Genomic DNA, 55,279 nt, shown 5'->3' with positions numbered 1-55,279 from the left:
GACCGCCTGAGGCCCGGCGCGTCGCGGAATGCGGGGCCCGTCCGGGCCCTCTAGGGTGGCCGGGAAGCTGGCCCCCTGACCCGCCCGTCCCAAGGCGGTGGCGCCTTTCCGGTGACACCCACGGGTGCCGGATTGGCTTTACCGCCGCTGGTGGGGGCAGGATGCGTCTTCAGGCGCGAAGGGTCTGGACGACGGACCCGGGTCCTGGGCCTGACCGAGACCCTGGCAGCATCGGCTTCGCTGTTGCCCAACATGCGGCCTAGCCGCGTGGCACGCCTCAACGGCAAGAAGAACACGGGAGTACAAACATGAACCGCAGTGAGCTGGTGGCCGCGCTGGCCGACCGCGCCGAGGTGACTCGCAAGGACGCCGACGCCGTGCTGGCCGCGTTCGCCGAGACCGTCGGCGAGATCGTTGCCAAGGGCGACGAGAAGGTCACCATCCCCGGCTTCCTGACCTTCGAGCGCACCCACCGTGCCGCTCGCACCGCCCGTAACCCGCAGACCGGCGAGCCGATCAACATCCCGGCCGGTTACAGCGTGAAGGTCTCCGCGGGCTCGAAGCTCAAGGAAGCCGCCAAGGGTAAGTAACCTTCGGCTACGCATCGAGGGCGGCATCCGGTACTCCGGGTGCCGCCTTCGCGTTTGCCGTCAGCGTGACCTCGTCCAAAGAGGCCACGATCGTCGTACGCGGGCCAGGTGCGATCCCGGGTACGGACGGCACCGCGAGCAACGCGCACCCCGCGGCCAGCGCGGCCGCCGCGCCCGTCGGGGTGTCCTCCACCGCCAGACAGTCCTCCGGCGCCGCACCGAGCAGCTGAGCCGCCCTCAGATAGGGGTCCGGGTGCGGCTTGCCGTGCTGCGTCTCCCCGTTGGTCACCGAGGCGTCGAAGCGATCCGCCCCGAGGGACTTGAGCACCAGCTCCGCCACATGCCGCTCAGAAGCCGTCACGAGCGCCACAGGGACGCCCAGGGCGCGCGCCGCGTCCAACAGTCGCAGGGCGCCGGGCTGTACCCGCACACCGGCGGCCACGGCCGCGGCGAACTCCCGGTCCAGCCAGGCGGCCGTGTCGTCGTACGACCACGTCGTGCGGCCCTCGGCGACGAGCCGGCGCGCGGCGTCCTGGATCGTCAGGCCCGCGAACGCGTCGAGCCCGGCCGGGTCGGCCGGGTCGGCCGGGTCCTCGAGGAGCCGGCCCACGACGTCGAGCCATGCCCGCTCCGTGTCGACGAGCGTGCCGTCCATGTCGGTCAGGAGGGCGGCGGGCCGCGCCAGTTGGATCATCTCGAGTCTCGCAGTACGTCGAAGGGGGCCGCCCGGATGTCCCGGGCGGCCCCCATCAACGTACGGAGGGCGAAGAGCGTCTAGCCCAGTGCCTTGCCCGGAAGTTCAACCTTCGCGCCGAGTTCAACGAGCTTCTCCATGAAGTTCTCGTAACCGCGGTTGATCAGGTCGATGCCGTGGACCCGGGACGTGCCCTGCGCCGCGAGGGCCGCGATCAGGTACGAGAAGCCGCCGCGCAGGTCGGGGATGACCAGGTCGGCGCCCTCCAGCTTGGTGGGGCCCGAAACGACCGCGGAGTGCAGGAAGTTGCGCTGGCCGAAGCGGCAGTCGGAGCCGCCCAGGCACTCGCGGTAGAGCTGGATGTGCGCGCCCATCTGGTTGAGCGCGGAGGTGAAGCCGAGGCGGGACTCGTACACCGTCTCGTGGACGATCGAGAGGCCGGTGGCCTGGGTGAGGGCCACGACCAGGGGCTGCTGCCAGTCCGTCTGGAAGCCGGGGTGGACGTCCGTCTCCAGGGCGATGGACTTCAACTGGCCGCCGGGGTGCCAGAAGCGGATGCCCTCGTCGTCGATCTCGAAGGCGCCGCCGACCTTCCGGTACGTGTTGAGGAACGTCATCATCGAGCGCTGCTGGGCACCGCGTACGTAGATGTTGCCCTCGGTCGCGAGCGCCGCCGAGGCCCAGGAGGCGGCCTCCAGACGGTCGGAGAGCGCGCGGTGCGTGTAGCCGCCGAGCTTGTCGACACCGGTGACGCGGATGGTGCGGTCGGTGTCCATCGCGATGATCGCGCCCATTTTCTGCAGGACGCAGATCAGGTCCTCGATCTCCGGCTCCACGGCCGCGTTCGAGAGCTCCGTGACGCCCTCGGCGAGGACGGCCGTGAGCAGGACCTGCTCGGTGGCGCCCACGGAGGGGTAGGGGAGGCGGATCTTGGTGCCGCGCAGTCGCTGCGGGGCCTCCAGGTACTGGCCGTCCGCGCGCTTCTCGATGGTCGCGCCGAACTGGCGCAGCACCTCGAAGTGGAAGTCGATGGGGCGGCCGCCGATGTCGCAGCCGCCGAGGCCCGGGATGAACGCGTGGCCGAGGCGGTGGAGCAGGGGACCGCACAGGAGGATCGGGATGCGGGAGGAGCCCGCGTGCGCGTCGATGTCGGCCACGTTCGCCGACTCCACGTGCGAGGGGTCCATCACCAGCTCGCCCGGCTCCTCACCGGGACGGACCGTCACACCGTGCAGCTGCAGCAGTCCGCGTACGACACGGACGTCACGGATGTCCGGGACATTGCGCAGTCGGCTCGGAGCGCTGCCGAGGAGAGCCGCGACCATGGCCTTGGGCACCAGGTTCTTGGCGCCGCGGACACGGATCTCGCCCTCCAGCGGGGTTCCGCCGTGGACAAGCAGTACATCGTCGGTGACGGTCATGAATCTCGCGTTCCGATGAGTCGGGCAGGGGGCCAAGGGACAAGGGTAAGGGCCGCCAACCCCTGTTTCGTAAGCCCGAAGACACCATCAGCCGTCATGACTTCGCTACAACACGAACTGTGTCTCATCGGGCACATGGGGTGACGGGCGCAGGGGTGTGCGCCCCTTCCGCTTCCATGCGCGCTGGCCTGCATTCATGCCGTTCTTGCGCTTGCCTCCCCGGGCGCGGGGAATCTGCGGGATCATGTCTGGCATGACCGAGGTGTCCTCGCTCACAGGGCGGCTGCTCGTGGCCACACCCGCTCTCGCGGACCCGAACTTCGACCGTGCGGTCGTGCTGCTCCTCGACCACGACGAGGAGGGCTCGCTCGGCGTCGTCCTCAACCGGCCGACCCCGGTCGACGTCGGCGACATCCTGGAGGGCTGGGGCGAGCTGGCCGGTGAGCCGGGCGTCGTCTTCCAGGGCGGCCCGGTCTCGCTCGACTCCGCGCTCGGCGTCGCCGTGATCCCCGGGGGCTCCTCGGAGCGGGCGCCGCTCGGCTGGCGCCGGGTGCACGGCGCGATCGGCCTCGTCGACCTCGAGACCCCGCCGGAACTGCTCGCGGCGGCCCTCGGTTCCCTGCGCATCTTCGCCGGGTACTCGGGCTGGGGCCCCGGTCAGTTGGAGAACGAGCTGACGGAGGGCGCCTGGTACGTCGTCGAGTCCGAACCCGGTGACGTCTCCGCCACGCGACCCGAGGGGCTGTGGCGCGCGGTGCTGCGGCGCCAGCGCGGCGAGCTGGCGATGGTGGCGACGTATCCGGACGACCCCTCGCTCAACTGACCGCTGGGCGGCGGCCCGGCGCAGGCCCGTGCCAGGACACGGCGGGCTTCAGTACCCTTGGCCCTTATGAGCACTCTTGAGCCCGAGCGCGGGACAGGTACGGGGACCCTCGTAGAGCCGACGCCGCAGACGTCGCACGGCGACGGCGATCACGAGCGCTTCGCCCACTATGTCCAGAAGGACAAGATCATGGCGAGCGCCCTGGACGGCACGCCTGTCGTCGCGCTCTGCGGCAAGGTGTGGGTGCCGGGCCGCGACCCGAAGAAGTACCCCGTGTGTCCCATGTGCAAGGAGATCTACGAGTCCATGGGCGCAGGCGGAGACAACGGCAAGGGCAAGGACGGCGGCAAGAAGTAGCCCCTCCCTCCTCCCGTTTCGAGAGGCCCCCGGCGGTGCGGTGACGCGCCGCCGGGGGCCTCTGTGTTTCCCGCGATCCATTGCGCTCACTGGTCCAGTCCTTCTAGCCTCTGTCGCGTTGTGCACAGCGAAACCACCATTGCGTATGTTGCAACGACCTTTCGGAGGCGTTTCCGATGAAGCTCCCTGTGAAGCTCCCTGCGCGAATCGCACAAAACGCACGAACCGCACGAACCGCACGCATAGCCGTCCCCCTCACCGCACTTGCCCTCGCGGCCGCCGCCTGCGCCCCCGGCACCTCCGACAACAGCGGCTCCGGCAAGGACGAGAAGAGCGGCACCCTGCGCGTATGGCTCTTCCAAGAGGTCAACAACGGGCCCAAGAAGAAGGTCGTCGACACCGCGATCGCCGACTTCCGGCGCGCGCACGACGGTGCGGAGGTCCAGGTCGAGTACATCCCCGTCGAGACCCGCGCCGAGAAGATCAAGGCCGCCTTCAACGACCCGAAGAGCGCGCCCGACCTCATCGAGTACGGGAACACCGACACCGCCGGATACGTGAAGGACGGCGGACTCGCCGACGTGACCAAGGAGTTCGGGGCCTGGGACGAGGCCAAGGACACCGACCCGACCGCCAAGGAGTCCGTCACGGTCGACGGGAAGATCTACGGCGCCCCCTACTTCGTCGGCGTCCGCGCCCTCTACTACCGGACCGACGTGCTCAAGGAGTTGGGCGTCGCCGTACCGAAGACGCAGGGAGAACTCGCCGCCGCGGCCAAGGAGATCCACAAGAAGCGGCCCGACCTGTACGGCCTCGCCGTCGGCGGTGCCTACACGTACGGCGCGATGCCGTTCATCTGGGCCAACGGCGGTGAACTCGCCGAGAAGAAGGGCGAGTCGTACGCCTCCGCGATCGACAGCCCCGCCGCGCAGAAGGGCATCAAGGCCTACACCTCGCTGTTCGGCGGCACCAACTGTCCCGCCGCCAAGTGCGCCGCGATGGGCGGCAACGACACCGTCACCGCCTTCGCCTCCGGCAAGGCCGCCATGGCGATCGGCGGCGACTTCAGCCACGAGGCCGTCGAGGCGGGCAAGGTGAAGGGGAAGTACGCCGTCGTGCCGCTGCCGGGCCTGAAGGCCGGTGACATCGCTCCCGCGTTCGCCGGCGGCAACAACATCGGCGTACTGAAGAGCACGTCGCACCGCACCCTCGCCGTCGACCTGATGAAGCAGCTCGCCGGGAAGCAGACCCAGCGCGCCCTCTTCTCCGGGATGGGTTTCCTGCCGACCTACACCGATGTCCGTGCGGACGTCGCCAAGGAGGAGCCGTTCGTCGCGCCCTTCGTGAAGACCCTCGGCGCCGGTGCCAAGTTCGTGCCCGCCTCGCCGGCCTGGGCGAAGATCGACGCCTCGCTCGTGCTGCCGACCATGTTCCAGGAGATCGTCAGCGGCCGTAAGGACGTCGCGGCGGCCTCCGCTGACGCGGCGAAGAAGATGGACGAGGCGTTCGGGGCCGCCGGGTGAGCTCGACCGTGCGGGGCGCGCGGTGGACGCCCTGGCTGTATCTGGCCCCGGCCCTCGTCCTGCTCGGCGGGCTGCTCGTCTACCCCATCTACCAACTCGGCCTGATCTCCTTCCTGGAGTACACCCAGGCCCAGGTCAGCGGCGGCGAACCGACCACCTTCGAGGGCCTCGGCAACTACCAACACCTGTTCTCCGACCGGCAGTTCTGGCAGGTGCTGCTCGCCACCGTGCTGTTCGCCGGGGCCTGCGTCGTCGGCACGCTGCTCGTGGGGTGCGCGCTCGCCGTGCTGCTCACGCGCGTACGGGCCGTGCCGCGGCTCGCGCTGATGCTGGCCGCCCTCGGCGCCTGGGCGACCCCGGCGATCACCGGCTCGACGGTCTGGGTGTTCCTCTTCGACCCGGACTTCGGCCCGGTCAACAAGGTCCTCGGACTCGGCGACCACTCCTGGACGTACGGCAGGTACAGCGCCTTCGCGCTCGTCCTGCTCGAAGTGGTGTGGTGCTCCTTCCCGTTCGTGATGGTCACCGTGTACGCGGGCATCAGGGCCATCCCGGGCGAGGTCCTGGAGGCGGCCGCGCTCGACGGGGCCTCGCAGTGGCGCACCTGGCGCTCCGTCATGGCGCCGATCCTGCGGCCGATCCTCGTCGTCGTCACCATCCAGTCGATCATCTGGGACTTCAAGGTCTTCACGCAGATCTACGTGATGACGAACGGCGGCGGCATCGCGGGACAGAACCTCGTCCTGAACGTGTACGCGTACCAAAAGGCCTTCTCCGGCAGCGAATACAGCCTCGGCTCGGCGATCGGCGTCGTGATGCTCGTCATCCTGCTCGCCGTGACGCTCGTCTATCTGCGCCTGATGAGGAGAGAGGGGAGGGAACTGTGAGAGGCCCGAACCTCGTGCACCGCCTTGTCCGCAGGCCCTGGCGGCTCGCCGCCGAGGCGTCCGCGCTGCTGATCGCGCTCGTCGTCGCCTTTCCGCTCTACTGGATGGTGCTCAGCGCCTTCAAACCGGCGGGCGAGATCGAATCGACCGAGCCGCGCCCCTGGACGCTCTCGCCGTCGCTCGACTCCTTCCGGCGCGTCTTCCAACAGGAGGAATTCGGCCGGTACTTCCTCAACAGCGTCATCGTCGCCGGGACCGTCGTCATCGTGTCCGCGCTGGTCGCCTTTCTCGCGGCGACCGCCGTGACCCGCTTCCGTTTCCGGTTCCGCACGACGCTGCTCATCATGTTCCTCGTCGCCCAGATGGTGCCCGTCGAGGCGCTCACCATTCCGCTGTTCTTCCTGATGCGCGACTTCGGGCAGCTCAACACGCTCGGCTCGCTGATCCTTCCGCACCTGGCCTTCTCGCTGCCGTTCGCGATCTGGATGCTGCGCGGCTTCGTGAAAGCGGTGCCCGAGGCGCTGGAGGAAGCCGCGTATCTCGACGGCGCGAGCCGGTCCCGATTCCTCTGGCAGATCCTCTTCCCGCTCGTCTTCCCCGGCCTCGTGGCGACGAGCGTCTTCTCCTTCATCTCCACCTGGAACGACTTCCTGTTCGCGAAGTCCTTCATCATCAGCGACACGTCCCAGTCGACGCTGCCGATGGCCCTGCTCGTCTTCTTCAAACCCGACGAGAACGACTGGGGCGGAATCATGGCAGCCTCGACCGTGATGACCATTCCGGTACTGGTCTTCTTCGTACTCGTACAGCGCCGCCTGGTGTCCGGGCTCGGCGGCGCGGTCAAAGACTAGAAGGGTCTGACGTTCATGGATCTCATTCCGGCACCGCGCCGGGTGACGCGGAACGGCGACGGCTCCTACGTGTTCGACAGCGGTACGGGCATCGCGGCGGGGGAGGGGACGGCGGACACCGCGCGCTGGCTGCGGGCCACGCTCGGCGCGGTCACCGGACTCGCCCTGCCCCCGGCCGGCGAGGACGGCGGCGTACGCCTGTCGATCGACCCGGATCTGGCGGCCGAGGCCTACCGGCTGCGGGTCACGGACGCGGGCGTCACCATCGAGGGCGGCGCCGCGGCGGGCGTCTTCTGGGGCGCCCAGACGCTGCGTCAACTCCTCGGCCCCGACGCGTACCGCAGGGCTCCGCTGCCCGGTCGTACGTGGCAACTCCCGCTGGTGGAGATCGAGGACGCACCCCGGTTCGGCTGGCGCGGCATGATGCTCGACGTCGCCCGGCACTTCATGCCGAAGGACGGCGTGCTGCGCTACCTCGACCTGCTCGCCGCCCACAAGCTCAACGTCTTCCACTTCCACCTCACCGACGACCAGGGCTGGCGCATCGAGATCAAGCGCTACCCGAAGCTGACGGAGGCGGGCTCCTGGCGCACGCGGACGAAATTCGGCCACCGCGCCTCGGAGTTGTGGGAGGACAGGCCGCACGGCGGCTTCTACACCCAGGACGACATCCGCGAGATCGTCGCCTACGCGCACGCCCGGCACATCGCGGTCGTCCCGGAGATCGACGTGCCAGGCCACTCGCAGGCGGCCATCCACGCGTATCCGGAACTCGGCAACCGCGACGTCATCGACACGTCCGCCCTCCCCGTCTGGGACACCTGGGGCGTCAACCCGAACGTCCTCGCCCCCACCGACCACACCCTGCGCTTCTACGAGGGCGTCTTCGAGGAGCTGCTCGAGCTCTTCCCGTCCACGTTCGTCCACGTCGGTGGCGACGAGTGCCCCAAGGACCAGTGGAAGCAGTCCCCCCTCGCGCAGGCCCGCATCAAGGAGTTGGGCCTGAACGACGAGGACGAGCTGCAGTCCTGGTTCATCCGGCACTTCGACACCTGGCTGAGCGAGCGCGGCCGGCGGCTCGTCGGCTGGGACGAGATCCTCGAAGGCGGCCTCGCCCCGGGCGCGACCGTCTCGTCCTGGCGCGGCTACGGCGGCGGCATCACCGCCGCCAAGGCGGGCCACGACGTCGTCATGTGCCCCGAGCAGCAGGTCTACCTCGACCACCGGCAGGCGGCCGGCGAGGACGAGCCGGTCCCGATCGGCTTCGTGCGCACCCTGGAGGACGTCTACCGGTTCGAACCCGTCCCGCCGCAGCTCACCGAGGACGAGGCACGGCACGTGCTCGGCACGCAGGCCAACGTGTGGACCGAGGTCCTGGAGAACCAACAGCGCGTCGATTACCAGACGTTCCCGCGGCTGAGCGCCTTCAGCGAGGTGGCGTGGAGCGAGCTGCCCGCACCGGCGGCGCGCGACTACGCGGACTTCGAGCGCCGCATGACCGTCCACTACCGGCGACTTGACGCCCTGGGCGTCACCTACCGGCCGCCCGGCGGCCCGTTGCCGTGGCAGAAGCGACCCGGGGTGCTCGGACGCCCGATCGAAGGGGCGCCCCCGAACGTGTGAGGCGGGCCCGTCGCGGCGTGTCCCGGGAGCGCGGCCGACGCGGCCGCGCTCCCGGCCGGGTCATCGCGTACGCCGCCGCGTGCCTCGCCGCACGAGCAGCCGAGGAGTGCCCGTTCCCGCTCGGCGGAGAACCAGTGCCATTTCGGCCATCTCCCAGGCGTAAGGGGCGAATGCCTCCTACCGGACCCCCTCTCCGGGTGCCGGGGAAGATGTGCCAGAGTTGCCACGTCCGGCCTGTCAGCACGTACCGTACGGCGGAACAGGCGTAACGGCGGGAACGGCGGCCACGCGCGGGCGATGTCGATCGGCGCGCGGCCGGTTCGCCGCCGGGCGCGCGGCCGGACATCGGGAAGGGGCAGCCGGTTTTGACCACGCACGCACCGCAGGCGACACAGGCCGCGGTACTTCCGGGTTCGCTGGACGAGGCGGTCGCGGCGCTCGCCGCCATGCCCGCCGCCGTGCCCGTGGCCGGAGGCACCGACCTCATGGCCCAGGTCAACGCGGGTCAACTCCGCCCGGCCGCCCTCGTCGGCCTCGGCCGGATCAGCGAGATCCGCGGCTGGCAGTACCAGGACGGGCACGCGCTGCTCGGCGCGGGCCTGACCCACGCCCGCATGGGCCGCCCCGACTTCGCCGCGCTCATCCCCGCCCTCGCCGCGTCCGCCCGCGCCGCGGGCCCGCCCCAGATCCGCAACGCGGGCACGCTCGGCGGCAACATCGCCTCGGCCGCCCCGACCAACGACGCGCTGCCCGTACTGGCCGCCCTGGAAGCCACGTTGATCATCGCGGGGCCGCAGGGCGCGCGCCGCGAGGTGCCCGTCTCGCACCTGCTCGCCGGGATGGAGATGCTGCGCCCGGGCGAGCTGATCGGCTTCGTGCGCGTCCCGCTGCTGCACGCGCCGCAGGTTTTCCTCAAGGCGACGGGCCGCACCGGCCCCGGCCGGGCGACGGCCTCCGTCGCGCTCGTCCTCGACCCTGCCAGGCGCGGCGTGCGCTGCGCCGTCGGCGCCATCGCCCCGATGCCGCTGCGGCCCCTGGAGGCCGAGCAGTGGGTCGCCTCGCTGATCGACTGGGACGGCGAGCGCGGCGCGCTCGTGCCCGAGGCGATCCAGGCCTTCGGCGAGTACGTCGCGGCGGCCTGCATCCCCGACCCGGAGCCCGCCGCGGACGGCACGCAGGAGACGCTGCCGCCCGCCGTACTGCATCTGCGGCGCACCGTCGCCGCGCTGGCCCGACGTGCACTTGGGAGGGCGCTGTCGTGACGAACGAGTACCCCGGACCCGACGGCTGGCAGCCGCTGCCCCAGGGCGGCGACTACGACTCCGACGCCACCGCCTTCGTACAACTGCCGCCCGACTTCCAGGACGCACCGCTGGCCGCTCCCGGCCACGGCTACGTACCGCCGCAGATAACGGTGAGCCCGGCCACGGGTGCCGCCGCGACCGACCCCGCCTCGACCGGCGTGTGGGTGCTGCCGCCCGAGCTGACGGGGGCGGGTGCCGTGGGCTCGGTGGATCCCGCGGGCTCCGTGGGTCCCGTCACGCCGGAGGTCAGCTGGCCCGCGGCCCGGCAGGACCCCGAGCCGGAGCCCTATCCGGTTGCGCACCAGGTCGCGCACCCGGGCGTACAGCCGGGCGTACAGCCGGTCGCCCAGGGAGAGACGGGGCAGTGGTCGATCCCGCTCGCGGACGGTGAACTGCCGGACGAATCGGGCGAGTTCACGACGTCCTCGATGGCCGGGCAGTGGGGCGACCGCACGCCGCCCGCGACGCTGCCGGGGGGTGCGCCCGCGCCGTGGGCCACGGAGTCGTGGGCACAGCCGGAGCCGGAGCCGGAGCCCGGACTTGAGCCTGAGCCTGCGTCGCCTGTGGTTGAGGCGGAGATGGCTGAGGGCGAGGTGGCTGAGGTCGACGTGGCTGAGGCTGCGGTCGAGGCCGAGCCGGAGCCCGTAGCGCCGGAGCCGGTGGCTGAATCCGTGCCTGAACCGATGGCTGAACCGGTGGCTGAGCCAGTGGCCGAACCCGGGGCCGAGGTTGCATCGGACATCGCGCCGGAGCAGCCTGCGCCGGACTCCACGCCGGACTCGACCCCGGACTCCGCGCCGGACGACGCCGACACCCCCGAGGCCACCCCCTCCACGGCCGTCCCGCTCCACGACGACCACCCCCTCATCAGCTACGTCCTGCGGGTCAACGGCACCGACCGCCCCGTCACCGACGCCTGGATCGGCGAGTCGCTCCTCTACGTGCTGCGCGAACGCCTCGGCCTCGCGGGCGCCAAGGACGGCTGCTCGCAGGGCGAGTGCGGCGCGTGCAACGTCCAGGTGGACGGCCGTCTCGTGGCCTCCTGCCTGGTGCCCGCGGCCACCACCGCGGGCAGCGAGGTGCGGACGGTCGAGGGCCTCGCCGAGGACGGACAGGCCTCCGACGTGCAGCGCGCGCTGACCGCCTGCGGCGCGGTGCAGTGCGGATTCTGCGTCCCCGGCATGGCGATGACCGTCCACGACCTGCTCGAGGGCAACCCGAACCCGACCGACCTGGAGACCCGCCAGGCGCTGTGCGGCAACCTGTGCCGCTGCTCCGGTTACCGCGGCGTGCTCGACGCGGTGCGCCAGGTCTCCGCGGAGCGCAAGGCGTCGCAGGACATGGCGGCCGACGCCGATGCCGACGCCGATGCCGAGCCCCGCATCCCGCACCAGGGCGGCCCGTCCAGCAGCGAAGGCATCCAGAACAGCCAGGGTATTCAGGGTATTCAGGGCGTTCAGGGTATTCAGGACATCCAGGACGGAGGCCGGGAGTGACCAGCGAGACGACTCAGGCCCAGGCCCAGGCCTCGGTGACCCCGGTGGCCCCGGAGGCCGAGGAACTCCCGCACGGTCTCGGCACGACCCTGCCGTCGGCGGAGGCGCGGGCGAAGGCGGAGGGCACGTTCCCGTACGCCGCCGACCTGTGGGCCGAGGGCCTGCTGTGGGCGGCCGTCCTGCGCTCCCCGCACGCCCACGCGCGCGTGCGCTCCATCGACACCACCCACGCGCGCGAGATGCCCGGCGTGCGCGCGGTCGTCACGCACGAGGACGTCCCCGGCGGCCCCATGGCGGGCCACCGCACGGCGGACCGCCCGGTGTTCGCCTCCGACGTCGTACGCCATCACGGGGAGGCGCTGGCCGCGGTGGCGGCCGACCACCCGGACACGGCCCGCATGGCGGCCGCGGCGATCATCGTCGAGTACGAGATCCTCGACCCGGTCACGGACCCCGAGCAGTCGTTCGCGGCCGAACCCCTGCACCCCGACGGCAACTTGATCCGCCACATCCCGCTGCGCCACGGCGACGTGGAGGCCACCGGCGAGGTCGTCGTCGAGGGCCTGTACCGCATCGGCCGCCAGGACCCGGCGCCGATCGGCGCGGAGGCGGGCCTCGCCGTCCCCCGCCCCGACGGCGGCGTCGAGCTCTACATCGCCTCCACGGACCCGCACGGCGACCGAGACGTGGCGGCGGCGCGCTACGGCCTGGAGCCGGACCGCGTCAAGGTCGTGGTCACGGGCGTCGCGGGCGCGACGGCGGACCGCGAGGACCCGAGCTTCCACCTCCCGCTCGGCCTGCTCGCCCTGCGCACGGGCTGCCCGGTCAAACTCACGGCGCCCCGCGAGGAGTCCTTCCTGGGCCACCCCCACCGCCATCCCACTCTCCTGCGCTACCGCCACCACGCGGACGCGGACGGCAAGTTGGTGAAGGTGGAGGCGCAGATCCTGCTCGACGCGGGCGCGTACGCGGACACGTCGTCGGACGCGCTCGCGGCGGCGGTCTCGTTCGCCTGCGGTCCGTACGTGGTCCCGCACGCCTCGATCGAAGGCTGGGCGGTGCGCACGAACAACCCGCCCTCCGGCCACGTACGAGGAGAGGGCGCACTCCAGGTCTGCGCGGCCTACGAGGCCCAAATGGACAAGCTGGCAAAGAAGTTGGGCGTGGACCCGGCCGAGCTGCGCCTGCGCAACGTCCTCGCGACCGGTGACGTACTTCCCACGGGCCAGACGGTGACGTGCCCGGCCCCGGTCGCCGAACTCCTGGACGCGGTAAGGGAGTTCCCCCTCCCGCCCCTTCCCAAGGACACCCCACAGGAGGACTGGCTGCTGCCCGGCGGCCCCGAGGGTGCGGGTGAGCCCGGGGCGGTGCGCCGCGGCGTCGGCTACGGCCTCGGCATGGTGCACATGCTGGGCGCGGAGGGCGCGGACGAGGTCTCCACGGCCACGGTCAAGGTGCAGGGCGGCGTCGCCACGGTGATCTGCGCGGCGGTCGAGACGGGCCAGGGCTTCACGACCCTCGCCCGCCAGATCGTCCAGGACACGCTCGGCATCGACGAGGTCCACGTGGCCCCGGTCGACACGGACCAGCCGCCGGCCGGGCCCGGCTGCCGGGGCCGCCACACCTGGGTCTCGGGCGGCGCGGTGGAACGCGCGGCGAAGATGGTCCGCACCCAGCTCCTCCAGCCCCTGGCCCACAAGTTCGGCATGTCCACGGAGCTCCTCCAGATCGCCGACGGCAAGATCACGTCGTACGACGGAGTCCTCTCCACCACGGTCGAAGAGGCCCTGGACGGCAAGGAGTTGTGGGCCACGGCCCAGTGTCGCCCGCACCCCACGGAGCCGCTGGACGCCGAAGGCCAGGGCGACGCGTTCGTCGGCCTCGCGTTCTGCGCCATCCGCGCGGTCGTCGACGTGGACATCGAGATCGGCTCGATCCGGGTGGTCGAGCTGGCGGTCGCCCAGGACGTGGGCCGGGTGTTGAACCCGGGCCAGCTGGCGGCCCGTATCGAAGCGGGCGTCACCCAGGGCGTGGGCGCGGCGCTCACCGAGAACCTGCGCACCCCCAAGGGCATCGTCCGCCGCCCCGACCTCACGGGCTACGCCCTGCCGACGGCCCTGGACGCCCCCGACATCCGCATCGTCAAGCTGGTCGAGGAGCGTGACGTGGTGGCCCCCTTCGGGGCGAAGGCGGCCAGCGCGGTGCCGGTCGTCGCGTCCCCTGCGGCGGTGGCATCGGCGGTACGAGCAGCCACCGGCCGCCCCGTGAACCGCCTGCCGATCCGCCCGCAGGCGGCGGTCGCTGACCCAACGGCCTGACGCCGCGGGGCAGTTCACCACGCGCCGCCCCTTGATGAACTGTTACCGATCGTGGCGTTCTGTGACGCGCTCCGCGTTGCCTCTGCCTCTGGGGCGCCTGTGAACTGTCCGTGTGCGTGGCTAGAGTTGATGCTCGGGCCACGCACCACGACCGATTCGACGGTGCGGGGCACGGGGATTCACGGGGGAACGGGGAGGCGGGCGTGATGGCGGAGGACAAGGGCGGCGGGTCCTGGATGTCCGGTGTGTTCGACGCGGCGAAGGACGCGGCCGCGGACATCGTCACGGAGCTGGAGTCGTTCACCAAGTTCCAGCAGCGGGTGGACCAGCTGATCAAGGACTTGACGGAGTCGCCCGCGGGTTCCAAGAAGGTGGGTCAAGAGGCCCTGGGGCGCGCGAAGTTCGGCGGCGGCCACAAGGGCTGGCACGAGGCCGACGGCATGTTCAGTCAGTACGACACCGTGATCGCGGATCTGGAGAACCTCTCCAAGCTCCTCTCGGACTCGATCGAGGCCATGGGGATCGCGGTGCTCGCCTCGCACAAGGGCTACGAGAACGTGGACCTGGACGTGCGACGGCGGATGGCGGCGATCAGCGCGGAGACCACAGAGCATTACGGCGGGGAGTACGTGCCGGAGGACCCGAGGACCAAGGCGGGCGACGCCGCGGACGCGGACGCCCCGAAGAAGGCTCAGGGCGACGGCGGCGAGGAGACGAGTCTCTGATGGCGAAGAAGACGTCGTTCGACGGCATGACGCACGAGCAGATGCTGGCGTGGCTCGACGATGCCGACGCCGGTACGGTCCAGGCGGCGGCGGACAAGCTCCAGGCCGCGGCCAAGGAGATCCACAGCATCGCGGACGAGCTCAAGGTCCGCCCGCAGTGGGTGAAGTGGAAGGGCGAAGGCGCCGACTCCTTCCGCCAGTGGGCGGGCAAACTGGCCAACGTGACCGTGGCGCTCGGCGACTACAGCCAGGACTCGTCGAAGTGGCTCGGCCACGCGGCGCAGGCGATCAGCAAGGCGAAGACCTCGGTACCGCGCGACAAGAACGTCGACGCGAACATCGACGCGGCCCGCTCGGCGCACAACGACCCGGATGCCCAGTCGATCCTGTCCAAGAACCTGGCGGCCCGGCAGCAGACCGCAGACGAGATGGACAAGTTGGGCCAGGCGTACTCGCTCTCGGCGTCGCAGATGGCGGCGGCGAGGAAGCCGGACCTGCTGAAGTTCCCCCCGCCCCCTACGGACATCCAGGACCCGAACAGCCGGGACGTCTACGGCAGTGAGGACCTGGGGACGGGCCGGAGCGGCAGCACGGGCCGCAGTGTCGGCACGGGCAGGAGCGTCGGCTCGGGCAGTGCCTCGGAGAGTGGCGTTTCCTCAGGACGCGCGACCGGGGACTCCGGTGCCGTCGTGGACGTCGGTCCCGCCCGCCCGGAGGCCGGGACGCCGCCGCCCTCGGTCGAGTACACGGGCACCGTCACGCCCGTTGTGCCGGACGCACCGGCGCGGATGGACGTCGACTCCGTCGATACGCTCCCTCCGACGACCCAGCAGCCGACCACCGGCACCCCGCCGAGTGCCTCCGGGCCGACCGGTCCGACGGGGACGGGACCGTCGACCCCGGGCCCGGTCCCACCGGCGTACGGCATCACCGGCACTCCCACGCCCACGGGCCCCGCGCCGACCGCTCGCGGCACGAGCCCGGTGAGCGGTCGGCCCGGTACCGGCCCCGTGTCCGGCGGGTCGTCGCCGCGCGGCACCGGTCCTTCGGCCCCGGGCGCCTCCGGCCGTCCGACCAACACCACGATGCCCGGCCGCCAGTCGGCCACTGGCAGGACGGGTGGTTCGACGACGGGACGTGCTCCATCCCAGAGCGGAGTCTCGGGAGGGCGGCCACAGCCGGCGACGGGCAGGGCCGGGACCGGTGTCCCGCGCGGCACCGTCGTGGGGCGCGAAGGAGCGGGCACCACGCGGGGCACGTCGGGCACCCGAGGCCCGTCGAGCACTCCGGCCCAGGGCGGAGTCAGCGGCAGGCCCACGTCGACGGGTTCCACCCCGCGCGGAGCGGCACCTGGACGGCCCGTTGCCGGTGCCACCGGAGACAAGGGCGTCGTCGGAGGCAGGCCGAGTCAGCAACAGCGGGCCAACCCACGGTCGTTCAGCCCCGGCGGCTCGGGCCTCGTCCGCTCCCCGGGCCCGGCCGGTGCGGCAGGCGAGGAACACGGCGGCAGCGGGGTGGCGGGACGTGGCGGAGCGGCCCCCGCCGGTTCGCGGCCCGGTACGCGCCAGGAGGACCAGCAGCAGGACGAACGTCCGGACTACGTCACAGAGGACGACGCGACGTGGCAGCCGGACGGACGTCGTAACGTGCCTCCTGTTGTCGCGGACGAGACCAGGAACGACGAGAGGTAGCCCATGTCCACCAGCAGCATCCGCCGCAGAAGCCTCGGCGCGGCAGCCTCGGCAGCGCTCGGATTGCTGTTGGTGGGCACGGCGGCCGCCGTGCCTGCCCACGCGGATTCGTTCCGCGCCCAGCAATGGCACTTGGACGCCATGAAGGCGGACCAGATGTGGAGGACGAGTACCGGCAAGGGCGTCCTGGTCGCGGTGATCGACACCGGCGTCGACGCGGACCACCCGGACCTGCGCGGGCAGGTACTGCCGGGCGAGGACCTCTCCGAGGGGCTTTCGGGGGACGCGCACACGGACTACGACGGCCACGGCACCGGCATCGCGGGCATGATCGCGGGAACGGGCGAGGGCAACGGGGGACAGGGCGCCTTCGGGCTCGCCCCGGGCGCCAAGGTGCTGCCGATCCGCCTGCCCAACGCCGAGAAGGCGAACAACCAGGCCTCGGCGGACGCGCAGTTGTTCAAGGCCATGGCGACGGGCATCAAGTTCGCAGCCGATCACGAGGCGAAGGTCATCAACATTTCCCAGGCGGCTCCGAAGGGTTCGCCGGAGCTGACGGCGGCCGTGAAGTACGCCCTGGAGAAAGGGTCGTTGATCTTCGCCGGTGTGGGCAACGACGGCAATACGACCAACCGCGTGCAGTACCCGGCGGCCACACCGGGTGTCGTGGGCGTCGCCGCCGTCGACGAGAACGGCCGCCGTACGAGCGAGTCCGAGTACGGCCCGCAGGTCGACATTGCGGCCCCCGGCAAGGACATCGTCCACGCCTGCGGTGGCAGGACGGGCTACTGCAAGAGCCACGGCACGAGTGATGCCACGGCCCTGGCCTCGGCGAGCGCGGCCCTGATCTGGTCCCAGCACCCGACCTGGACCAACAACCAGGTACTCCGGGTCATCCTCAACACCATCGGCGGCGTCAAGGACGGCAAGGGAAAGCGCAGCGACTACCTCGGCTTCGGCGCGGTCCGCCCCCGCATCGCCCTGACCGACCCCGGCGACCCGGGCCCGGCGGACAGATTCCCGATGACCGACTTCCCGGTGGGCGCCAACTCCCCTTCCTCCGAAGCCTCGAAGGGCTCGGATCCAGCTGGCACAGACGGCGCGAGCCCGGCTGCGTCACCCGGGTCCAAGGACGACGGCAGCAACACCACGCTCTGGATCGGCCTCGGCGCGGGCGCGATCGTCGTGGCCGCGGTGATCGCTGCCGTCGCCGTGTCCCGGGGCCGGCGCCGCGCCACGGCCCGGCCGACTCCACCGGCGGGCCATCAGGTCTACGCGGGACAGCCGCCCTATCCGCCGTATCAGCAGCCGTACGGCGGACAGCAGACCGTCTCCGACCCGAACGCACCGCGCGGCGGAGGCTCCGGCCACCCGGGACAGTCCGGCTGACACCGCCACCGGTCACCTCACTCACCTCACCCCTCCGCGAGCCCCCACACCCCCACCCCCAGCAGACTCACCGACGCGACGGCCGCCACCCACGGGCGGTGCGTCCACCGCATCGTCAGTGCCCAGGCGAGCGACGGCAGCAGTGCGCCGCCCAGCGTGATGAGCGGTAGGTCGACGTAGAGGACGCTCAGGTCGCGGGATTCGCCCTCGAAGCCGCCGTGGATGCTGGGCGCGGCCCGTGGTGCCCAGGCCAGTGGTGCCGTTGCCGCGCCCACGACGGCCAGCAGGCAGCCGATGGGGCCGGTGAGCTTCGGGTTCACGTAGGGGGCAGACGCCGGGCGCGGGGTGCGCAGTTCCCGTGGGGGTGGCCCTGGCGGCGTAGAGAGTGAGTCGTACGGTGGGTTCATGAATCAAGGTGAGAGGCCTGCGGTGACGCCGCCGCCACGCGAGTACCAACCCGCCCCGTCCGGCGGCAAGTTGATGCTGTTCGTGCTGGCCTTCGTCGTGTTCGCCGTGATCGTCGTGGGCGGTGGCGTCATTCTCGTCGCCGGGTCCTGACCGCACGCCGAGGGGCGTCCCGCGGATCGCGGAACGCCCCTCGCACACGTGCAGCCCAGCGCCGTTGAGCTGCCAGAGGCCGTGACCGGAATCGAACCGGTGTGCTTCGCTTTGCAGGCGAATCCCTAAACCACTCGGGCACACGGCCAAGCCCCTAACCCGGATGAGATGAACCCCTCGGGATGCGGTAAGTCGACCGTAAGCGCCCCCGCGCACCCCGCCAAGGCTTCCGCCCGGGCTGCAATGTGACTGCCACACGGCGTTCATGGACGTACGACCAAGGGACCAGGAGAAGCCCGTCTCGCGACAGGGGTCAGTGTGCTGTACGCCCCTTACTCTGAACCGCATGCCCGCTCTCGAAGACGCCACGAGCGACGGCACCGATGCCGCCGTCGACGCCCCGTCCCTCTCCGCCCCCGGAACCGAAACCGGAGGCGTCCTGAGTGGTACCTATCGGGCCCTCAGCGTCGGGATCGTCACCGTCGTCCTCCTCATCGCCTTCGAGGCCACCGCCGTCGGGACCGCGATGCCGGTCGCGGCGCGGGAGTTGGACGGGGTGTCGCTGTACGCCTTCGCCTTCTCCGGGTACTTCACCACGTCCCTGTTCGGCATGGTCCTCGCCGGTCAGTGGGCCGACCGGCGCGGCCCGCTCGGGGCGCTCGCGAGCGGGATCGGGGCGTTCGCCGCGGGGCTGCTGATCGCCGGGACCGCGGGCAGCATGTGGCTCTTCGTGGCGGGCCGGGCCGTGCAGGGGCTCGGCGGCGGGCTCGTCATCGTGGCGCTGTACGTCGTCGTCAGCCGGGCCTACCCGCAGCGGTTGCGGCCCGCGATCCTCGCGGCGTTCGCGGCGGGCTGGGTGGTGCCGTCGATCGTGGGGCCGCTGGTCGCCGGGACCGTGACCGAGCACCTCGGCTGGCGCTGGGTGTTCCTCGGGATCCCCGTGCTCGTCGTGCCGCCGCTCGCGCTCGCGCTGCCGCAGATCCGCCGCCGGGCCGGCGGCCCGCCCGAGGGGGCCGCGAGCGAGAACGGCGTCGACCGGCGCCGGATCCGGCTCGCCCTCGGGATCTCGCTGGGCGCGGCACTCATCCAGTACGCGGCCCAGGACCTCAGGCCCCTGTCCCTGGTGCCCGGCGTCGCGGGCGCCGCCCTGCTCGTACCGTCGGTGCTCGGACTGCTGCCCCGGGGTACGTACCGGGCCGTGCGCGGGCTGCCGTCGGTGGTGCTGCTGCGCGGGATCGCGGCGGGGTCGTTCATCGCGGCCGAGTCGTTCGTCCCGCTGATGCTGGTCACCCAGCGGGGTCTTTCGCCGACGCTCGCCGGGTTCTCGCTGGCCGCGGGCGGGGCGACCTGGGCGCTCGGCTCGTGGGTGCAGGCGCGGCCCCGCCTGGAACCGCAGCGGGAGAAGCTCGTCGCCGGGGGCATGGTGCTCGTGGCCGCCGCCATCGCCGCGGCGCCCAGCGTCCTGATCCAGGCCGTGCCCGTGTGGACCGTGGCCGTGGCGTGGGGCTTCGGGTGCCTGGGGATGGGGCTCGTCGTCTCCTCCACCAGCGTGTTGCTGCTCCAGCTGTCCGCGCCGGAGGAGGCCGGGGCGAACTCGGCCGCGCTGCAGATCTCCGACGGCCTGTCGAACGCCGTGCTGCTCGCTGCGGGAGGCGCCGCGTTCGCCGCGCTCGGCGGGGGAGCGGTGGGGCACGGGGTCGCCGACGGGGCGGGCGGCTCGCACCCGGGGGCGTTCGTCGCGGTGTTCCTGCCGATGGCGGTCGTGGCGCTGGCGGGGGCGTGGGTGGCGACGAGGCTGCGCGTGCGCACGTAGCCACCCACGCCCCCGCCGGCGCGGACGGTCCGAAGCGGGGCCGACTGTCCCTGAATGCACGTCAGTTGATCTGTGAGACGCATCCCACCCGTCCCCCGCCCGGCCTCGTCCACCGCGCCCGTCAACCGGGTCACCGGTAGGGTGGCCCGGTTGTCATACGTAGCCGACGTGCCCACCCTGTCGAACCCGGAGACCGTGACTACCACCGCCGCCACCCCCTCCTCGTCCTCCTCCCACCACCTTTCACCCGCCTTCCCCGGCCGTGCCCCCTGGGGCACCGCGGGCAAGCTGCGTGCCTGGCAGCAAGGGGCGATGGACAGGTACATCCAGGAGCAGCCGCGCGACTTCCTCGCGGTCGCGACCCCGGGCGCCGGAAAGACGACCTTCGCGCTCACCCTCGCTTCCTGGCTGCTGCACCACCACGTCGTGCAGCAGGTGACCGTCGTCGCACCGACCGAGCACCTGAAGAAGCAGTGGGCCGAGGCGGCCGCGCGCATAGGGATCAAGCTCGATCCCGAGTACAGCGCCGGGCCGCTCAGCAAGGAGTACCAGGGCGTCGCGGTGACGTACGCGGGTGTCGGCGTTCGGCCGATGCTGCACCGCAACCGCAGCGAGCAGCGCAAGACCCTGGTGATCCTCGACGAGATCCACCACGCCGGTGACTCGAAGTCCTGGGGCGAGGCGTGCCTGGAGGCCTTCGAGCCGGCCACCCGTCGGCTCGCCCTCACCGGTACGCCGTTCCGCTCCGACACCAACCCCATCCCCTTCGTCCAGTACGAGGAGGGGAACGACGGGATCAGGCGGTCCTCGGCCGACTACACGTACGGCTACGGCAGCGCCCTCGGCGACGGCGTCGTGCGGCCCGTCATCTTCCTCTCCTACAGCGGCAACATGCGCTGGCGGACCAAGGCCGGTGACGAGATCGCCGCCCGGCTCGGCGAACCCATGACCAAGGACGCCATCAGCCAGGCCTGGCGCACCGCGCTCGACCCGCGCGGCGAGTGGATGCCGAGCGTGCTGCGCGCCGCCGACGCCCGCCTCACCGAGGTCAGGAAGGGCATCCCGGACGCGGGTGCCCTCGTCATCGCCTCCGACCAGGAGTCGGCCCGCGCGTACGCGAAGCTGATCCGCGAGATCACCGGTTCCAAGGCGACGCTCGTGCTCTCCGACGACACCGGCGCCTCCAAGCGGATCGACGACTTCGCCGCGAGCGACGACCGGTGGATGGTCGCCGTGCGCATGGTGTCCGAAGGCGTCGACGTGCCGCGCCTCGCGGTCGGGGTCTACGCCACCACCATCTCCACCCCGCTCTTCTTCGCGCAGGCCGTCGGCCGTTTCGTACGTTCTCGAAGGCGCGGCGAGACGGCCTCCGTGTTCCTGCCCACCGTCCCCGACCTGCTCGGCTTCGCCAACGAGATGGAGGTCGAGCGCGACCACGTGCTCGACAAGCCGAAGAAGGACACGGAGGAGGACCCCTACGCCGAGTCCGAGAAGGAGATGGACGAGGCGAACAAGCAGCAGGACGAGGAGACGGGCGAGCAGGAGCAGTTCTCCTTCGAGGCGCTCGAGTCCGAGGCCGTCTTCGACCGGGTCCTGTACGACGGCGCCGAGTTCGGCATGCAGGCCCACCCGGGCAGTGAGGAGGAGCAGGACTACCTCGGCATCCCCGGGCTCCTCGAACCCGACCAGGTGCAGATGCTGCTCCAGAAGCGGCAGGCCCGGCAGATCGCGCACAGCAAGAAGAAGCCGGACAGCGAGGCCGATCTCCTCGAACTGCCCGCCGAGCGACGGCCCGTGGTCTCCCACAAGGAGATGATGGAGCTGCGCAAGCAGCTGAACACGATCGTCGGCGCGTACGTCCACCAGAGCGGCAAGCCGCACGGCGTCATCCACACCGAGCTGCGCCGGGTGTGCGGCGGTCCGCCGAGCGCCGAGGCGACGGCGGGACAGCTGCGCCAGCGCATCGCCAAGGTCCAGGAGTGGGCGACCCGGATGAAGTGAGGCCCGCACCAAGTGCGGGCAATCACCCATAACTCCGGCCACGGGTTGACCGGATTCTGGACGGAGTCTTCCGCTCAGCGGGACGACCTCGCTACATTCCCGGCAACGCACACGCCCCGTGGCAGCGCCGCCGCGGAGCGCAGCCGGTACGTATGAAGACAGTCGTATGCAGCCCAGCGCCTGATCACCGACCGGCGGCCTCTGACGCGCGTCGCCAACGGGACAGGCGGCGCAACCGCCGCGTAGGGACCGCCGACCCTCACCACTAATAAGGAGTGGGCGTCGTGACCGCGGAGACCTCCCAGACGCTCGACCGAGGACTGCGCGTCCTCAAACTGCTCGCCGACACGGACCACGGGCTGACCGTGACCGAGCTGTCCAACAAACTCGGCGTCAACCGGACGGTTGTCTACCGCCTGCTCGCCACGCTCGAACAGCACGCCCTGGTCCGCCGGGACCTCGGCGGCCGCGCCCGCGTCGGGCTCGGCGTGCTGCGCCTGGGCCGCCAGGTCCATCCGCTGGTGCGCGAGGCCGCGCTGCCCGCGCTGCGCTCGCTGGCCGAGGACATCGGGGCGACGGCACACCTGACGCTGGTGGACGGCAGCGAGGCCCTCGCCGTGGCCGTCGTCGAGCCGACCTGGACCGACTACCACGTGGCGTACCGGACGGGCTTTCGCCATCCGCTCGACCGGGGCGCCGCGGGCCGCGCCATCCTCGCCTCCCGCCAGGGCGTCCTGCCCGAACCCGGCTACACCCTCACCCACGGCGAGCTCGAGGCCGGGGCCAGCGGCGCGGCCGCGCCGCTGCTCGGGGTGACCGGGATAGAGGGCAGCGTCGGGGTCGTGATGCTGGCGGACGCGGTGCCCGAGCGGGTGGGGCCGCGGGTCATGGACGCGGCGAGAGAAGTCGCGGACGCCCTGCGCTAGGGCCTGACGCATGAGCGGAGCCCCTTTGGCCGGTCGGCCAAAGGGGCTCCGCTCATTCTGGCTGATCTCCCCACCCTCGCCCCGCCCCCGCTCAGCATCATCGGGGCGACAGCAGTGCACGGGTACAGCAGTGCAGGGGCGAGGAGAGCGGTGCCGTGGTGGACACACAGACGCTGGAGACACTGACCAGGCGCCAGGACGTGGCCGCGGCTGCCGCGGCCGGCGGCGAACTGCGGCGCACCATGGGCATGTGGCAGCTGGCCCTGCTGTCCGTCGGCGCGACCCTCGGCACCGGCATCTTCGTCGTCCTCGGCGAGGCGGTGCCCGAGGCCGGGCCCGCGATCGTCGTCTCCTTCGTCCTCGCCGGCGTCACGGCCCTCTTCTCGGCGCTCTCCTACGCGGAGCTCGCGGGCATGATCCCCGGATCCGGATCCTCGTACAGCTACGCCTACGCGACGCTCGGCGAGCTCGTCGCCTGGGTGTGCGGCTGGTGCCTGATCCTGGAGTACGGGGTGTCGGTCGCCGCCGTCGCGGTCGGCTGGGGCCAGTACGTGAACGAGCTGCTCGACCTCACCCTCGGCGTGACCCTGCCGGACTCGCTGAGCGCACCGCCCGGCACCGGCGGCGTCCTCAACATCCCGGCCGCCGCGATCGTCGTCCTCGCCATGGTGGTGCTGCTGCGGGGCGCGCGCGAGAGCGCCGTCGCCAACACGATCATGGTCGCGGTGAAGGTGGCGTCCCTGGTGATGTTCTGCGCGGTCGCCTTCACCGCGTTCCGCGCGGGCAACTTCCAGCCGCTGTTCCCGCTCGGCGCCGCCGGGATGAGCGCGGGCGCCGCCTCGCTGTTCTTCTCGTACATCGGCTTCGACGCGGCCTCGACCGCGGGCGAGGAGGCGAAGAACCCGCAGCGGGACCTGCCGCGCGCGATCATCCTCTCCCTCGTCCTCGTCACCGCGCTGTACGTCCTCGTCGCCGTGGCCGCGCTCGGCGCCATGCCGTGGCGTGACTTCGCGGGCACCGAGGCCACCCTCAGCCAGGTCCTCGTGCAGTCCGTCGGCGGCGGCTCGCTCTGGCCGATCCTCCTGTCGGTCGGCGCGGTGGTGGCCACGACCAGCGTCGTCCTCACCGTCCAGTACGGACAGATCCGCATCCTGTTCGCCATGTCCCGCGACGGCCTCGTCCCGCCCGTCTTCTCCCGGGTGCACGCGCGGACCGGGGTGCCGCGCGCCAACACCGTGATCGTCTCCTCCTTCATCGCCGTGCTCGCCGCCCTCGTCCCGCTGGGCAGCCTCGCCGACGCCACCAGCATCGGCACCCTCTTCGCCTTCGCCCTCGTCAACATCGCCGTGATCCTGCTGCGCCGCCGCAGCCCCGACGCACCCCGCAGCTTCCGGGTGCCGCTGTCGCCGCTGGTGCCGCTGCTCGGCGTCGGCTGTTGCGTCTACATGCTGTTCAGCCTCGGCACGGACACGTGGATCGCGTTCGGTACGTGGATGGCCGTCGGCCTCGTCCTCTACTGGCTGTACGGAACGAAGCACTCGAAGCTCAACTCCCCGCCCGTCAAGGAGCAGTCGTGACCGTCGCCGCCCTCGATCTCACCACCGACGTCGTCGCGCTCGCCCGCGCCCTCGTCGACCTCCCCTCCGAGAGCGGCGACGAGGGCCCGCTCGCGGACGCCGTCGAGACGGCCCTCGCCGCCCTGCCGCACCTGCGCGTCGACCGGGTCGGCAACTCCGTCGTCGCCCGCACCGCGCTCGGCCGCACCGAGCGCGTCATCGTCGCCGGACACCTCGACACCGTGCCCGCCGCCGGGAACCTGCCCGCGCGCATCGAGGCCGACCGCCTCCACGGGCTCGGCGCCTGCGACATGAAGGGCGGCGTCGCCGTCGCACTGCGGCTCGCCGCCCAACTGGCTGCGCCCGTACGCGACATCACGTACGTCTTCTACGAGTGCGAGGAGGTCGAGGGCGACCGCAACGGCCTGCACCGCATCGCCACCGAACGCCCGGACCTCCTCGTCGCCGACCTCGCGATCCTCATGGAGCCGTCCGACGCGGGCGTCGAGGCGGGCTGCCAGGGCGTGCTCTGCGCCGACGTCACCGTGCGCGGCACCCGCGCGCACACGGCCCGCGCCTGGCGGGGCGTGAACGCCGTGCACCGCGCCGCGCCCGTCCTGCGCCTGCTTGACGAGCACGTCCCCGAGCGGGTCGTCATCGACGGCCTCGAATACCGCGAAGGGCTCAGCGCCGTCGCCGTACGCGCCGGAGTCGCCGGGAACGTCGTCCCCGACACCTGCGTCATCTCCCTCAACGCCCGTTTCGCGCCCAGCCGTTCACCGAAGGAGGCCGAGGCGTACGTCCGAGGCCTCTTCCCTGCGGAGTACGAGTTCGAGGTCACCGAGGTCGTCCCCGGCGCCCTCCCCGGCCTCGACCGGCCCGCGGTCGCCTCCCTGGTCGCCTTCCTCGACGCCGAGCCCCGCCCGAAGCTCGGCTGGACGGACGTGGCCCGCTTCACGGAACTCGGCGTGCCCGCGCTGAACTACGGGCCCGGGGACCCGTCACTGGCCCACACGGCCGGGGAGTACGTGCCGCTCGCTCAACTGGCGGACTGCGAACGCCGGTTGGGGGACTGGCTGCGCTGACCGGATGTCGTGCCGGAGGCGCCTGCCGCCGCCAGTCTCGCCTGAAGCCACAACACAAGGCGCTCGTCCGGATCGTCCAGATCCAGGCCCGCCTGGTCCCGCGCCTGCCGCAGGCGGTAGCGGCACGTGTTCGGATGGACGGCGAGCGCCTTCGCCGCACCCGCCATGTCGCACCCGGCCTCCAGCCAGGCCAGCACGGTACGCGCGTACTCCGTACCGTGCGCCGCATCGTGCGCCAGGACCCGCGCCCACGTCCCGTCCGACGTCAACTCCCGCCGCTCACCGACCAGTTCGACGAGCCGCAGCAGCGTCACCCGGGCCCGCACGTCGTCCACCACCGCGACGGGCCGCTCCGCGGTCAGGCACCGCAGCACCAGATCCGCGTCGTCCCGCGAGTCCGTGGCCCGGACGAGTCCTGGCACCAGGGAACCGAGCCCGGCCCGCACCGGGACGCGCAGGGCGTGCCCGGCACGCTCCACGATGTCCTCGGCGAGGCGCTGGTGGCGGGCCGCGCCGCGCTCACCGGCCGCGGGCAGCAGCGCGTAGACCACACCGTCGACGAGGACGCACGCGTGCCGCCCGTAACGGGCCTCGCACTGCAGGCGTACGAGGTCGAGCAGGCGCAGCGCGGTCCGCTCGACGTCCGGTGCGGCACTCGGCCCGGCCGGGGCGAACGCCGCGACGCGCACCGGGTCACTGCCCGCGCCCAGACCGAGCCGGTGCGCGGCACCCGCCGCGTCGGCCGTGCCGTCAAGCACGCGGCGCAGCAGGTCGCCGCCGAGGTGCCGGGAGAGCTCCTGTGCGGCGCGGGCCCGCAGCAGCAACAGCGCGGCGGTGGACGCCCCTTGGGCCAGGGCCTGCTCGGCGTCGGCGCAGAGGGTGCCCTCGTCGACGACCCACAGCGAACCCAGGGTCTCGCCGCCCGCGCGCACGGCCACGGCGAGCCGGGGCAGGTTGTCGCCGTCGAGCGCGGGCAGCCGCAGCGGGGTCTCGGCGGCGAAGAGCGTGCGGTACTGCTCCGCGTTCTGAGGGCTGTCCGGCACCTGGAGGCCGAGGATGCCCTGGCGGCGGTCCTCGTCCACGGTCTGCCCCGGCACGGTCGAGTACGCGAGGATGCGCTGACGCGGGTCCTCGATGGCGGTCGCCCCGCCGACCGCGGCGGCGATCGCGTCGGCCAGCGCGAACAGGTCACCGGACGCGGTGGGCGCCGCCCCGGCCCCGGCGGCGGAGGACAGCAGCAGATGGACGCGGTGCCAGGCCGCGTCCTCGTCGACGGCGAGCAGGGCGATCCCGGCCCGCTCGGCCGCGGCCACGGGCCCGTGCCCTTCGGGGGCTCCCCGTACGACCACGGCCGCCATGCCCGCCTCGGCGGCGGCCGCCAGCAACGGGCCCGCGACCGCCGCCCGCACCCCGACCGCGAGCAGCACGGCACCCGGCGCCTCGGGCAGCGCCGCGTCGCCGTCGTACAGCAACACCTCACCGACGGACACGGCGAGGCCGCGGGGTGCGGCGAGGGCACGCACGGAAGACCCGCCGAGCACGTCGAGCAGGTCACTGAGAGTGGGCGAATGCATGACCCCGCCTTGGACAGTTTTTGGCCGATCGTCAAACGACCCTAGCCATCCCTTGTTCCGGTGAACAACCCAGGTGGGACCCCGGCCACCCAGACTCGGAGTCATGACCGTCACCGTCCGCCCGATCCACGAAGTGCCCCGCATCGCGGCCGTCGCCGACTTCTTCAGCGACGTATGGCAGACCCCGCGCAGCACCCCGCCCTACCCGGCCGAGGTCCTGCACAGCCTGGTCCACGCCGGCGGCGCCGTGCACGCCGCGTACACCGATGCGGGCGAGCTGTGCGGCGCGGCCGTCGCCGTGTTCGGGGAGCCCGCGGCCCGCGACGCGTACTCGTTCGTCGCCGCGGCCCGCACCAGCGACCGCGGCGTCGGCCTCGCGGTGAAGCGGGCCCAGCGCGAGTGGGCCCGGGAACGCGGGGCGCGCACGATGCGCTGGACGTTCGACCCGCTGGTCGCCCGCAACGCCCGCTTCAACCTGGTCAAGCTGGCCGCCACCGGCACCGAGTACCTCGTCGACTTCTACGGGCCCATGGCCGACGGCGTGAACGACGGCGACGAGTCCGACCGCCTCACCGTCACCTGGGACCTGACCGCGGACGCCCCGGCCGCGGAACCGCCCGCCCCGGCCGGTGACGCCGTCGCCACCGCCCCCGACAGCGGCCCGCTCGTCCGTACGGACGGGCACACCGTGTGGTGCCGTGTCCCCGGCGACATCGTGCGGCTGCGCGCCGCCGACCCCGCGCTCGCCCTGCGCTGGCGGCACGCCGTGCGCGACGTGTTCACCAGGGCCTTCGCCGACGGGTACGCGGCCACGGCCATGTCCCGCGACGGCTGGTACACCCTGACCCCGGAGGGGACCCCCGCATGAAGCTCGACCGCGTGGAACTGCTGCACGTCGCGATCCCCCTGGTCACCCCGTTCCGCACCTCCTTCGGCACGATGACGACGAAGGACACCTTCCTGCTGCACGTCGTCACGGACGAGGCGGAGGGCTGGTCCGAGTTCGCCGCCGACCCGGAACCGCTGTACTGCTCCGAGTTCGTGTCCGGCGCCGAGACCGTCATCCGTGACTTCCTGCTGCCGCGCGTCGCCGCCCTGCCCGAGCCGACCACCGCCGCGCTCGCCCCCGCCATGGCGAAGATCAAGGGCCACGAACTGGCGAAGGCGGCCCTGGAGACCGCCTTCCTCGACGCCGAGCTCCGCGCCCACGGCATGCCGCTCGCCACCTACCTCGGCGCCGTACGCGACCGCGTGCCCGCCGGGGTCTCCGTCGGCATCAAGGACTCGGTCCCCGCCCTCCTCGACGACGTCGAGCGCTACCTCGCCGAGGGCTACCTCCGCATCAAGCTGAAGATAGAGCCGGGCTGGGACCTGGCGCCCGTCCGTGCCGTACGCGAACGGTTCGGCGGCCCGGACACCCTGCCCCTCCAGGTCGACGCCAACACGGCCTACACCCTCGCCGACGCGGAGCACCTGCGGCGCCTGGACGAGTACGGGCTGCTGCTCATCGAGGAGCCGCTGGAGGAGAACAACCTGCACGCCCACGCCCTCCTCCAGCAGCGCATCGCCACGCCCGTCTGCCTGGACGAGTCGCTGCACCACGCCCGCGACGGCGCTGCCGCGATCGCCATGGACGCGTGCCGGGTCGTCAACGTGAAGCCCGCGCGGGTCGGGGGCTACCTCGAGGCGCGCCGGCTCCATGACGTCGCCGCCGCGCACGGCGTGCCCGCCTGGGTCGGGGGGATGCTCGAGACCGGGATCGGTCGGGCCCCGAACCTCGCGCTCGCCGCCCTGCCCGGGTTCACGCTGCCCGGCGACACGTCTGCCTCCGGCCGGTATTTCGCCGAGGACATCACGGAGCCGTTCGTCCTGGCGGACGGCCATCTCCCGGTCCCGCGCACCCCCGGCATCGGCATCGAGCCACTGCCGGACGCACTGCGCCGCTTCACGAGGGGCTGCAGCGTGTTGTACGCCGGGGCGCCGTAGGGGTTCGCGCGATGTCGCGACTGCTGCGCCGCCGTGGCTGGTCGCGCAGTTCCCCGCGCCCCTGAAATGCAGGCGCTGCGCGCCGCATTTCCCCGATGGAGATCGCGCACGAAGTGCGCATCTCCAGGGGCGCGGGGAACTGCGCGAGAAGCCCCCACCGAGCCGCACCCGCGATACAAGCGCACCCGGCAGACGAGAAGGCGCCCCGCACCCCAACAGCCCGCCACGTTAGATTGGCCCCGTGCTCAATCGCCTCAGTCGTCCCACCGCCCTGGCCCTCTGCGCGCTCCCCGTGGTCGCGGTGCTCGCCGTGGCCGGGTTCGCCCCGCTGCCGTTCTCCGTGGCCCAGCCGGGGCCGACGACGAACGTGCTGGGGGAGTCGGGCGGCAAACCCGTCATCGAGATCAGCGGGGCCCCGACCCGCGACACCAAGGGGCAGCTGAGGGCCGTGACGATCGTGGCGACCGGGCCCGACGCGTCGATCCACCTCGGGGACGTGCTGGACGGCTGGTTCAAGGACGACCGCGCGGTGATGCCGAGGGACTCGGTCTATCCGGCGGGCGACTCCACCAAGGAGATCGAGCAGCACAACCAGCAGGAGATGAAGGGCTCGCAGGACGCCGCCACGGAGGCCGCCCTGGCCTATCTCGGGGACAAGTCCGACGACGTCAAGGTCACCCTGCAGCTCGGTGACGTGGGCGGGCCGAGCGCAGGCCTGCTGTTCTCGCTCGGCATCGTCGACATGCTGGACGGCGACGGCAGCGGCGGCGACCTCACCGGCGGGAAGTCGATCGCGGGCACCGGCACCATCGACGACGACGGCAAGGTCGGCGCGGTCGGTGGCGTCTCGCTCAAGGTGCAGGCCGCCCACCGCGACGGGGCGACCGTCTTCCTCGTACCGAAGGCGGAGTGCTCGGACGCGAAGGCGTCGGCGCCGAAGTCGATGCGGCTGATCCCGGTGACCACGCTCAAGGGCGCGGTCACCGACCTGACGAACCTGGAGAAGGGGACCGGCAAGGTCCCCACTTGCTGAGCCCATAGGAGGGCTGACTCGCTCACTCCTTGACGAAGCCCTCCCGCACCAGCCAGTCCTTCGCCACGTCGTGCGGGTCCTGCCCGTCGACGTCCACCTTGGAGTTGAGCTCCTGGGCGACGGTGTTGTCGAGCTTCTTCGTGATCGGCTCGATGACCTCGGCCATCGCCGGGTACTTCGCGAGCGCCTTGCTGTTGATCTCGGGCGCCGCGTTGTAGTTCGGGAAGAAGTGCTTGTCGTCCTGCATCGTGTGCAGGTTCATCGCCTTGATGCGGCCGTCGGTGGTGTACACCTCGCCGAACGTGCAACTGCCCTTCGCCGCCTGGGTGTAGATGATCCCGCTGTCCATCTGCGTGATGTTGGCGGCGGGGATGTTCATCCCGTACGCCTTCTCCATGCCGGGCAGCCCGTCGGCCCGGTTGGCGAACTCGCTCTCCACGCACAGCGTGACGGCCTTCGGGTCCTTCTTGAGGAGCGCGGCGACGCCGGAGAGCGTCGTGGTGCCGTACTTCTTGAAGTTGGCCTCGTTCATGGCGAGCGAGTACGTGTTGTTGAGCGCGGACGGCGGCAGCCAGGTGATGCCGTTCTCGAGGTCGGCGTCGTGCACGGCCTGCCACTGCTTCTGCGGGTCGGGGATCGGCTCGGAGTTGCCGAGGTACGTGATCCAGGCCGTGCCCGTGTACTCGTACATGGCGTCCGCGTCACCGGACTTGATGGCCTCGCGGGCGCCGATGGAGCCCTGGATGCCGGTCCGGTCCAGGACGTCCGCGCCGGCCGCCTTGAACACGATGCCCATCATCGCGCCGAGGATCAGCTGCTCGGTGAACTCCTTCGACGTGACGGTGATACTGGCGCCCTTGAGCGGCTCGCCCTGGCCGACCGAGCCGGGCTGGACGTCGTCGACGAGGGGACTGCCGCTGGTCAGTCCGCACCCGGCGAGAAGGGCCAGGCAGCCGACCGCGGCGGCGACGCGCACCCCGTAGCGGTACCGGTTCATGAGCGCACCTCCAACCCGCGGGGCCGCAACAGGAGTTCGGCCAGTGACGCCAGCCAGTCGACGAGCAGCGCGAGCGCCACCGTCAGGATCGAACCGAGGATCAGCACCGGCATGCGCTGGTTGGTGATGCCGGTCGTGATCAGGACGCCGAGTCCGCCACCGCCGCCGAACGTGGCGAGGGTGGCCGTGCCCACGTTGAGGACGAGCGCGGTGCGCACTCCGGCGAGGATCAGCGGGACGGCGAGGGGGAGTTCGACCTTGGCGAGGACGCCGAGCGGCGACATCCCGATGCCGCGCGCCGCCTCCAGCAGCGTCGGGTCGTTGGCCTTCAGGCCCGCGATCGTGTTGGAGAGCACCGGCAGGATCGCGTAGATGATGATGCCGATCAGGGCCGTCTTCTCGCCGATGCCCAGCCAGATGACGAGCAGGGCGAGCAGGCCGATCGCGGGCGTCGCCTGTCCCATGTTGGCCAGTGCCATGGCGAACGGGGTCGCCCTGCGGAACATCTTGCGGGTCAGCAGGATCCCCAGCGGGATCGCGATGATCAGTACGAAGAACGTCGAGATCACGGTGAGGCTGATGTGCTGGCGCAGCGCCTTCCACACCTGCCCGTTCGACAGGGCGTTCTCGGAGATCGAGTCGAGGTCGGCGTTGTGGAACCAGATCCAGGTGACCAGCAGCACCACGATCAGCACCACCGGCAGGAACGTCAGCTTCTGCCAGGAGATGCGGCGGGCCTGCTTCGCCGCCGACGGGGGCTGCGGCGCCTCCAGCTCGGCCTCGCCCTCGTCACGGAACGCGAGGCCCTTGACCTCGTGCTCGCCCTCCGGCCGATCCCCTTGCGGGACACGGGACTTCACGCCTTCGCCTCCCCGTCGGGGGCCGCGGAGCCCTCCTGCTCCAGCTCCGTCTGGTGGGCCCGCTGCTCCTCGAGCTCGTGCTGGTGCTCGACGGCCTCGAGCCGGTCGGCCTCGAGCAGTTCGTGTACGGAGTTCATGAGCGTCTCCATGTCGACGACGCCCTCGTACTCACCGCGCCGCCCGGTCACCGCGACGCGCCCCGCGTTGTCCGTGAGGACCGCTTCGAGCGCGTCGCGCAGGGTCGCGTCCCAGGTCACGGTGTCGTGCACCAGGGTCCCCGCGCGGGCGAGCGAGCCCTTGGCGCGCATCAGGTCGCCGCGCCGCAGCCACTTGTAGGGGCGGCCGCGCTTGTCGAGCAGCAGCAGTTCGTTCGTACCGGCGGCCCGCAGCTTGTTGAAGATCTCCTGCAGCGGGTCGTCGACGCTCACCGTCGGATAGTCGGTGACCTCGACGTCGCGTACGCGGGTGAGGTTGAGGCGCTTGAGCGCGGCCCCCGCGCCGACGAAGCCCGACACGAAGTCGTCCGCCGGGTTGGTGAGGATCGCCTCAGGGGTGTCGAACTGCGCGATGTGCGAGCGCTCCCGCAGCACCGCGATCCGGTCGCCGAGCTTGATGGCCTCGTCGAAGTCGTGGGTGACGAAGACGATCGTCTTGTGCAGCTCGTGCTGGAGCCGGATCAGCTCGTCCTGGAGGTGGTCGCGGGTGATCGGGTCGACGGCGCCGAACGGCTCGTCCATCAGCAGGACCGGCGGGTCCGCCGCCAACGCCCGTGCCACGCCCACGCGTTGCTGCTGGCCGCCGGAGAGCTGACGCGGATAGCGGCCGTGGAACTCGCCCGGGTCGAGCCCGACCAGATCGAGCATCTCCTCCACCCGCGACTTGATCCTCGACTTCGACCAGCCGACCATCTTCGGCACGAGCGCGATGTTCTGGGCGACGGTCATGTGCGGGAAGAGCCCGGAGGACTGGATCGCGTAACCGACCTTGCGGCGCAGCTTCACCGGGTCCATGTCGGTGACGTCCTCGCCGCCGATGCGGATGCGGCCGCTGGTCGGCTCGATCAGCCGGTTGATCATCTTCAGGGTCGTCGACTTCCCGCAGCCGGACGGGCCCACGAAAATGATCAGCTCGCCCGCCTTGATCTCCATGTTGACGCTGTCCACGGCCGGGTCACCGGACCCCGGATAGCGCTTGGTGAGGTTCTCCAGCTCGATGCTGGCCCCGGAGGCCTCCGTCGTGGTTGCGGATTCAGACACGGATCCCCCTCGGGATGGTCAGCCGTCCGATCAGGACGTACGCGGCGTCGAAGAGCAGGGCGAGGACGATGATGCCGAGGGTGCCCGCGAGCACCTGGTTGAGCGCGTTGGCGCTGCCGAGCGAGGCGATCCCGCGGAAGATCTCGTTGCCGAGGCCGGGCCCGGAGGCGTACGCGGCGATCGCGGCGATGCCCATCAGCATCTGCGTGGAGACCCGGATCCCGGTGAGGATCGGCGGCCAGGCCAGCGGCAGCTCCACCTTGAACAGGCGGGCCGCGCGCGACATCCCGATGCCCTTCGCCGCGTCGATCAGCGAGGGGTCGACGCCGCGCAGGCCCACGATCGCGTTGCGCACGATCGGCAGCAGCCCGTACAGGGTCAGCGAGATGACGGTCGGCGCGACGCCGAGCCCGACGATCGGGATCAGCAGACCGATCATGGCGAGCGAGGGGATCGTCAGGATCGTGGAGGTGGCGGTCGTCGCCAGGTTCCCGGCCCAGTCGCTGCGGTACGTGACGACGGCGATGACGATCCCGATGAGGGTCGCGACGACCATGCACTGGAAGACGGCGCTGGCGTGCTGGTAGGCGTCGACGAGCAGCTGCTGGTGCCGGTTGACCAGGTAGTCCCAGAAGTTCATCGGCAGTCCTGGAAGTGGCAGTCCCGGAAGTTCATCGCACCTCGCTCCGAGGCCCTGCGTCAGGAATCTCCCGACGCCTGCTCCACCAGCGGGATGATCCGCAGCGGAACGGGATTTTCCATGACGATCGCCGTGGAAGCCCGGACGATGCCATCAAAACCGACAACCAGGTCGATCACCCGCTGGAGGTCCGCGTTGGAGCGGGCCACGAGCCGGCACAGCATGTCGCCGCTGCCGGTCGTCGTGTGCAGTTCGAGCACCTCGGGCACGGTCGCCAAATGGGCCCTGACGTCGGCTCCTTGGCCCTGTCGGATCTGCAGCGTGGCGAACGCGGTGACCGGGTAGCCGAGCGCGGCCGGGTCCACCTGGGGGCCGAAGCCGCGAATGACTCCGTTCGAGGTAAGCCGGTCCAGACGGGCCTGTACGGTGCCGCGCGCGACCCCGAGCCGCCGTGACATCTCCAGGACGCCGATCCGCGGCTCCTGGGCGAGGAGCACGATGAGCCGCCCGTCCAGCTGATCGATCGACATGTCCGCCTCCAGGGTGGTCATCCTGTACAAGAAGTCCGGAGAAACGGACCCTCCACTGGTCAGGTTGCCCAGCGAATACGCAAACTATTGCGCAGCTTGTGGAACGGCGGGAGCCTCCACACATGACGCAGACCACGCACTCGTCCTCTGAAAGTGCTCCCGACACCGCCCGGCAGGCCGACCCCTTCCCGGTGAAGGGAATGGACGCGGTCGTCTTCGCCGTGGGCAACGCCAAGCAGGCCGCGCACTACTACTCGACCGCCTTCGGCATGAAGCTCGTCGCCTACTCCGGACCGGAGAACGGCAGCCGCGAGACGGCCAGCTACGTCCTCACCAACGGCTCGGCCCGCTTCGTCCTCACCTCCGTCATCAAGCCCGCCACCGACTGGGGCCACTTCCTCGCCGACCACGTCGCCGCGCACGGCGACGGCGTCGTCGACCTCGCCATCGAGGTGCCGGACGTGCGCGCCGCGTACGCGTACGCCGTCGAGCACGGCGCCCGCGGGCTGACCGAGCCGTACGAGACGAAGGACGAGCACGGCACCGTCGTGCGCGCGGCCATCGCCACGTACGGCAAGACCCGGCACACCCTCGTCGAGCGCGGCGACTACACGGGCCCCTACCTGCCCGGCTTCGAGTCCGTCGCCCCGATCGTCGAGCCCCCGGCCAAGCGCACCTTCCAGGCCATCGACCACTGCGTGGGCAACGTCGAACTCGGCAGGATGAACGAGTGGGTGGCCTTCTACAACAAGGTCATGGGCTTCACGAACATGAAGGAGTTCGTGGGCGACGACATCGCGACCGAGTACAGCGCGCTGATGTCGAAGGTCGTCGCGGACGGCACCCTCAAGGTGAAGTTCCCGATCAACGAGCCCGCCATCGCCAAGAAGAAGTCCCAGATCGACGAGTACCTCGAGTTCTACGGCGGCGCGGGCGTCCAGCACATCGCGCTCGCCACGAACGACATCGTCGCGTCCGTACGCGCCATGCGCGCGGCGGGAGTCCAGTTCCTCGACACCCCGGACTCCTACTACGACACCCTCGGCGAATGGGCGGGCGAGACCCGCGTCCCCGTCGAGACGCTGCGCGAGCTGAAGATCCTCGTCGACCGCGACGAGGACGGCTACCTGCTGCAGATCTTCACCAAGCCGGTCCAGGACCGCCCGACCGTCTTCTTCGAGATGATCGAGCGCCACGGCTCCATGGGCTTCGGCAAGGGCAACTTCAAGGCCCTGTTCGAGGCGATCGAGCGGGAGCAGGAGAAGCGCGGAAATCTCTGACCGTCGCTCGTAGTCTGGCCGCATGGCCAGGATGAACGACGTAGGCGGCATGACGGGGTTCGGCGCCGTCGACACCAGCGACGACGCCGAACCCTTCCACGCGGACTGGGAAGCGCGCGTCTTCGCGCTCCAGCGCGCCCTGCTGGTGAAGAAGGTCTTCAACCTCGACGAGTTCCGCGACGCGATCGAGACGATGCCGCCGGGCGAGTACCTGGCGGCTTCGTACTACGAGCGCTGGTTCCACGCGATCCGTACGCTGCTGGAACGCAAGGGCGTGATCGAGGAAGGAGCCCTCGACCATGCCTGAACTCGCCGAGAGGCCTGAACTCCCGTACGCACCAGGTGACGTGGTCCGTACGTACCCGCACGACCCGCCCCACCACACGCGCCTGCCGCGCTACGCCCGCGGCAAGCTCGGCGTCGTCGTCGAGCCGGAGGGCCGGGCACCGCTCGCCGACGTACGGGCGCAGGGCCGCGACGACGCCCCGGTCGAGATGATCTACGCGGTGCGGTTCGCCGCGCGCGAGCTGTGGGGCGAGGGCGACCACGAGGTCGTCCTCGACCTGTCGGAGAGCTACCTGCGAAGGGCCGATGGCCATGAGTGACCACCACGACGACGCCGTGCTCTCCCGCCAAGTGCGGCTCCTCGAAACGCTGTTGGAGGACAAGGGCATCGTCGGCGGCGACACCGTGGACGAGGTCATCGACGGCTTCCTCGCGGGCGCGTCCCTCCTGAACGGGGCGAAGGTGGTGGCCCGGGCCTGGAGCGACCCGGCCTTCAAGGAACGGCTGCTGACGGACGGGGCGTCGGCGGTGGCTGAACTCGGCTTTGCGTCAGGGGGAGTTCAGAAGCAGCGGCTGCGCGTTGCCGAGAACACCGAGTCCGTGCACAACGTCATCGTCTGCACGCTCTGCTCCTGCTACCCGCTGCGCCTGCTGGGCCCGTCGCCGGGCTGGTACAAGAGCGAGGCGTACCGCTCGCGCGTGGTGCGGGAGCCCTTGGTGGTCCTGGGGGAGTTCGGGGTGTCGTTGCCGGACGGGGTCAAGGTCACGGTGTGGGACTCCAGTGCGGAGACCCGGTACATGGTGCTCCCGCGGCGGCCGGACGGTACGGAGGGTTTGAGCGAGGGGGAGTTGGCGGCGCTGGTCACGAGGAACGGTCTGATCGGGACGGCGCTGGTGTGACGAGTCGGTGGGCGCGTTGTCGGCTGACGGCCGGTGGGGCTTCTCGCGCAGTTCCCCGCGCCCCTGAGATGCGCACCTTCGGTGCGGCATCTCATCGGGGAAATGCGGCGCGCAGCGCCTGCATTTCAGGGGCGCGGGGAACTGCGCGACCAGCCCCCACCGGCCGTCAGCCGCGCGCCGGACCGGCGGAGCTACGGCGCTTGGGCGGAGCCGGGTTCCGCGCGGGCGCGAAGACCTTTGGCTTCGGGGGCCACATCTGCTCCGGCCCGCCCTCCGGCGGCTCCCCGAGGGACGCGAGCGCATCGCGGGCCTGCGGAGCGAGGAGCGGGGAGAACGCCGGGTTGATGCGCAGGGCCTCGCCGATGTGCCGCCGGGCAGCCCCGTACAGGCCCAACTCCCGCTCCACCTCGCCCCGGTGATACATGATCAGGGCACTGCGCACGGAACCGCCCTTCTGCCGATCCGTGGCCCGGCGCAGCAGATCGATGGCCTCCTCGTCGTCACCGGCCCGGTGCAACGCCCAGCCCAACGCGTCGGCGACGGCCGCACTCGGCGCCCGCTTCCACTCCGCGCGCAGCCGCTCCACGGCGGACTCCGCGTCCCCGTGATCGGCCTCGAACCGGCCGAGGACCAGCGCGTCGTCCACCCCGTGCGCCCCTTGCAGCGTGGCCCGGGTGCGCAGCACGTCGTACTGGGCGCGGGCCTGTCCGCCGAGCTTCAGGGACTCGTACAACTCGCCCAGCTCCAGGGCGTATTCGGGCGCGGGCCGCTTGGCGATCGCCCGCTGATAGGCCTGCAGGGCAGGTGACGTGCGGCCCAGTGAGGCAAGGGCCCGGCCCCGCCCGGCCAGCGCGGCGGCAAAGGCGGGATCGGCGGCGAGCGCCGCGTCGAAGTGGTGCAGGGCGTCCTCGAACTCGCCGCGTTCCCACGCCAGTTCACCGCTGCGGTGCAAGAGTGCGGCCTGCTCGGTGGGCGTCCCGGCGCGGGCGGCCGCGTCGGTGAGCACGGCCGCCGCGTCCTCGCGCCAGCCCCGGTCCCGGTACACGGCGGCGGTGCGCAGGGTCACCCCGGTGCCCGAGGCCAGCTCGGACAGCTTCTCCAGAGTGCGCCCGGCCGCCTTGTAGTCGCCGAGGCCCTGATAGGCGTCGACCAGCGCGGAGTACGCCGTCCAGCTGCCCGGCGCCAGCTTCGTCGCGGCCTCGCCCCACTTCTTGGCGCCGCGCCAGTCGCCGCGGGCGGCGGCGAGCGCGGCGAGCCCGTCGAGGGCCTGGGCGTTGCCCTGCGGGTGGATCCGCAGCGAGGTGCGCAGGGCGTGTTCGGCCTTGGGGTAGTACGCCGAGTCGGCGGTGCGCGTACCGCGCTCCACATAGGCGGCCCCGAGCGCCGCCCATGTCCCGTCGTCCCGGGGGTTCTTGCGCAGCTCGGCCTCCCGCTCGCCGATCAGCGCGGTCAGGTCGGGCAGCGCGGCGGGCGCCCCGGCCGCGGCCGCGATCACGGCCCGCCCGGCGGGACCCGGCAGCGGCGGCGGCCCCTGCCCGTCGCCGTCCGGCAGCAGGACGAGCACCCCGCCGAGCACCACGCACCCGGCGACGGACGCGAGAGCCGTGCGCCGCACGGCGGGGGAGAGGCGGCGCGGCGAGGGCGCCTGGGCCGCTTCCGCCCCGGGCTGTGCGGTCTGCTCGGGCTGCTCTACAGGGGGCGCCGCGGGCTCGTCGGGCACCTCTTGCGCGGAGTTGTCCATGACGCACACTGTGCGTCCCCTGTGCGTCAATACGAAGAGCACACGGGGGAGGCCGCGGACGGGTTCACACCGATGGCCCCGAGTGCGAGGCTGTGATCATGAGCCGCACACTTCTCGAACTGCTCGGCGAAGGACTGCCCGCCGAGGCGATCGTCACCGACCCCGACGTCACCGCCTCGTACGCCCATGACATGGCGAGCTTCTGCGACGCGGGCACTCCGGCCGTCGTCGTGCTGCCGCGCACCGTCGAGCAGGTCCAGCACGTGATGCGCACCGCCACGCAGCTGCGCGTCCCGGTCGTCCCGCAGGGTGCCCGCACGGGCCTGTCGGGCGGCGCCAACGCGTCCGACGGCTGCATCGTGCTCTCGCTCGTCAAGATGGACCGCATCCTGGAGATCAACCCGGTCGACCGGATCGCCGTCGTCGAACCGGGAGTCGTCAACGCGACGCTGTCCCGCGCGGTGAACGAGCACGGGCTCTACTACCCGCCGGACCCGTCGAGTTGGGAGATGTGCACCATCGGCGGGAACATCGGCACGGCCTCGGGCGGCCTGTGCTGCGTGAAGTACGGGGTGACGGCGGAGTACGTGCTCGGCCTCGACGTGGTCCTCGCCGACGGCCGTCTGCTCTCCACCGGTCGGCGCACCGCGAAGGGCGTCGCGGGCTACGACCTCACCCGTCTCTTCGTCGGCTCCGAGGGCAGCCTCGGCATCGTGGTGGGGGCGACGCTGGCGCTCCGGCCGCAGCCGCCCCAACAGCTGGTCCTGGCCGCCGAGTTCGCGTCCGTCGCCGCCGCCTGCGACGCCGTGTGCCGGATCATGGAGGGCGGCCACGTCCCCTCACTCCTCGAACTCATGGACCGTACGACGGTGAAGGCCGTCAACGACATGGCGCAGATGGGCCTCCCCGAGACCACCGAGGCGCTGCTCCTCGCCGCTTTCGACACCCCCGACCCGGCCGCCGATCTCGCCGCGGTCGGCGCGCTGTGCGAAGCGGCCGGGGCCACCCAGGTCGTCCCCGCCGACGACGCGGCCGAGTCCGAACTGCTGCTCCAGGCGCGGCGGTTGTCGCTCACCGCCCTCGAAGCGGTCAAGGGCACCACGATGATCGACGACGTGTGCGTGCCGCGCTCCCGGCTCGGCGACATGCTGGAGGGCGTCGAGCGGATCGCCGAGAAGTACGCCCTGACGATCGGCGTCTGCTGCCACGCGGGCGACGGCAACACCCACCCCACGGTCTGCTTCGACGCGGCCGACGCCGACGAGGGCCGGCGGGCCCGCGAGTCCTTCGACGAGATCATGGCGCTCGGCCTGGAACTCGGCGGCACCATCACCGGCGAGCACGGCGTCGGCGTCCTGAAGAAGGAGTGGCTGGCGCGCGAGCTGGGTCCGGTCGGGGTGGAGGTGCAGCAGGCGGTGAAGGCGTCCTTCGACCCGCTGGGCATCCTCAACCCCGGGAAACTCTTCTGACCGCGCGCCCCTCGACCGGCGGCGCACCCCGTCACTGGCCGTCCGACGACTCGTCCGACGGCCACGGGTCGCGCAGGTAGAGGTCGTCGGCCGGAGTCGGGGCCAGCAGCTCGGCGAGGCCGTCGTCGATCCCGAGCTGCTCCGCCTCAGAGCCCGGAGGGACCACCCGCAGCGTCCGCTCCAGCCAGGCCGAGATCTGCGCGGCCGGTGCTTCGAGCAGCGCGTCGCCGTCCGGCGAACTCAGCGCCATCAGGACGACACTGCGCCCGTCCACCTTCGTCGGCCACACCCGCACGTCGCCGTGGCCGCACGGCCTGAACACCCCTTCCACGAGCAGCTCGCGGGCGAACGTCCAGTTGACCGGGTGCTCCGAGCCGATGTGGAACGCGATGTGGACCGCGTACGGATCGTTGGTGCGGTAGGTGAGGCGTGCCGGTACGGGGATGCTTCGCTCGGGCGACAACACCAGTTTCAGCTCGAGTTCGCGTTCCACCACGGAGTGCATGACGTGCGCTTCCTTCCCTTGGTGCGAGGCCTCCGGATGAGGCCCCGCACGGTCCCTGGAGCGGGCCCGTGCAGGGAGAGAGCGCGATGTCCGCGCAGCATTACGCGAGTTCGCGAAGAATTTTTCCGCTTCTTTTTCCACTTCATCGGAGCGGCCCGCCCGTTGCCCGGAAAGTGGGGCGTACCGGCGGACCGGCGCGGGCGGGTGCGGCCGTCTGATAGATGTGGAGGCCACAACAAGACCCCCGAGCAGATACGGGACGACGGACATGAGCGCCCCAACCCCGGCCCCCGGCGACGACAGGCCCCGCGAAGGCTACTACCCCGACCCGTCCATTCCCGGATATGTCCGGTACTGGAACGGGGCCGCCTGGGTCCCCGGCACCAGCCGCCCCGCCCCGTCCGACGGAGAGCCGCTGCCGGTCCCGCCGGGTTCACCGGCCGCGAGTCAGGCCCCGGCCCCCGCCCCGGCCCCCGCCGCGGCGGAGGAGACGGGCCCCGTCTTCCTCGACGACGAGCCCTCGGTGCGTACGGAGACGGGCCCCGACGAGCCCGTCTCGCCCGAGCCCGCCTCGGCCTGGGGCGCCGACACCGCCCGTCAGTCCGGCTTCGGCGGCGAGCAGGACCGCCGCGTCTCCTGGGGCGCCGACCCGGCCGAGCCGGCCGAGCCCGCCGACGAGCAGCCCGCGCCGGCCCAGCCCGAGCAGCAGGCACCGGCCCAGCAGGCACCGGCCCAGACGCCGCCCGCCGCGCCCGTGCGCACGGACGGCACCGTCGCGATCCGCGCCGTGCGCCCCGGCGCCGACCGGACCCCGCGCACCGACGGCACGATGACGATCCGTGCCGTGCCCCAGCAGGGCACGCCCGCCCCGGCCCCGGCTCCCGCTCCGGTGGACCCCCGCGTACAGCCGCCGGTGCAGCAGACGCCCGTACAGCAGCAGACGCCCGTACAGCAGCAGGCCCCCGTGCAGCAGCCGCCCGTGCAGCAGGCCCCGGTGCAGACGCCGCCGGCCGCACCTCGGCCGGCGCCGACGCCGCCCCCGCAGGCGGCTCAGCCCGCGCCGCAGCCCGCGCCCGCCTACGGCTATCCGCCCCAGCAGCACCAGGCCCTGCCCACCCCCGTCACCCAGGGCCCCGGCGGCGGTTCGCCGTCCTGGGCGCAGCAGGTGCACCAGCTGGCGGCACCAGAAGCAGGGGCAGCGGGGGCGGCGGAGGCCGGGCCCGTCACCCCGTTCAAGCCGGTCGTCAACGACCCGTTCCTGGCCGCCGCCCAGGCCCAGGCGGCCGCGCGCCCGGCCGGGCTCGGCAAGCGGTTCGTGGCACGGCTCATCGACTCCGTCGTGCTCGGCGCGGTCACCGCGGTCGCCGCCGTACCGCTCGGCACCAAGGCTGTCGACCACATCGACGGCAAGATCGACGAGGCGAAGGCCTCGGGACGCCAGGTCACGGTCTGGCTGCTCGACGGCACGACCGCGACGTACCTCGGCATCGTGCTCGCCGTGCTCCTCGTCGCCGGTGTCCTGTACGAGGCGCTGCCCACCGCCAAGTGGGGGCGCACCCTGGGCAAGAAGCTGATGGGCCTGAGCGTGCGCGAGATCGAGGGCAGTGACTCGCCGTCCTTCGGAGCGGCCCTCAAGCGCTGGCTCGTCTACAGCGTGCCCGGCGTGCTCGGCATCGGGATCCTCGGTGTCCTGTGGGGCGCGATCGACCGGCCGTGGCGCCAGTGCCTGCACGACAAGGTGGCCCGTACGTTCGTCGCCGGGTAGCGCCCGGGTCCCGGCGCCCGGGGTCATCCGGACGGCGGCCCGCCGGGTGCAGGCCGCCATGGTTCGCGGTCCACTCGGGCCATGAGCACCGAACCGCCGCCCAGCGGATCCGGCCCCTCGCCGGACGACGACCCGTTCCGCAAGCCGCCCCCGGCCACGCCGGGCGGCGGCTCCCCGTACGACTCTCCGCAGGGTGCCTCGGGCACCGGCGGCGGGAGTCCGTACGACTCCCCGCAGAATCCCTACGGCTCGACGCCCCCGCCGGGCGACGGCACCCCGCCCCCCTACGGCGGCGGTACGCCTCCTCCGTACGGAGGCGACCCGTACGGTTCCGGCTTCGGCGGCGCCGACCCGCTGGCCGGGATGCCGCCGCTGGCCGACCCCGGCAAGCGGGTCCTCGCCCGGATCATCGACATGATCATCGTCGGTGTCGTCGTGGCCCTGCTGTCCTGGGCCTTCGGCGTCGGCGAGTACAAGGTCGACACCGACGACGTCAGCGCCGGCAAGACGCTCGGGCAGGGCCTGCTCGCCGCGATCCTCTACATCGGGTACGACGCGTTCATGATGTCCAGGACCGGGCAGACCCTGGGCAAGAAGTGGCTGAAGCTGCGGGTCGCGAACCTCGACAACGGGGCGACGCCCAGCATGCAGACCAACCTGATCCGCGCCGTCGTGCTGTGGGTGCCGTTCTCGTTCTGCTGCGCCTGCATCTGGACCGCGATCTGCGGCGGCTGGAGCTTCTTCGACAAGCCCTACAAGCAGGGCCTGCACGACAAGGCGGCGAAGACGGTGGTGGTCTCCAGCGCCTGACCCCGTGTCTCAGCGGCGACAGCGGCCGGCGGGTCCGAGTCTCACGGGCCCGCCGGTTCGCGCGTGCCCGACGGCATTCCTTCGTAGACGGGCTCACGGACCGGTTCCTGGGAGCGGGCCGGGGTCATGACCCGCTGCGCCGGTACGCGCTCCTCGGCGGGCGTCGGCGCGGGCGCGGGTTTGCGCGGCACGCTGAGCGCCACGAACAGGCCCAGGATGACCGCGGACACGGCGATGACACCGATCCCTGGTCCCGAACTCGTCTGGGACAGCAGCAGCATGGCGAGGGTGGAGAAGACGACGGTGGCCGAACCATAGGCGAGCTGTGCGACAGTCGGGCGAGGCATGGCGGTATCCGTCCTCGGGACATCGGGGGAGCGTGCGTCGATTCGACCGGGTCCAGATCGGGTCTCGAGCGTCGTCGAACCGACTCTATTCCGACCTGTGCCCGAGTGGAACGGCCAGTAAGCATGACCTAACCCACAGTGCCGGTGCATGGGGGGCGCACGGAGTCATGCCGTCCATCAAGGCGACTGCGCGGCGCGCCCGTTGAGCGCGGCGCACGTATCTACGTGCTTGTCCGGATTCCGGAGCACGCCACCTGCATAGTGCAACGGAAACGTCACAGTCAAGGACTGTTATTTCTCCTCTACCTCCGGTCAAATGGCGTCACTTGTGATGCGTGGCGGTTCGCCACGGAGGAGGGGACCACTCAAGTGACCATCAAGAGACGGGCGTTGAGATCCGTCGCCGTTCTCGCGACGCTGGCCGCCACCGCGGCCACCGGGTCGATAGCCGCGAGCACCGCCCAGGCGGACAGCCCGGCGGCACCGCCCGCGTCGTCCGGCGACAGCTACAAGGGCGAGGGCCACGTCATCGACGGCCCGTTCAGCGCGCAGCAGACGCAGCAGCGCCAGACGGCTCTGGAGCAGGTGCTCCAGGGCAAGTCCAAGGTCGAGGAGAAGAACGGCTCGAAGGTCGTTCACCTCGGCAAGGACAAGTACGTCGAGCTGGGCCGCGAGCGCACCGACAAGATCTTCACGATCCTGGTCGAGTTCGGCGACAAGACCGACCCCAAGTACGGCGGTCAGGCCGGCCCGACGCACAACCAGATAGCCGAGCCGGACCGCACCAAGGACAACTCGACGGCCTGGCAGGCGGACTACAGCAAGCAGCACTTCCAGGACCTGTACTTCGGTTCCGGCAAGGGCGTCGACTCCCTCAAGACGTACTACGAGAAGACGTCGTCGGGCCGGTACTCGGTCGACGGCGAGGTCTCCGACTGGGTCAAGGTCGACTACAACGAGGCCCGTTACGGCTCGAACTTCTGCGGCGCCTCCAACTGCCCGATCGTCGAGGACCTGGTCCGTGACGGCACCAACGCCTGGGTGGCGGCGCAGAAGGCGGCCGGCAAGTCCGACGCCGACATCAAGGCCGACCTCGCGCAGTACGACCAGTGGGACCGCACGGACCACGACGGCGACGGCAACTTCAACGAGCCCGACGGTTACATCGACCACTTCCAGATCGTGCACGCGGGCGAGGACGAGTCGGCCGGCGGCGGCGTCCAGGGCGGCGACGCCCTGTGGGCGCACCGCGGTTACGTCTACAGCCGCGACGACGGCGACACGGGCCCGACCGGCTTCAAGGCGGGCGGCACCCCGGTCGGCGACACCGGCATCTGGATCGGCGACTACACGATGCAGCCGGAGAACGGCGGCCTCGGTGTCTTCGCCCACGAGTACGGCCACGACCTGGGCCTGCCCGACCTGTACGACACCACGTACATCGGGGAGAACTCGGTCGGCTTCTGGTCGCTGATGTCCGCGGGTTCCTGGCTCGGCCAGGGCAAGGACTCCATCGGTGACATGCCGGGCGACATGACGGCCTGGGACAAGCTGCAACTGGGCTGGCTCAACTACGACAAGGCGAAGGCCGCCACCAACTCGGTGCACAAGCTGGGTGTTTCGGAGTACAACACCAAGCTGAAGCAGGCCCTCGTCGTCGAGCTGCCGAAGAAGAACGTCACCACCGACATCGTCAAGCCCACCGAGGGCGCGAAGCAGTGGTGGTCGGACTACGGCGACAACCTCTCCAACACCCTTTCTCGTACGGTCGACCTGACCGGCAAGTCCAAGGCGTCGCTCGAGCTCGACGGCTGGTGGAACATCGAGAAGGACTACGACTACCTGTACACGCAGGTGTCCACGGACGGGGGCGCCGGCTGGCAGTCCATCGACGGCACGGCGGGCGGCCAGCCGATCACCCGTGACGGCGGCGACAAGCCGGCGCTGACCGGCGACTCGACCACGTTCCAGCACCTGGTCTTCCCGCTCGACGCCTACGCGGGCAAGAAGATCGAGGTCCGCTTCCGCTACAAGACGGACGGCGGCGCGGGCGGCCTCGGCTTCACCGCCGACAACATCAAGGCGACGGCCGACGGCCAGACCCTGTTCACGGACAACGCCGAGGGCGACGACAACGGCTGGACCGCGCGCGGCTTCTCCCGCGTCGGCGCCTCGATCAACGGCGACTACCCGCAGTTCTACATCGCCGAGAACCGCCAGTACGTGTCGTACGACAAGACCCTCAAGGTCGGCCCGTACAACTTCGGCTGGCGCGACGGCGGGGCCAAGCAGAACTGGGTCGAGCACTACCAGTACCGCCCCGGTCTGGTCATCTGGCAGTGGGACACCTCGCAGCGCAACAACAACGTCGGCGAGCACCCGGGCAAGGGCCTGATCCTGCCGATCGACGCGCACGCGAAGCCGCTCTACTGGGCGGACGGCAAGACCAAGATCAGCAACAAGATCACGCCGTACGACGCCGCCTTCGGCTGGTACCCGGTGCCCGGCATGACGCTGCACCGCCTGGGTGTCGAGAAGAAGATCCCGGCGCAGCTCGGCAACCCGGTCTTCGACGACCACAAGGGCACGTACTGGTACGCCGAGAACGCGACCGGGAGCGTTCAGACAACTGACACCAACACCCGTATCTCGATCCTGAGCCAGCCGCTCAATGGATCGTCGATCACGGTCAAGGTCGGCCCCTCGGTCCGATGACCCGGTAAACCCGCAGGTCAGAAACGTATCGGCCGCGATCCTCCAGCTTAGGTCTGGCGGGTCGCGGCCGATCGTGTTTAGGTGCGTCCTGTGAGTTCCTTATTGACGCTACGTCTCACGGGGGTGTGACAGTCATGTCCGCAGGAGGGTTCTGCAAGCTGCCGGGCGGCAGCGTGGTCGTCGCTCTGACCCTGCCCGCACCGGGCCCCGGCGAGGGCGCGGTAAGGGTCCTGGTCCACGCCGTGAACCGCGCCCGAGCCCTGACCCGCCTGCGCAACCTGGGCCTGCGCGCGGTCTACCTCCGCGGCAACTCCCACCCGCCGACCCCGGACGAGATCACGGCGGTCCTGCACCATCCGGACGGGCTGATCTGGCGAGCGGCCCCGGACGCCACCGCGGCCGAGCTCTGGCACCCGATACGGGCGCTGCTCAAGCCTGCGATCGGCTAGGGGCAGGACCTAAGCCACGACGGGCTTCCCGGTGAGTTCCACGCCCGCCTCACGCAGCTCTTCCAGCGCCGCCTCAGTAGAAGCCGCCGCCACCCCAGCCGTCAGATCGAGCAACACCTGCGTACGGAACCCGGCCCGGACGGAGTCCAGCGCGGTGGCCCGCACGCAGTGATCCGTGGCGATCCCGACGACGTCGACCTCGGTGATCTCCCGGGCCCGCAGCCAGTCCGCCAGGGACACCCCGTTCTCGTCGGCCCCCTCGAACCCGCTGTACGCGGCCGAGTACGCCCCCTTGTCGAAGACGGCGTCGATCGCGCCGGAGGCGACGGCGGGCGCGAAGTTCGGGTGGAAGCCCACGCCCTCCGTCCCGGCGACGCAGTGCGCGGGCCACGAGTGCGCGTAGTCGGGGGAGTGCGGAGGCACGGCGAAGTGCTCCCCGGGCTCGATGTGGTGGTCGCGGGTGGCGACCACGTGCCGGTAGCAGGCGCCACCGGTCTGCCCGATCAGATCGGTGATCGCGGCAGCGACATCGGCACCTCCCGCCACGGCGAGGCTGCCGCCCTCGCAGAAGTCGTTCTGGACGTCTACGACGATCAAGGCGCGGCGCATGGGCTGTGTCCTTAGGGGTCCGCAAGGGTCGGCAAGGGTCGACAAGGTTGGAGACTTACGAGCGTAGAAGCTTCAAGTGCGTTGCGGGAGAGGGCAATTGGGGTACACCGGCCCACCGCGGCCCTCTCCCGGCGCGCTCACACGTACTCGGTGGGGATGACCGCCTCGCCCCGCGACAGCTGCGTCGCCGACAGCGGCAGTCCGTCGCGCGCCGCGATGTGCCGCTCGCGCACCGCGTCCAGCGGCTCGCGGGAGACGACCTCGCCGCCCTTGACCAGCTCGACGAGCAGCTGCCGGTCGACGAGGTCCGCCGGGACGGCCCCCGTGCCCACGACCTCGGCCTCGGCGGCCCCGTCCTTGTCCAGCCTGCGCGCGGCCCACTTGCGCCCGCCGATGGACGTCTTGCCGCCCGCCGACTTCTTCGCGACCGGTACGAGCGGCGCCTTCGGGTCGGCGGACTCGGCGCGCGCGACCAGCTTGTAGACCATCGAGCAGGTGGGGTGCCCGGAGCCGGTCACCAGCTGCGTACCGACGCCGTACGCGTCCACGGGCGCGGCCGCGAGCGAGGCGATGGCGTACTCGTCGAGGTCGGAGGTGACCACGATCTTGGTGTCCTTGGCGCCGAGCGCGTCGAGCTGTTGGCGCACCCGGTGGGCGACGAGCAGCAGGTCGCCGGAGTCGATCCGGACGGCGCCGAGCTTCGGCCCGGCGACCTCGACCGCGGTACGGACCGCTTCCTGGACGTCGTACGTGTCCACGAGCAGAGTCGTTCCTTCGCCGAGCGAGTCGACCTGGGCGCGGAAGGCGTCCCGCTCGGTGTCGTGCAGGAGGGTGAACGCGTGCGCGGACGTGCCGACGGTCGGAATCCCGTACCGGAAACCGGCCGCGAGGTCCGACGTCGTCGCGAACCCGCCCACGTACGCGGCCCGCGAGGCGGCCACGGCGGCCAGCTCGTGCGTGCGGCGCGCGCCCATCTCGATCAGCGGCCGGTCCCCGGCGGCCGACGACATCCGGGAGGCGGCCGCGGCGATCGCCGAGTCGTGGTTGAGGATCGAGAGGATCACCGTCTCCAGGAGCACGCACTCGGCGAAGGAGCCCTCGACGCGCAGGATCGGCGAGCCCGGGAAGTAGACCTCGCCCTCCGGGTAGCCCCAGATGTCGCCGGAGAAGCGGTAGTCCGCGAGCCAGGCGAGCGTGGGCTCGTCGATCACGTTCCGCTCGCGCAGGAAGCCGAGCACGCCCGCGTCGAACCGGAAGTTCTCGACGGCGTCCAGGACGCGGCCGGTGCCCGCGACGACGCCGTAGCGACGGCCCTCGGGCAGGCGACGGGTGAAGACCTCGAAGACCGAGCGCCGGTCGGCCGTGCCCCCGTGGAGGGCGGCCTGCAGCATCGTCAGCTCGTAGTGGTCGGTGAAGAGCGCTGTCGATGGCACGTCCACCGGCAGGCCAAGGTCCGCTGTGTTCATGCAACGGATGCTACCCCCGATTAGCGTCAAGGTGACGATTTCTGGGGTCCATTTGTGCGTACGACGGGCGGTGGTGGCAGCATGGGCCGTGTGACGGCTCCAGCACCCCTTGAGATCGAAAGCCCCGAGACGACCGAAGAAGTCTTCGCGGTCCCGGAGCCGGACGTCCCCTGGATCACGCTGGTCCACAACGACCCGGTCAACCTGATGAGTTACGTGACGTATGTCTTCCAGACGTACTTCGGCTACTCCAAGGAGAAGGCCACCAAGCTGATGATGGACGTCCACAACAAGGGGCGCGCGGTCGTCTCCTCCGGCACCCGCGAGGAGATGGAGCGGGACGTCCAGGCCATGCACGGCTACGGTCTGTGGGCCACGCTGCAACAGGACCGCAAATAGCAGGGAAGTAACGCCGTACTCATGCCTGGACACTTCGAGCCGATCCCCGGCGGCGGCGCGGCCGTCGCCCTCGACGACGTCGAGATCTCCATCATCCGCTCGCTGGCGGTGCAGCTCCTGGAGCTGATCGGCCCGGGCCCCGGCGGCGAGCTCTCCGACGACCCGCTCGCCGAGCTCTTCGCGGAAGGCCCGAGCGAACCGCCCTCCGACGCGGTCCTGCGCCGGCTGCTCCCGGACGCGTACGGCGGTCCGGGCACCCCGGGCGACGAGGCGACGCGGGCCGAACAGGAGGCGTACTCCTCGGAGTTCAGGCGCTTCACCGAGAACGACCTGCGGGCGGGCAAGCGCGAGGACGCACTCGCCGTCATCCGCACGCTGGACGCGCTCAGCTCCGCCGGTGACGGGGGAGCGGTCCTCAAGCTGTCCCAGGACGAGTCGGTCCAGTGGATGCGGGCGCTCAACGACCTGCGCCTGGCGATCGGCACCCGCCTCGACATCACCGACGAGGAGGACACGGACCTCCTCTACCGGCTCCCCGACGAGGACCCGCGCAAGCCGATGGTGATGGCGTACCTGTGGCTGGGCGGGCTGCAGGAGACCCTCGTCGAGACGCTGATGCCGTGACGGCCTGAACGGGCCGAGTGTTCGCTCAGCGGACACTCAAATCCGGATAACGATCAGGTCACCGATCCGGCCACCTTCCTCAACGTACGGGCTTTTTGTCCGCTTCTTCTCGTGGCCTGCGCCACACGTGCCTCAGTCGATCACCGGGAACGCCGTGATAGATCTTCACGACCACCCGACGGGCGCCACCCCTGCGCGTCGGGGGCGCCCTTACTCGGCCGACCGCCGGTAGGCACAAGCTCCATCCATCCAGGGGACGCAGTCCCCCAAGGATCGTCACAGTCGATCCGAGCCACGCACGGCACGGATCGGCATGGAGAAAGGCGCACCATCATGACCTCAGTGCAGGTCGACAAGCACAACGCCGGCAATGAGGCCGTGAGCGACGCAAGCAACACGGCCGAGGGCGGCGAGGGCTACAAGCGGGGCCTCGGAGCCCGGCAGATCCAGATGATCGCCATCGGCGGCGCCATCGGAACCGGCCTCTTCCTCGGCGCGGGCAAGGGCATCTCCAAGGCCGGCCCCAGCCTGATCCTCGCCTACGCCATCGCGGGCGTCGTCATCTTCTTCATCATGCGGGCGCTCGGCGAGCTCCTCATGTACCGCCCGGTCTCCGGTTCGTTCTCGGAGTACGCGCGCGAGTTCATCGGCCCCTTCGCGGGCTTCGTCACCGGGTGGACGTACTGGCTGTTCTGGGTCATCACCGGCATGACCGAGGTGACGGCCGCGGCCACCTACATGACGTACTGGTGGGACATCCCGCAATGGGTGTCCGCGCTGGTCTTCACGTTCATCCTGTACGGCGCCAACCTGATCTCCGTGAAGCTCTTCGGTGAGCTGGAGTTCTGGTTCTCCATGGTCAAGGTCACCGCCATCGTCGGCATGATCCTGATCTGCGCCGGCATCCTCACGCTCGGCTTCTCCGACGCGGGCGACACCGCCTCCGTGACCCACCTGTGGTCGGACGGCGGCTTCTTCCCGCACGGCGTCGGCAACACCCTGATGACCCTGCAGATGGTCATGTTCGCGTTCCTCGCGGTCGAGCTCGTCGGTGTCACCGCGGGCGAGTCCAAGGACCCGAAGAAGGTCCTGCCGAAGGCCATCAACACCGTGCCGTGGCGCATCGCCGTCTTCTACGTCGGCGCCCTGATCATGATCCTCTCGGTCGTGCCGTGGACGAACTTCGAGCCCGGCGTCAGCCCCTTCGTCGCCGCCTTCCAGAAGATGGGCCTCGCCGCGGGCGCGGGCATCGTCAACTTCGTCGTCCTGACGGCCGCCCTGTCCTCCTGCAACTCGGGCATGTACTCCACCGGCCGCATGCTGCGCGACCTCGCGCTCAACGGCCAGGGCCCGTCCTTCTTCACCAGGCTGACGAAGAACGGCCTGCCGCTCATCGGCACCACGGTCTCCGCCGCGATGATGCTGATCGGCGTCTGGATCAACTACCAGTGGCCCGGCGAGGCGTTCAACTACGTCGTCTCCTTCGCCACCATCTCCGGCATGTGGGCCTGGATCGTCATCCTGATCTGCCAGATCCGCTACCGCCTCAAGTCCGACCGCGGTGAGCTCCCGAAGTCCGAGTTCCGCGCGCCGGGCGGCATCTGGGCCAGCATCTTCTCCCTCGCCTTCATCGCGATGGTCATCGTGATGATGGGCATCGACAAGGACGCCCGGGTCTCGCTGTACGCGGCTCCCGTGTGGGGCGCGATCCTCGCGGTCTCGTACTGGGCCCTGAAGAGCCGCAACCCCGAGGGCGCCGCCTTCGCCAAGCGCGGCTGAGCCCGCCTCCAGCTGCCCTGTCTCACCAGTCGGGCCGTCCCGTACCGCACTCCGGTACGGGACGGCCCCTCTGCTTATCCTGGCCGCATGCTGACGATTTCCCAGGCCCTGTACGACCAGATCGTGGACCACGCCCGCAAGGACCACCCCGACGAGGCGTGCGGCGTCGTCGCCGGGCCGGTCGGCGAGGGCCGCCCCGAGCGCTTCATCCCGATGCTGAACGCGGCCCGCTCGCCCACGTTCTACGAGTTCGACTCGACCGACCTGCTCAAGCTCTACCGCGAGATGGACGACCGCGACGAGGAGCCGGTGATCGTCTACCACTCGCACACGGCGACCGAGGCCTACCCGTCCCGCACCGACATCACGTACGCCAACGAACCGGGCGCCCACTACGTCCTGGTCTCCACCGCCGACACCGACGACGCGGGCCCCTTCCAGTTCCGCTCGTTCCGCATCGTCGACGGCGCGGTGACGGAGGAAGAGGTCGAGGTCACGGCCTGATCCGCGACCCATCTCGACCACCGGACGGATTTCGACCGCATGGTGAGATCACATTCCAGGACCCCGGTCGGGAATCGATACGATGAGCCCATGGTTCCCCACGACGTGAGCGAAAAGACGCCGGGCATGCTGCTCGTGGCGCGGCTGCACGTCGACCTGTGCCGCCTCGCCAGCGCCATCTGTCCGCGCTGAGCCGCACCGCCGTCAGGCCCCGAGCCCGCGGCCCGCACCACCCTGCTTTCCGCACCCCGGCGCCGCCGCGCGCTCACCCACACGACTTCCGACTCCTGACAGGAGCCCAGCATGGCCATCGAGGTCCGCATCCCGACCATCCTCCGCACCTACACCGACGGCGAGAAGGCCGTCCAGGGCAGTGGGGACACCCTCGCCGACCTGTTCACCGACCTGGACACCCGGCACGCGGGCATCGCCGCCCGCATCGTGGACAACGGCCAGCTGCGCCGCTTCGTGAACGTCTACCTGAACGACGAGGACGTCCGCTTCCTCGACGGCATCGAGACCAAGCTCGCCGACGGCGACAACGTGACGATCCTGCCGGCCGTCGCCGGCGGCATGCGCTGATCCGGACGGGACGCAGCGAACTCATGCGCTACGACAGCCCGTTGGCCGCGGTGGGCAACACCCCTCTGGTGCGCCTGCCGCGGCTGAGCCCTTCCGAGGACGTACGGATCTGGGCGAAGCTGGAAGACCGCAACCCGACCGGCTCGGTCAAGGACCGCCCCGCGCTCCACATGATCGAACAGGCCGAGAAGGACGGCCGGTTGACCCCCGGCTGCACCATCCTCGAGCCGACCTCGGGCAACACCGGCATCTCGCTGGCGATGGCGGCCCGCCTCAAGGGCTACCGCATCGTCTGCGTCATGCCGGAGAACACCTCGCAGGAGCGGCGCGACCTGCTCGCCATGTGGGGCGCCGAGATCATCGACTCGCCCGCGGCGGGCGGCTCCAACACCGCCGTGCGCATCGCCAAGGAGCTGGCCGGGCAGCACCCGGACTGGGTGATGCTCTACCAGTACGGCAACCCGGACAACGCGGGCGCGCACTACGCCACCACGGGCCCCGAGATCCTCGCCGACCTGCCCTCGGTCACGCACTTCGTGGCGGGCCTCGGCACCACCGGCACGCTCATGGGCGTGGGCCGGTACCTGCGCGAGCACAAGCCGGACGTCAAGATCGTCGCCGCGGAGCCGCGCTACGACGACCTGGTGTACGGCCTCCGGAACCTCGACGAGGGCTTCGTCCCCGAGCTGTACGACGCCTCCGTCCTGACCACCCGTTTCTCGGTCGGCTCGGCCGACGCGGTGACGCGTACGCGGGAGCTGCTGCAGCAGGAGGGCATCTTCGCGGGCGTCTCGACCGGGGCGGCGCTGCACGCCGCGATCGGCGTCGGCAAGAAGGCGGTCAAGGCGGGGGAGTCCGCCGACATCGTGTTCGTGGTCGCCGACGGCGGCTGGAAGTACCTGTCGACGGGCGTGTACACCGCGGCCACGACGGAGGAAGCGATCGAGGTGCTGCACGGGCAGCTGTGGGCCTGAGCAAATCCGGCCCCGCCTTTGGGACGAGAGGCAGCGGGGTCCGGGGCGGAGCCCCCGGGACCCCGGCCTCGAAGGGGCTGGGGATTCACCCCAGGTGCCGCACCTGATCCCACAAGGCCGGGTCGACGACACCCGCCCGCCGCCGAAAGTCCCGTACCGGCACCTCGCGCAGCTCGTCCGTCTCCAGGAAGCTCGCGCGGCCCTGCGTGTCCCCGACCGACCCCGGGGGCAGCGGGATCACCCCTGACCGCTCGTCGTGGTACTTGCTGGTGATCTTCGCGACCAGCACGGCGTTCCCGCGCGGCCCCAGCACCAGGCACGGCCGGTCCTTGCCGCCGGGCCCGTCCTCGTAGGGCACGAGGGCCCACCAGATCTCACCCGGCTGCGGGCCGTCCGCCCGCACCCCGGTGGAGCCGGTGCGCAGGCGCCGGCGCCGCGAACCCCGCCCCCACCCGTCGACCAGCGTCGCCACCAGAGCGAGCAGCACGACGGCCGCGAGCGCGAGCCACCAGGACGTGTCCATACGCACGACGGTACCGGTGGGGTGCGAGGGGCGCCCCACCGGGCCGAGTCCGTCCGCAAGCCCCCCGAACCGGTGACACCGCAGGTGAGTTCGCCCACAACGGCCCATGACGGAGGAGCGACCCGCGCTTTTGCGCCTTACGCTCGACGAACCCCTAGGTTCTTCCCACGATTCTTCCCACCCCGCAATCCGACCGCCAGCGCGGAGGTTGAAGGCTCTTATGAAGCTCACCGTCGTCGGCTGCTCGGGGTCGTTCCCGTCCGCGGATTCGGCCTGCTCGAGCTACCTCGTCGAGGCCGACGGCTTCCGGCTGCTTCTCGACATGGGCAATGGCGCCCTGGGCGAGCTGCAGCGCCACATCGGTCTCTACGACCTGGACGCGATCTTCCTCAGTCATCTGCACGCGGACCACTGCATCGACATGTGCGCGTACTTCGTCGTGCGCTACTACCGCCACGACGGCGGCCGTTGTGCCCCCATGCCGGTCTACGGACCCGAGGGCACCGAGCAGCGCCTGACCACCGCGCACGCCGACACCCCCTCGGCCTCCGCCTTCAGCGAGGTCTTCGACTTCCACACGGTCAAGCCGGGCTCGTACGACATCGGCCCCTTCTCCGTACGGATGGAAAAGGTCTGCCACCCGGTGGAGTCGTACGCGATCCGCCTCGAGCACGGCGGCCGCTCCCTGACGTACTCCGGGGACACCGGCCCGTGCGAGCCCCTGGACGAACTGGCCCAGGACACCGACCTGTTCCTGTGCGAGGCGGCGTTCACGCACGGCAAGGAGAACATCCCGGCGCTGCACCTGAACGGCCGCGAGGCCGGCGAGGCCGCGCAGCGCGCCGCCGTCCGCAAGCTGGTCCTCACCCACATCCCGCCGTGGACGGACCCGCAGGTGAATCTGGCCGATGCGCGCGAGGCGTTCGACGGGCCGGTGGAGCTGGCGAGGCCTGGAGTGACGTACGAACTCTGAAGTGCCTGTACGACGACGAGGGCCCGGAACCGTAGCGGTTCCGGGCCCTCGTCACAGGCGGGTGAGGCTCACG

At 71.1% G+C, this 55,279-nt stretch carries 55 protein-coding genes and 1 tRNA gene (1 of these 56 only partly in view); 39 read left to right on the top strand and 17 right to left on the bottom strand.

The window, feature by feature from the left end; translation table 11 throughout:
• Positions 1-308 precede the first annotated feature (308 nt).
• Entirely contained in the window at positions 309-590 is a 282-nt protein-coding gene (locus ACIBUY_RS11275) for an HU family DNA-binding protein (protein ID WP_016645140.1), read from the top strand.
• A gap of 7 nt (positions 591-597) precedes the next feature.
• On the opposite strand, the gene ACIBUY_RS11270 is transcribed toward ACIBUY_RS11275, so the two are convergent.
• Positions 598-1,284 (bottom strand): HAD family hydrolase, encoded by a 687-nt coding sequence (locus tag ACIBUY_RS11270; RefSeq protein WP_399152423.1) that lies wholly within the window; start codon positions 1,282-1,284, stop codon positions 598-600.
• A gap of 80 nt (positions 1,285-1,364) precedes the next feature.
• Positions 1,365-2,705 carry a UDP-N-acetylglucosamine 1-carboxyvinyltransferase gene (gene murA, locus ACIBUY_RS11265; protein ID WP_365573073.1) on the bottom strand — a complete coding sequence of 447 codons (1,341 nt, stop codon included), beginning with the start codon at positions 2,703-2,705 and terminating at the stop codon, positions 1,365-1,367.
• 253 nt (positions 2,706-2,958) lie between these two features.
• On the opposite strand from murA, the gene ACIBUY_RS11260 reads away from it, so the two are divergent.
• The 12 genes from ACIBUY_RS11260 (at position 2,959) to mycP (ending at position 17,692) form a co-directional block, all read left to right on the top strand.
• Positions 2,959-3,528, top strand: coding sequence for a YqgE/AlgH family protein (locus ACIBUY_RS11260; RefSeq protein WP_365573070.1), 570 nt, complete (start codon positions 2,959-2,961; stop codon positions 3,526-3,528).
• Between the two features lie 66 nt (positions 3,529-3,594).
• The gene (locus tag ACIBUY_RS11255; RefSeq protein ID WP_365573067.1) at positions 3,595-3,885 is read left to right on the top strand and encodes a DUF3039 domain-containing protein; all 291 of its coding nucleotides are present in this window, start codon (positions 3,595-3,597) and stop codon (positions 3,883-3,885) included.
• A gap of 176 nt (positions 3,886-4,061) precedes the next feature.
• On the top strand, positions 4,062-5,408 hold the full coding sequence (locus ACIBUY_RS11250) for an extracellular solute-binding protein (protein ID WP_399152422.1): 1,347 nt from the start codon (positions 4,062-4,064) through the stop codon (positions 5,406-5,408).
• Positions 5,405-6,295, top strand: a complete 891-nt coding sequence (locus ACIBUY_RS11245; protein ID WP_399152421.1) for a carbohydrate ABC transporter permease — start codon at positions 5,405-5,407, stop codon at positions 6,293-6,295. The genes ACIBUY_RS11250 and ACIBUY_RS11245 overlap by 4 nt, the downstream gene beginning before the upstream one ends.
• The gene (locus tag ACIBUY_RS11240) at positions 6,292-7,146 is read left to right on the top strand and encodes a carbohydrate ABC transporter permease (RefSeq protein ID WP_365573058.1); all 855 of its coding nucleotides are present in this window, start codon (positions 6,292-6,294) and stop codon (positions 7,144-7,146) included. Before ACIBUY_RS11245 ends, ACIBUY_RS11240 begins: the two co-directional genes overlap by 4 nt.
• A gap of 15 nt (positions 7,147-7,161) precedes the next feature.
• Positions 7,162-8,769: a beta-N-acetylhexosaminidase gene (locus ACIBUY_RS11235; RefSeq protein WP_399152420.1), complete on the top strand. Its 1,608-nt coding sequence runs from the start codon at positions 7,162-7,164 to the stop codon at positions 8,767-8,769.
• Positions 8,770-9,134: 365 nt separating this feature from the next.
• A complete protein-coding gene (locus tag ACIBUY_RS11230) occupies positions 9,135-10,031 on the top strand; it encodes an FAD binding domain-containing protein (RefSeq protein WP_365573053.1) in 897 nt (298 codons plus the stop codon).
• On the top strand, positions 10,028-11,569 hold the full coding sequence (locus tag ACIBUY_RS11225; protein ID WP_399152419.1) for a 2Fe-2S iron-sulfur cluster-binding protein: 1,542 nt from the start codon (positions 10,028-10,030) through the stop codon (positions 11,567-11,569). The genes ACIBUY_RS11230 and ACIBUY_RS11225 overlap by 4 nt, the downstream gene beginning before the upstream one ends.
• Positions 11,570-11,604: 35 nt before the next feature.
• The gene (locus tag ACIBUY_RS11220; protein ID WP_399152533.1) at positions 11,605-13,887 is read left to right on the top strand and encodes a xanthine dehydrogenase family protein molybdopterin-binding subunit; all 2,283 of its coding nucleotides are present in this window, start codon (positions 11,605-11,607) and stop codon (positions 13,885-13,887) included.
• 206 nt (positions 13,888-14,093) lie between these two features.
• A complete protein-coding gene (locus tag ACIBUY_RS11215; RefSeq protein ID WP_399152418.1) occupies positions 14,094-14,612 on the top strand; it encodes a hypothetical protein in 519 nt (172 codons plus the stop codon).
• Complete coding sequence (locus ACIBUY_RS11210) at positions 14,612-16,303, top strand: hypothetical protein (protein ID WP_399152417.1); 1,692 nt, start codon at positions 14,612-14,614, stop codon at positions 16,301-16,303. Before ACIBUY_RS11215 ends, ACIBUY_RS11210 begins: the two co-directional genes overlap by 1 nt.
• A 3-nt stretch (positions 16,304-16,306) precedes the next feature.
• A complete protein-coding gene (gene mycP, locus ACIBUY_RS11205) occupies positions 16,307-17,692 on the top strand; it encodes a type VII secretion-associated serine protease mycosin (RefSeq protein WP_399152416.1) in 1,386 nt (461 codons plus the stop codon).
• A 26-nt stretch (positions 17,693-17,718) separates the two neighbouring features.
• Here mycP and ACIBUY_RS11200 read toward each other — a convergent pair whose 3' ends face one another.
• On the bottom strand, positions 17,719-18,012 hold the full coding sequence (locus ACIBUY_RS11200; protein ID WP_365573037.1) for a hypothetical protein: 294 nt from the start codon (positions 18,010-18,012) through the stop codon (positions 17,719-17,721).
• Between the two features lie 85 nt (positions 18,013-18,097).
• Here ACIBUY_RS11200 and ACIBUY_RS11195 point away from each other — a divergent pair, with 85 nt between their 5' ends.
• Positions 18,098-18,250, top strand: a complete 153-nt coding sequence (locus tag ACIBUY_RS11195) for a hypothetical protein (RefSeq protein WP_399152415.1) — start codon at positions 18,098-18,100, stop codon at positions 18,248-18,250.
• Positions 18,251-18,326: 76 nt separating this feature from the next.
• On the opposite strand, the gene ACIBUY_RS11190 is transcribed toward ACIBUY_RS11195, so the two are convergent.
• Positions 18,327-18,398: transfer RNA gene (locus ACIBUY_RS11190), tRNA-Cys, on the bottom strand.
• A gap of 198 nt (positions 18,399-18,596) precedes the next feature.
• Here ACIBUY_RS11190 and ACIBUY_RS11185 point away from each other — a divergent pair.
• From ACIBUY_RS11185 to dapE, 5 genes are all read left to right on the top strand, one after another.
• Positions 18,597-20,063 carry an MFS transporter gene (locus ACIBUY_RS11185; protein WP_365573031.1) on the top strand — a complete coding sequence of 489 codons (1,467 nt, stop codon included), beginning with the start codon at positions 18,597-18,599 and terminating at the stop codon, positions 20,061-20,063.
• A 195-nt stretch (positions 20,064-20,258) separates the two neighbouring features.
• The gene (locus tag ACIBUY_RS11180) at positions 20,259-22,064 is read left to right on the top strand and encodes a DEAD/DEAH box helicase (protein WP_365573205.1); all 1,806 of its coding nucleotides are present in this window, start codon (positions 20,259-20,261) and stop codon (positions 22,062-22,064) included.
• 284 nt (positions 22,065-22,348) lie between these two features.
• Positions 22,349-22,990, top strand: coding sequence for a helix-turn-helix domain-containing protein (locus tag ACIBUY_RS11175; protein WP_365573028.1), 642 nt, complete (start codon positions 22,349-22,351; stop codon positions 22,988-22,990).
• A gap of 155 nt (positions 22,991-23,145) precedes the next feature.
• Positions 23,146-24,567 carry an amino acid permease gene (locus ACIBUY_RS11170; protein ID WP_399152414.1) on the top strand — a complete coding sequence of 474 codons (1,422 nt, stop codon included), beginning with the start codon at positions 23,146-23,148 and terminating at the stop codon, positions 24,565-24,567.
• On the top strand, positions 24,564-25,631 hold the full coding sequence (gene dapE, locus ACIBUY_RS11165; RefSeq protein WP_399152413.1) for a succinyl-diaminopimelate desuccinylase: 1,068 nt from the start codon (positions 24,564-24,566) through the stop codon (positions 25,629-25,631). The genes ACIBUY_RS11170 and dapE overlap by 4 nt, the downstream gene beginning before the upstream one ends.
• Here the strand turns inward: dapE and ACIBUY_RS11160 are convergent.
• Complete coding sequence (locus ACIBUY_RS11160) at positions 25,586-27,205, bottom strand: PucR family transcriptional regulator (protein WP_399152412.1); 1,620 nt, start codon at positions 27,203-27,205, stop codon at positions 25,586-25,588. The two genes, dapE and ACIBUY_RS11160, sit on opposite strands and share 46 nt — an antisense overlap.
• Before the next feature lie 103 nt (positions 27,206-27,308).
• Here ACIBUY_RS11160 and ACIBUY_RS11155 point away from each other — a divergent pair, with 103 nt between their 5' ends.
• From ACIBUY_RS11155 to ACIBUY_RS11145, 3 genes are all read left to right on the top strand, one after another.
• Positions 27,309-28,073, top strand: a complete 765-nt coding sequence (locus tag ACIBUY_RS11155; RefSeq protein WP_365573019.1) for a chorismate synthase — start codon at positions 27,309-27,311, stop codon at positions 28,071-28,073.
• Positions 28,070-29,191: an o-succinylbenzoate synthase gene (gene menC, locus ACIBUY_RS11150; RefSeq protein ID WP_399152411.1), complete on the top strand. Its 1,122-nt coding sequence runs from the start codon at positions 28,070-28,072 to the stop codon at positions 29,189-29,191. The genes ACIBUY_RS11155 and menC overlap by 4 nt, the downstream gene beginning before the upstream one ends.
• Before the next feature lie 241 nt (positions 29,192-29,432).
• On the top strand, positions 29,433-30,224 hold the full coding sequence (locus tag ACIBUY_RS11145) for a S16 family serine protease (RefSeq protein ID WP_365573013.1): 792 nt from the start codon (positions 29,433-29,435) through the stop codon (positions 30,222-30,224).
• A 22-nt stretch (positions 30,225-30,246) separates the two neighbouring features.
• Here ACIBUY_RS11145 and ACIBUY_RS11140 read toward each other — a convergent pair whose 3' ends face one another.
• The 5 genes from ACIBUY_RS11140 to ACIBUY_RS11120 are packed head-to-tail and all read right to left on the bottom strand — an operon-like array spanning position 30,247 to position 34,507.
• Positions 30,247-31,221, bottom strand: coding sequence for a glycine betaine ABC transporter substrate-binding protein (locus tag ACIBUY_RS11140; protein ID WP_365573010.1), 975 nt, complete (start codon positions 31,219-31,221; stop codon positions 30,247-30,249).
• Entirely contained in the window at positions 31,218-32,081 is an 864-nt protein-coding gene (locus ACIBUY_RS11135; protein WP_365573007.1) for an ABC transporter permease, read from the bottom strand. Before ACIBUY_RS11135 ends, ACIBUY_RS11140 begins: the two co-directional genes overlap by 4 nt.
• Positions 32,078-33,337 (bottom strand): betaine/proline/choline family ABC transporter ATP-binding protein, encoded by a 1,260-nt coding sequence (locus ACIBUY_RS11130; protein WP_365573004.1) that lies wholly within the window; start codon positions 33,335-33,337, stop codon positions 32,078-32,080. The genes ACIBUY_RS11135 and ACIBUY_RS11130 overlap by 4 nt, the downstream gene beginning before the upstream one ends.
• A complete protein-coding gene (locus ACIBUY_RS11125) occupies positions 33,330-33,977 on the bottom strand; it encodes an ABC transporter permease (protein WP_365573001.1) in 648 nt (215 codons plus the stop codon). Before ACIBUY_RS11125 ends, ACIBUY_RS11130 begins: the two co-directional genes overlap by 8 nt.
• 59 nt (positions 33,978-34,036) lie before the next feature.
• Positions 34,037-34,507, bottom strand: coding sequence for an Lrp/AsnC family transcriptional regulator (locus ACIBUY_RS11120; RefSeq protein ID WP_365573199.1), 471 nt, complete (start codon positions 34,505-34,507; stop codon positions 34,037-34,039).
• 122 nt (positions 34,508-34,629) lie between these two features.
• Here ACIBUY_RS11120 and hppD point away from each other — a divergent pair, with 122 nt between their 5' ends.
• From hppD to ACIBUY_RS11100, 4 genes are read left to right on the top strand one after another with little or no spacing between them, the layout of a single operon-like run.
• A complete protein-coding gene (gene hppD, locus ACIBUY_RS11115; protein ID WP_365572998.1) occupies positions 34,630-35,787 on the top strand; it encodes a 4-hydroxyphenylpyruvate dioxygenase in 1,158 nt (385 codons plus the stop codon).
• A gap of 22 nt (positions 35,788-35,809) precedes the next feature.
• Positions 35,810-36,094 carry a hypothetical protein gene (locus tag ACIBUY_RS11110; RefSeq protein WP_365572996.1) on the top strand — a complete coding sequence of 95 codons (285 nt, stop codon included), beginning with the start codon at positions 35,810-35,812 and terminating at the stop codon, positions 36,092-36,094.
• Positions 36,087-36,392 (top strand): SH3-like domain-containing protein, encoded by a 306-nt coding sequence (locus ACIBUY_RS11105; RefSeq protein ID WP_399152410.1) that lies wholly within the window; start codon positions 36,087-36,089, stop codon positions 36,390-36,392. The genes ACIBUY_RS11110 and ACIBUY_RS11105 overlap by 8 nt, the downstream gene beginning before the upstream one ends.
• Entirely contained in the window at positions 36,379-36,972 is a 594-nt protein-coding gene (locus ACIBUY_RS11100; protein ID WP_399152409.1) for a nitrile hydratase subunit alpha, read from the top strand. The genes ACIBUY_RS11105 and ACIBUY_RS11100 overlap by 14 nt, the downstream gene beginning before the upstream one ends.
• A gap of 166 nt (positions 36,973-37,138) precedes the next feature.
• Here the strand turns inward: ACIBUY_RS11100 and ACIBUY_RS11095 are convergent, their stop codons facing one another.
• Positions 37,139-38,713, bottom strand: a complete 1,575-nt coding sequence (locus ACIBUY_RS11095; protein WP_365572987.1) for a tetratricopeptide repeat protein — start codon at positions 38,711-38,713, stop codon at positions 37,139-37,141.
• Positions 38,714-38,811: 98 nt separating this feature from the next.
• Between ACIBUY_RS11095 and ACIBUY_RS11090 the strand changes: the two genes are divergently transcribed.
• Positions 38,812-40,182 (top strand): FAD-binding oxidoreductase, encoded by a 1,371-nt coding sequence (locus ACIBUY_RS11090; protein WP_399152408.1) that lies wholly within the window; start codon positions 38,812-38,814, stop codon positions 40,180-40,182.
• A gap of 31 nt (positions 40,183-40,213) precedes the next feature.
• Here ACIBUY_RS11090 and ACIBUY_RS11085 read toward each other — a convergent pair whose 3' ends face one another.
• Positions 40,214-40,687 carry an SsgA family sporulation/cell division regulator gene (locus ACIBUY_RS11085; protein ID WP_365572981.1) on the bottom strand — a complete coding sequence of 158 codons (474 nt, stop codon included), beginning with the start codon at positions 40,685-40,687 and terminating at the stop codon, positions 40,214-40,216.
• Positions 40,688-40,955: 268 nt separating this feature from the next.
• On the opposite strand from ACIBUY_RS11085, the gene ACIBUY_RS11080 reads away from it, so the two are divergent.
• Both ACIBUY_RS11080 and ACIBUY_RS11075 read left to right on the top strand, forming a co-directional pair.
• On the top strand, positions 40,956-42,452 hold the full coding sequence (locus ACIBUY_RS11080; RefSeq protein WP_399152407.1) for an RDD family protein: 1,497 nt from the start codon (positions 40,956-40,958) through the stop codon (positions 42,450-42,452).
• Positions 42,453-42,533: 81 nt separating this feature from the next.
• Positions 42,534-43,262, top strand: coding sequence for an RDD family protein (locus ACIBUY_RS11075; protein ID WP_399152406.1), 729 nt, complete (start codon positions 42,534-42,536; stop codon positions 43,260-43,262).
• Positions 43,263-43,303: 41 nt separating this feature from the next.
• On the opposite strand, the gene ACIBUY_RS11070 is transcribed toward ACIBUY_RS11075, so the two are convergent.
• Complete coding sequence (locus tag ACIBUY_RS11070; RefSeq protein WP_365572972.1) at positions 43,304-43,609, bottom strand: hypothetical protein; 306 nt, start codon at positions 43,607-43,609, stop codon at positions 43,304-43,306.
• A 369-nt stretch (positions 43,610-43,978) separates the two neighbouring features.
• Between ACIBUY_RS11070 and ACIBUY_RS11065 the strand changes: the two genes are divergently transcribed.
• Positions 43,979-46,324, top strand: a complete 2,346-nt coding sequence (locus tag ACIBUY_RS11065) for an immune inhibitor A domain-containing protein (protein ID WP_365572969.1) — start codon at positions 43,979-43,981, stop codon at positions 46,322-46,324.
• A gap of 134 nt (positions 46,325-46,458) precedes the next feature.
• Positions 46,459-46,773, top strand: coding sequence for a hypothetical protein (locus ACIBUY_RS11060; RefSeq protein WP_365572966.1), 315 nt, complete (start codon positions 46,459-46,461; stop codon positions 46,771-46,773).
• 9 nt (positions 46,774-46,782) lie between these two features.
• Here the strand turns inward: ACIBUY_RS11060 and ACIBUY_RS11055 are convergent, their stop codons facing one another.
• Both ACIBUY_RS11055 and ACIBUY_RS11050 read right to left on the bottom strand, forming a co-directional pair.
• Positions 46,783-47,382, bottom strand: a complete 600-nt coding sequence (locus ACIBUY_RS11055; RefSeq protein WP_365572963.1) for an isochorismatase family protein — start codon at positions 47,380-47,382, stop codon at positions 46,783-46,785.
• A 137-nt stretch (positions 47,383-47,519) separates the two neighbouring features.
• Entirely contained in the window at positions 47,520-48,848 is a 1,329-nt protein-coding gene (locus ACIBUY_RS11050) for a nicotinate phosphoribosyltransferase (RefSeq protein ID WP_365572960.1), read from the bottom strand.
• 81 nt (positions 48,849-48,929) lie between these two features.
• Between ACIBUY_RS11050 and clpS the strand changes: the two genes are divergently transcribed.
• From clpS to ACIBUY_RS11015, 7 genes are all read left to right on the top strand, one after another.
• On the top strand, positions 48,930-49,247 hold the full coding sequence (clpS, locus tag ACIBUY_RS11045; protein WP_365572957.1) for an ATP-dependent Clp protease adapter ClpS: 318 nt from the start codon (positions 48,930-48,932) through the stop codon (positions 49,245-49,247).
• A 21-nt stretch (positions 49,248-49,268) separates the two neighbouring features.
• On the top strand, positions 49,269-49,871 hold the full coding sequence (locus ACIBUY_RS11040; protein ID WP_399152405.1) for a DUF2017 domain-containing protein: 603 nt from the start codon (positions 49,269-49,271) through the stop codon (positions 49,869-49,871).
• A gap of 333 nt (positions 49,872-50,204) precedes the next feature.
• Positions 50,205-51,650: an amino acid permease gene (locus ACIBUY_RS11035; protein ID WP_399152404.1), complete on the top strand. Its 1,446-nt coding sequence runs from the start codon at positions 50,205-50,207 to the stop codon at positions 51,648-51,650.
• An 87-nt stretch (positions 51,651-51,737) separates the two neighbouring features.
• Positions 51,738-52,154 (top strand): M67 family metallopeptidase, encoded by a 417-nt coding sequence (locus ACIBUY_RS11030; protein ID WP_365579950.1) that lies wholly within the window; start codon positions 51,738-51,740, stop codon positions 52,152-52,154.
• Positions 52,155-52,244: 90 nt separating this feature from the next.
• Positions 52,245-52,346, top strand: coding sequence for a putative leader peptide (locus tag ACIBUY_RS11025; RefSeq protein ID WP_343244815.1), 102 nt, complete (start codon positions 52,245-52,247; stop codon positions 52,344-52,346).
• 111 nt (positions 52,347-52,457) lie between these two features.
• Positions 52,458-52,736: a MoaD/ThiS family protein gene (locus ACIBUY_RS11020; protein WP_365579953.1), complete on the top strand. Its 279-nt coding sequence runs from the start codon at positions 52,458-52,460 to the stop codon at positions 52,734-52,736.
• Between the two features lie 23 nt (positions 52,737-52,759).
• Entirely contained in the window at positions 52,760-53,710 is a 951-nt protein-coding gene (locus tag ACIBUY_RS11015) for a cysteine synthase (protein WP_365579956.1), read from the top strand.
• Positions 53,711-53,795: 85 nt separating this feature from the next.
• On the opposite strand, the gene ACIBUY_RS11010 is transcribed toward ACIBUY_RS11015, so the two are convergent.
• Complete coding sequence (locus tag ACIBUY_RS11010; protein WP_365579959.1) at positions 53,796-54,233, bottom strand: type II toxin-antitoxin system PemK/MazF family toxin; 438 nt, start codon at positions 54,231-54,233, stop codon at positions 53,796-53,798.
• Positions 54,234-54,453: 220 nt separating this feature from the next.
• On the opposite strand from ACIBUY_RS11010, the gene ACIBUY_RS11005 reads away from it, so the two are divergent.
• Positions 54,454-55,206, top strand: a complete 753-nt coding sequence (locus ACIBUY_RS11005) for an MBL fold metallo-hydrolase (protein WP_365579961.1) — start codon at positions 54,454-54,456, stop codon at positions 55,204-55,206.
• A 68-nt stretch (positions 55,207-55,274) separates the two neighbouring features.
• Here the strand turns inward: ACIBUY_RS11005 and ACIBUY_RS11000 are convergent, their stop codons facing one another.
• On the bottom strand, positions 55,275-55,279 hold the end of the coding sequence (locus ACIBUY_RS11000) for a PTS transporter subunit EIIC (protein WP_365579963.1). 1,258 nt of this gene lie beyond the right edge of the window; only the last 5 of its 1,263 coding nucleotides appear in the window; the start codon falls outside the window, past its right edge; it ends in the stop codon at positions 55,275-55,277.

This window comes from Streptomyces sp. NPDC050085, from assembly GCF_044460595.1.
Taxonomy (GTDB): Bacteria; Actinomycetota; Actinomycetes; order Streptomycetales; family Streptomycetaceae; genus Streptomyces.
This window is presented reverse-complemented; position numbering and strand designations above follow the sequence as displayed.

Excerpts from the sequence above, each read along its gene's own strand:
- ACIBUY_RS11275 (WP_016645140.1), top strand. The coding sequence starts at position 309 with ATGAACCGCAGTGAGCTGGTGGCCGCGCTGGCCGACCGCGCCGAGGTG.
- ACIBUY_RS11270 (WP_399152423.1), bottom strand. The coding sequence starts at position 1,284 with ATGATCCAACTGGCGCGGCCCGCCGCCCTCCTGACCGACATGGACGGC.
- murA (WP_365573073.1), bottom strand. The coding sequence starts at position 2,705 with ATGACCGTCACCGACGATGTACTGCTTGTCCACGGCGGAACCCCGCTG.
- ACIBUY_RS11260 (WP_365573070.1), top strand. The coding sequence starts at position 2,959 with ATGACCGAGGTGTCCTCGCTCACAGGGCGGCTGCTCGTGGCCACACCC.
- ACIBUY_RS11255 (WP_365573067.1), top strand. The coding sequence starts at position 3,595 with ATGAGCACTCTTGAGCCCGAGCGCGGGACAGGTACGGGGACCCTCGTA.
- ACIBUY_RS11250 (WP_399152422.1), top strand. The coding sequence starts at position 4,062 with ATGAAGCTCCCTGTGAAGCTCCCTGCGCGAATCGCACAAAACGCACGA.
- ACIBUY_RS11235 (WP_399152420.1), top strand. The coding sequence starts at position 7,162 with ATGGATCTCATTCCGGCACCGCGCCGGGTGACGCGGAACGGCGACGGC.
- ACIBUY_RS11215 (WP_399152418.1), top strand. The coding sequence starts at position 14,094 with ATGGCGGAGGACAAGGGCGGCGGGTCCTGGATGTCCGGTGTGTTCGAC.
- ACIBUY_RS11210 (WP_399152417.1), top strand. The coding sequence starts at position 14,612 with ATGGCGAAGAAGACGTCGTTCGACGGCATGACGCACGAGCAGATGCTG.
- mycP (WP_399152416.1), top strand. The coding sequence starts at position 16,307 with ATGTCCACCAGCAGCATCCGCCGCAGAAGCCTCGGCGCGGCAGCCTCG.
- ACIBUY_RS11195 (WP_399152415.1), top strand. The coding sequence starts at position 18,098 with ATGAATCAAGGTGAGAGGCCTGCGGTGACGCCGCCGCCACGCGAGTAC.
- ACIBUY_RS11185 (WP_365573031.1), top strand. The coding sequence starts at position 18,597 with ATGCCCGCTCTCGAAGACGCCACGAGCGACGGCACCGATGCCGCCGTC.
- ACIBUY_RS11160 (WP_399152412.1), bottom strand. The coding sequence starts at position 27,205 with ATGCATTCGCCCACTCTCAGTGACCTGCTCGACGTGCTCGGCGGGTCT.
- ACIBUY_RS11155 (WP_365573019.1), top strand. The coding sequence starts at position 27,309 with ATGACCGTCACCGTCCGCCCGATCCACGAAGTGCCCCGCATCGCGGCC.
- menC (WP_399152411.1), top strand. The coding sequence starts at position 28,070 with ATGAAGCTCGACCGCGTGGAACTGCTGCACGTCGCGATCCCCCTGGTC.
- ACIBUY_RS11140 (WP_365573010.1), bottom strand. The coding sequence starts at position 31,221 with ATGAACCGGTACCGCTACGGGGTGCGCGTCGCCGCCGCGGTCGGCTGC.
- ACIBUY_RS11125 (WP_365573001.1), bottom strand. The coding sequence starts at position 33,977 with ATGAACTTCTGGGACTACCTGGTCAACCGGCACCAGCAGCTGCTCGTC.
- ACIBUY_RS11120 (WP_365573199.1), bottom strand. The coding sequence starts at position 34,507 with ATGTCGATCGATCAGCTGGACGGGCGGCTCATCGTGCTCCTCGCCCAG.
- hppD (WP_365572998.1), top strand. The coding sequence starts at position 34,630 with ATGACGCAGACCACGCACTCGTCCTCTGAAAGTGCTCCCGACACCGCC.
- ACIBUY_RS11110 (WP_365572996.1), top strand. The coding sequence starts at position 35,810 with ATGGCCAGGATGAACGACGTAGGCGGCATGACGGGGTTCGGCGCCGTC.
- ACIBUY_RS11105 (WP_399152410.1), top strand. The coding sequence starts at position 36,087 with ATGCCTGAACTCGCCGAGAGGCCTGAACTCCCGTACGCACCAGGTGAC.
- ACIBUY_RS11100 (WP_399152409.1), top strand. The coding sequence starts at position 36,379 with ATGGCCATGAGTGACCACCACGACGACGCCGTGCTCTCCCGCCAAGTG.
- ACIBUY_RS11095 (WP_365572987.1), bottom strand. The coding sequence starts at position 38,713 with ATGGACAACTCCGCGCAAGAGGTGCCCGACGAGCCCGCGGCGCCCCCT.
- ACIBUY_RS11090 (WP_399152408.1), top strand. The coding sequence starts at position 38,812 with ATGAGCCGCACACTTCTCGAACTGCTCGGCGAAGGACTGCCCGCCGAG.
- ACIBUY_RS11085 (WP_365572981.1), bottom strand. The coding sequence starts at position 40,687 with ATGCACTCCGTGGTGGAACGCGAACTCGAGCTGAAACTGGTGTTGTCG.
- ACIBUY_RS11080 (WP_399152407.1), top strand. The coding sequence starts at position 40,956 with ATGAGCGCCCCAACCCCGGCCCCCGGCGACGACAGGCCCCGCGAAGGC.
- ACIBUY_RS11075 (WP_399152406.1), top strand. The coding sequence starts at position 42,534 with ATGAGCACCGAACCGCCGCCCAGCGGATCCGGCCCCTCGCCGGACGAC.
- ACIBUY_RS11070 (WP_365572972.1), bottom strand. The coding sequence starts at position 43,609 with ATGCCTCGCCCGACTGTCGCACAGCTCGCCTATGGTTCGGCCACCGTC.
- ACIBUY_RS11060 (WP_365572966.1), top strand. The coding sequence starts at position 46,459 with ATGTCCGCAGGAGGGTTCTGCAAGCTGCCGGGCGGCAGCGTGGTCGTC.
- ACIBUY_RS11055 (WP_365572963.1), bottom strand. The coding sequence starts at position 47,382 with ATGCGCCGCGCCTTGATCGTCGTAGACGTCCAGAACGACTTCTGCGAG.
- ACIBUY_RS11050 (WP_365572960.1), bottom strand. The coding sequence starts at position 48,848 with ATGAACACAGCGGACCTTGGCCTGCCGGTGGACGTGCCATCGACAGCG.
- clpS (WP_365572957.1), top strand. The coding sequence starts at position 48,930 with ATGGGCCGTGTGACGGCTCCAGCACCCCTTGAGATCGAAAGCCCCGAG.
- ACIBUY_RS11040 (WP_399152405.1), top strand. The coding sequence starts at position 49,269 with ATGCCTGGACACTTCGAGCCGATCCCCGGCGGCGGCGCGGCCGTCGCC.
- ACIBUY_RS11035 (WP_399152404.1), top strand. The coding sequence starts at position 50,205 with ATGACCTCAGTGCAGGTCGACAAGCACAACGCCGGCAATGAGGCCGTG.
- ACIBUY_RS11030 (WP_365579950.1), top strand. The coding sequence starts at position 51,738 with ATGCTGACGATTTCCCAGGCCCTGTACGACCAGATCGTGGACCACGCC.
- ACIBUY_RS11025 (WP_343244815.1), top strand. The coding sequence starts at position 52,245 with ATGGTTCCCCACGACGTGAGCGAAAAGACGCCGGGCATGCTGCTCGTG.
- ACIBUY_RS11020 (WP_365579953.1), top strand. The coding sequence starts at position 52,458 with ATGGCCATCGAGGTCCGCATCCCGACCATCCTCCGCACCTACACCGAC.
- ACIBUY_RS11015 (WP_365579956.1), top strand. The coding sequence starts at position 52,760 with ATGCGCTACGACAGCCCGTTGGCCGCGGTGGGCAACACCCCTCTGGTG.
- ACIBUY_RS11010 (WP_365579959.1), bottom strand. The coding sequence starts at position 54,233 with ATGGACACGTCCTGGTGGCTCGCGCTCGCGGCCGTCGTGCTGCTCGCT.
- ACIBUY_RS11005 (WP_365579961.1), top strand. The coding sequence starts at position 54,454 with ATGAAGCTCACCGTCGTCGGCTGCTCGGGGTCGTTCCCGTCCGCGGAT.